Source organism: Hamadaea sp. NPDC050747 (assembly GCF_040654195.1).
GTDB lineage: Bacteria > Actinomycetota > Actinomycetes > Mycobacteriales > Micromonosporaceae > Hamadaea.
The window spans coordinates 114362-170955 of record NZ_JBFAHM010000003.1 but is presented as its reverse complement, the minus strand read 5'-3'; the positions used below and the strand labels follow the sequence as shown (position 1 = coordinate 170955).

Sequence of the window (56594 nt, the reverse complement as noted above, 5' to 3'; positions counted from 1 at the left end):
CCAGGCGACCGGCTCGACGGCTTCCCCATTGACGTGGATCTCCAGGTGCAGGTGCGGTCCGGTCGACTGGCCGGTGTTGCCGACGAGCGCGATGACCTGACCGGCCTTCACGTGGTCGCCCGCCTTGACCAGCAGCTGCGAGGAGTGGCCATAGACGGTGGCCAGGCCGTTTCCGTGGTCGATCATGACCATGTTCCCGTAGCCGCCCCGCCATTCGGCGATGACCACGGTGCCGTCGTGCACCGCCGTGAACGGCGTGCCCTCCGGCGCGGCGAGGTCGACGCCCTTGTGCGGGCGGCCCCAGCGCATGCCGAAGTTGGAGGTGAACTCGTAATCGTGCAGGGGCAGCAGCCAGGCGTCGGACGCGGCGACGGTGGTGGAGGCCAGCCCGGCGCCGCCGGTGCGGTCGTTACGGCTGGTCTGATCGGCAGCGGCATTGCGTTCCTGCGCGAGGGTGGCGCTGTCGGTGCTGTCGAGGGCGGCTGCGTTGGCCTTCTGGTCGGGCATCGCGGCGCCGGCGCCCAGAGCGACGATTCCGGCTCCGACCAGTGCGGTGGTGACTACGCCGACGTAGCGGCTGCGAGGGGGCGTCGGGACGCGGCGGCGACCTCGGTACTTATCGCGCTCTCGTAGCGGCTCTGGCCGGTACTGCAACGCAAACACCCTCCGTCGATGTGGCCCGGTGGCGTTCTCCGGACCCGACCACCTCGGTGACTTTCAGGTGATCCTGACCTTGTGCATCGGTAGCGCAGTCAAAGGCACTGCGGGACAACGTAGCGAACCCCTAGGGGTTCACACAAGTTCCGATGCGTGATCAACATACGGACAGTGCGAGTGTGCGACACGAAGTGTCCGAGTCCGACACTATTAGGCAGGAAAATCGTTGATTACTCTCCGTCGCATTTGGAGAACTCTGCGGTAGCCGCGGACCGGCTTACCAGTCAAGGCTTTCGCAGGTTACCGTTCGTTAAGGCCCGCGACGGACGGCGGGCAGGCCGAGAGGGTGGAAGCAAATGTCGGATCCCATCAGGGTGGTCGTCGCCAAGCCGGGCCTCGACGGGCACGACCGGGGAGCCAAGGTAGTCGCCCGCGCGCTGCGCGACGCCGGCATGGAGGTCGTCTACACCGGGCTGCACCAGACGCCGGAGCAGATCGTGCAGACCGCGATTCAGGAGGACGCGGGCGCGATCGGCCTGTCCGTACTCTCCGGCGCGCACCTCACGCTGTTCCGCCGGGTCGTCGAACTGCTGAAGGAGCGGGAGGCGACCGACATCGTCGTCTTCGGCGGCGGCATCATCCCCGACGCCGACATTCCCGAGCTGGAGTCGCTGGGCGTCGCCAAGATCTTCACGCCGGGCGCGACCACGCAGTCCATCGTCGATTGGGTCCGGGCACACGTGCCGACCCACTCGGCCGCGTAACCACCGGCATCAGACAGCACGCGGCCGCCGTTCGCTGAACGGCGGCCGCGGCGCGTATAGCAGAAAAGGGAGGAGCCGGACGCACCCCTCACACGTCCGGCTCCTCATATGCACGACGCCCCGCCGCCACCCCTCGACCGACAGGGCATCGGCCGTTTTACCTTGTCAGAGCCACCCCTCAGTGCTCTGACATCCACTTCAACGAGGCCTGACCGAGGGGGTTACGCGGCCCACGAAAAAAGATCCGGGCGACTTTTCCGCCGCACCGCGACCCACGCTCCGCCGCCGGGCCGCCGGGCGTACGCCGTTGACGGGCAGCGATGCCCGCGGCTGTGGGATCGTGCACAAATCGGTACCCGAACGGCCGTTCGGGAGGGGGGCAGTAGTTAGGCTGCCGCTTAAGATGGCCCGTCTCATCAGGCGACGGGCTCCCCAGACTGGACGGAACGGGACGCTTACGTGGACCTGTACGAGTACCAGGGGCGCGACGTCTTCGAGAAGCACGGCTTGCCCGTGCTCGGCGGCGGCGTGGCGGCGACCCCCGAAGAGGCCCGGACGATCGCCGAGCGCCTTGGCAAGAGCGTTGTTGTCAAGGCTCAGGTGAAGGTCGGTGGCCGAGGCAAGGCCGGTGGCGTGAAGCTGGCGGCGACGCCGGACGAGGCGTTCGACCGTGCGAGCGACATCCTCGGCATGGACATCAAGGGCCACACGGTCCACAAGGTGATGCTCGCCGAGACCGCGGACATCGCCGAGGAGTACTACTTCTCCTACCTGCTCGACCGGGCCAACCGGACCTTCCTCTGCATCGCCAGCGTCGCCGGCGGCATGGAGATCGAGCAGGTCGCACACGAGACGCCCGACAAGGTCGTCAAGCGCCCGATCGACGCGACCGTCGGCGTGACGCCGGAGATCGCCCGCGAGATCGTGACCGCCGGTCAGTTCCCGGCGGAGGTGGCCGACCAGGTCGCCGACATCGCCGTCAAGCTGTGGCAGACCTTCGTCGCCGAGGACGCCACGCTGGTCGAGGTCAACCCGCTCGCCAAGACGGCCGAGGGCAAGGTGCTCTGCCTCGACGCCAAGGTGACGCTGGACGAGAACGCCGGGTTCCGCCACCCCGACCACGAGGCGCTGGAGGACAAGTCGGCGGTCGACCCGCTGGAGCAGGCCGCCAAGGCGAAGGACCTCAACTACGTCAAGCTCGACGGCGAGGTCGGCATCATCGGCAACGGCGCGGGCCTGGTCATGTCGACCCTCGACGTCGTCGCGTACGCCGGGGAGGAGTTCGGTGGGGTCAAGCCCGCGAACTTCCTCGACATCGGCGGCGGCGCGAGCGCCGAGGTGATGGCGAACGGTCTGGAGATCGTGCTGTCCGACCCGGCCGTCAAGAGCGTCTTCGTGAACGTGTTCGGCGGCATCACCGCCTGCGACGCGGTCGCCAACGGCATCCTGCAGGCGCTGGCTCTGCTCGGCGACCGTGGCGAAGCCGTGACCAAGCCGCTGGTCGTCCGGCTGGACGGCAACAACGCCGAGGCCGGCCGGGCGATTCTGGACGGCGCGAACAACCCGCTGGTCGAGCGGGTCGACACCATGGACGGCGCCGCCAAGCGCGCCGCTGAGCTCGCCGCAGTGGGGGCATGACATGGCCATCTGGCTCACCAAGGACTCCAAGGTCATCGTCCAGGGCATGACCGGCTCGGAGGGGTCGAAGCACACCCGCCGCATGCTGAAGGCCGGGACGAACATCGTCGGCGGCGTGAACCCGCGCAAGGCGGGCACGACTGCCGACTTCGACGGGACTGAGGTTCCGGTCTTCGCGACCGTGGCCGACGCCATGGCCGCGACCGGTGCCGACGTCTCCGTCATCTTCGTGCCGCCGGCGTTCACCAAGTCCGCGGTCATCGACGCGATCGACGCCGGCATCGAGCTGGCCGTCGTCATCACCGAGGGCGTACCGGTCCACGACAGCGCCTCGTTCTGGGCGTACAACGTGGCCAAGGGCGGCAAGACCCGGATCATCGGCCCGAACTGCCCCGGCATCGCCTCGCCCGGCGCGAGCAACGCGGGCATCATCCCGGCCGACATCACCGGCTCCGGCCGGATCGGCCTGGTCAGCAAGTCCGGCACGCTGACCTACCAGATGATGTTCGAGCTGTCCGACATCGGCTTCTCCACCTGCGTCGGCATCGGCGGCGACCCGGTCATCGGGACCACGCACATCGACGCGCTCGCGGCCTTCCAGGAGGACCCGGAGACCGACGCGATCGTCATGATCGGTGAGATCGGCGGCGACGCCGAGGAGCGCGCGGCCGAGTTCATCAAGGCCAACGTGACCAAGCCGGTCGTCGGCTACATCGCCGGCTTCACCGCGCCGCCCGGCAAGACCATGGGTCACGCCGGCGCGATCATCTCCGGCTCGTCGGGCACCGCCGAGGCGAAGAAGGAGGCCCTCGAGGCCGCGGGGGTCAAGGTCGGCAAGACCCCCTCGGAGACGGCCCGCCTGATGCGCGAGATCATGGGCCGCTAGTTCTTCTGGTACGCGTAAAGGAGCCCCCGGCGCCGTCATCCGGTGCCGGGGGCTCCTGCCGTTCGGTCAGTAATTCGTGTTGTTGCTGCTGAAGACGCCCGCGCAGAGGGCGACGATGCCGCCGATCACGTAGACCGCGGTGATGGCGATACCCAGCCAGAAGGCGACCTTGCCCAGTGTGGCGTCGCTGTTGGTCTTCTTGGCCTCGTTCATCGAGAGCCAGCCGAACAGGATGCCCAGCGGGGCACAGCAGACCAGGCCGAGAACGATGCCCAGGATGCCGAAGAGCATCGTGTTGTTCTTCGCTCCCGGGGTCACCGGAGTGACGGGCGCCTGGTAGGGCGGCGGATACTGGCCGCCCGGCGGCGGCCCGTACGGGGACCCGCCGGGCGGTGGTGCGCCGGGTGGCTGGTAGGTCGAACTCTCGTAGACCGATCCACCACCGGTGGTCGGAGCCTGGTAGCCCGCGCCGGCGTTGGGGTCGTATCCGCTGCCGGTGCTGGGCGGTTCGTAGCCGCCGGCCGCCCCGGAGGACGGAGTGGCGCCCGTGTCGCCGCCGGTGCCGGAGGAGCCGCTCGGGGGCTCGTAGGGCGAGGGCGTCGGGTTCTGGTCCGTCATGCCTGCCTACCTCCTCGCCAGATAGACGATCCAGTAGATGATCGCGGCCACGGTGACCAGGACGCCGATGACCATGGCGGCGGTGCCGAGGCCGGTGGACTTGCCGAACTTGCGGGCCTGATCGCGGGAGAGCTTGCCGAGGATGATGCCGATGATCCCGCCCGCCACGCCGCCGCAGCAGATGCTGACGATGATGCCCAGGACCCCGAAGAGGGTCGAGTTGTCCCGTCCGGCCGGTTGCACCGGCATCGGCGGAGGGACGGGCTGCGGCGCGTTGTACGGTCCGGTCACAGGGCCCTCCTCGTTGCGATCAGTAATCGACCTTGAGCAGAGCGTAAAGCCGACACAGCGGACGCGTGAGTACTTTGTGGTTATCGAGTTGCTCTTGTGGTTAGGTTGGCGCTGATGGCAGGCACCCCGGACGAAGAGACGCTGGCGGCGGCGGAGGCGAAACACCTGTCGCTCCGCGAGACCGTCGCGTTCGATTTGCACGAGCCGGCCGGGCCGTCCGACACCGACGAGACACGGGTTCCGCGGCAGAGCGCGCGCGGCCGCGCGCCCGCGATGGCGACCACGCGACGCGTACGCCCGTTGCCGTGGCCCCGGGCGATCGCGGCGACCGTGGTGAATGCCCTGCTCGCGGCGTTGACGGCGGTGCTGCCCGTGACGCTGCTGACCGCAGGCGCGCTGCTGGCCGCGGATCAGCCCGTGAGCACGTCGGCGAGCGTACGGGTGGGGCTGGCGGGCTGGCTGCTCAGTCTCGGGGTTCCGCTCCGGACCGACCTCGGGACGCTGACCCTCGCCCCGTTGGCGTTGGGCGCGCTGGCGTGCTGGCGGCTGTTCCGGGCAGGGGTGCACACGACTCGGGCGCTCGGCGCGCGCGGCAGCCGGGATCTGCGCCGGGTCGGCCAGATCGGGCTGCTCCTCGGCACGGCGTACGCCCTCCTCACCGGACTGTCGGGCTGGTTCGTCGACGCCGGGGCGATCGGGGTCGCTCCCCCACGCGCGGCGCTGCACGGCCTGGTCAGTGGGGTGATCTTCGCCGGACTCGGCGCGCTGCGGGCCACCGGAGCCATCGCGGTCGTGGCGCGACGCGTACCCAAGGTGATTCGAGACGCGACGCGGACCGGCGGCGTGGCCGCCCTGCTGGTGATCGGCGCGGGCGCGGGAGTGACCGGCGTGGCGGTGGCGCTCCACGGCGGCGACGCGAACGCGATCCTCGCGGGCTATCGGACGGACGTGGCCGGACAGGCCGGCGTGACGCTGGTGAGTCTGGCGCTGGCCCCGAACATGGCGGTGTGGGCCGCCGCCTACCTGCTCGGCCCCGGCTTCGCCTTCGGGCCGGCCGGCGTGGTGCGGGCCTCCTTCGTCGGCCTGGACGACGTACGCCTCCCGGCGCTGCCGGCCTTCGCGGCGATGCCGGAGAGCGCCCTCGGCGGCCTGGCGAACGTGGTGCTCGGCCTGCCTTTGCTGGCCGGCATCGCGGCGGGCTGGCTGCTGACGCGACGGCGGCTGCGCCCACGAGACGGAGTCATCCCAGAAGTACGCTGGGGGCACCTGCTCACCGGCTCGATCCTCGCCGGTCCGGTGGCCGGGCTGGCGCTGGGGCTGGCCGCGGCCATCGCGAGCGGGCGGCTGACCACCGCGGTCGGCCAGGTCGGGCCGGCGCCGCTCAGCGTGGCCTTGATGGGCTCCGGAGTGACTGCCCTGGGCTGCCTCATCGGCGCGCTCGGGACGCGGCCGCTCTACGAAGCCCGGCGGCGCACTACGGCGGAATAGAAGCAGCGGGCGACCAGAGGGCCGCCCGCTGTTCTGGATCCGCGATCAGCGGTTCACGGCGTAGATGATGTTCCAGATGATCCCGAGCGCGACGCAGACGTAGCCGATGATGGCCAGGGTCGGCTTGTTGCCGTGCTTGTTCGCCTGGATGTGCGACAGGATCGCGAACACGAGGCCGATGGGTCCGCAGCAGATCAGACCGATCACGATGCCGAGCACACCGAAGAGGGTGGTGTTGTCCTTACCGGCCGGAGCAGCCGGCTGAGGGACGACGGGCTGGGTCATAAGGGGTTCTCCTTAGCTTGTCAGCCCCATCAATGGGGCACGCGGGATTGTAATCATGTCCTGCAACGGTTGGGACCCCTGTTTCACAAGTGAATCTGTGGGACTGCTGGGAAAACGCGGCACGGCGGCCGGAGATTGGACGAATCTCCGGACCGCCGCGGGCCACTCGCTCAGTAGTTGTCGACGACCTGGTCGTGCAGATCGTCATTCCAATGGGTGGTGAAATTGCACAGCGCGCCGAGGAGCGCGATGACGCCGAGCACGATGCCGACCCAGCCGAGCCACTTCATGCTGGCGCGATGCTGCTTCACCCGCTGGAGATGCAGGATGCCCAGGATCACCGCGGGAATGCCGCCGAAGAACGGGGCGCCGTCGAGGAACCAGCAGCAACAGCAGCCGGTGCCGATGATGCCGAAGACGAGGGCGAGCCAGCCGAGGATGTTGTTCGGGCCGCCCATCCGGTTCATCATCGAGTTCGGGTCGCCGGGCGGCGGGGTAGCCGGCGGCGGGTAGGTCGGCTGGCCCGGGGCTGCATAACCGCCTTGCGGCGCGCCGTACCCGCCTTGGGGCACGTTCGGCGGAGTCGTGGCGGTCGGCGGCAACGGCGGAGGCGGCGGGATGTCGGGCGTGGTCGACTGCCCCACCGGATCCGGTGCGGCGACCGGTTCGGGCGCAGCGGGCGGCACGGCCCAGGCACCCTGGTGGCCGGTTCCGGCCGTCGGCGTGTCGGGCGTGTCGGGCGTACCGGCCACGTGCTCCGGCTCCGGTGTGTCCGGTGAGGTCACGGCAACCTCCTCCTGGCGGTCTTAGCTAACTTTGTGACGTTTTGCCCAACATAGGGCAATTCATCGGGCTGGGTCCGCGAAATCGCTGATACCGGGCCGGATAGGGTTTGCCGGTGACCACTCGCAGCCCCCGCAAACTCGTGGTGCTGATCTCCGGCTCGGGCTCCAACCTCCAGGCGCTCCTCGACGCGTGCGCCGATCCGGCGTACGGGGCACAGGTCGTGGCCGTCGGAGCGGACCGGGACGGCATCGCCGGGCTCGACCGGGCCGTCGCGGCCGGCGTACCGGTCTTCGTGCACAAGGTCGCCGACTATCCCGACCGGGTCGCGTGGGACGTGGCGCTCACTCAATCGGTCCGGGCGTACGAGCCGGACCTGGTGATCAGCGCCGGTTTCCTGAAGCTCGTCGGCAAGGCGTTCCTCGCGGACTTCGGCGGCCGTTACATCAACACGCACAACGCGCTGCTGCCGTCGTTCCCGGGCATCCACGGCCCGCGCGACGCGCTGGCCTACGGCGTGAAGGTCTCCGGAGCCACGTTGTTCATGGTGGACGACGGGGTCGACACCGGGCAGATCATCGCGCAGGTGGCGGTGCCCGTCCTCGACGACGACACCGAGGAGACGCTCACCGAGCGGATCAAGGAAGCCGAGCGGGCACAGCTCGTGGAGTACGTCGGGCGCATGGCCCGCAACGGTTGGACCATCTCTGGACGAAAGGTGACAGTCGGGTGACCATCGAGGCCGCCGCCGAGCGTAAGCCGATCAAGCGGGCGCTGATCAGCGTCACAGACAAGTCGGGGCTGGAGGGCCTCGTGAAGGCGCTGCGCCAGGCGGGCGTGGAGATCTTCGCGACCAGCTCCACCGCAGCCTTCCTGGAGACGGTCGGTCCGCCGGTCCACCGGGTCGAGGACCTCACCGGGTTCGGCGAGGCGCTGGGCGGCCGGGTCAAGACCCTGCACCCGAACGTCCACGCCGGACTGCTGGCCGACACGACCAACCCCGAGCACGTCGCCGAGCTGGAGAAGCTGGGCATCGAGCCGTTCGACCTGCTGGTCTCGAACCTCTACCCGTTCCAGAAGACGGTGGCCTCCGGCGCGTCGCTGGAGGAGTGCGTCGAGAACATCGACATCGGCGGGCCGGCGATGGTCCGCGCGGCCGCGAAGAACCACAACAGCGTCGCGGTCGTCGTCGCACCGCAGGACTACACGGTCATCCACGCCGCGCTGAAGCTGGGCGGGTTCTCGCTCACCGAGCGGCGGGCCATGGCCGCCCGCGCCTTCGCCGAGATCGCCGACTACGACCTGGCGATCGCCCAGTGGACCGGAGCCAACCTGGTCGAGCTGGAGCCGACCGCCCCGGGCGCCAACAGCTGGCCCGAGTTCGGCGGCATCGCCGGCTGGCGGGTGGCCAACCTGCGGTATGGCGAGAACCCCCACCAGGCCGCGGCGCTCTACATCGACCCGTGGGGCGCGGCCGGGCTGGCTCGGGCGCAGCAGCTCGGCGGCAAGGAGATGTCCTACAACAACTATGTGGACGCCGACGCCGCCTGGTCCGCCTGCAACACCTATGAGGGCGTGGCCTGCGTCGCCATCGTCAAGCACAACAACCCGTGCGGCATCGCCATCTCGCTGGAGTCGGTCGCCGACGCGCACCGCAAGGCCCACGCGTGCGACCCGGTGTCGGCGTACGGCGGGGTCATCGCGGCCAACACCGTCGTGACCGAGGAGATGGCCCGCCAGCTGGAGGGCGTGTTCACCGAGGTCATCGTGGCCCCCGGCTACACCGACGACGCGCTCGCCGTGCTCACCGCCAAGAAGAATCTGCGTACGCTCGTCGCCCCGGCCTGGCAGCCGCAGGGGGTGGAGCTGAAGCAGATCTCCGGCGGTTTCCTGGCCCAGTCGCGCGACCTGCTTCAGGCCGACGGGGACTACGTGGACAACTGGCGGCTGGTCGCCGGTGAGCCGGCGACCGCGGAGCAGCTCGACGATCTCGAGTTCGCCTGGGGCGCCTGCAAGTTCGCCAAGAGCAACGCCATCCTCATCGCCAAGAACGGTGCCGCCGTCGGCATCGGCATGGGCCAGGTCAACCGGGTGGACTCCGCCCGGCTGGCCGTCTCCCGGGCCAACACGCTGGGCGAGGAGGGCGTCGAGCGTACGCGGGGCGCGGTCGCCGCGTCGGACGCGTACTTCCCGTTCCCCGACGGGCTGGAGATCCTGATCGAGGCCGGGGTGACCGCCGTCGTCCAGCCCGGTGGATCGATCCGGGACGAGCAGGTCATCGAGGCCGCGCAGAAGGCCGGCATCACGATGTACTTCACCGGCAGTCGGCACTTCTGGCACTGAGACGCAGTCGGCAGTAGCGCCCGAACGCCCGCTCCCAGATCGGGGGCGGGCGTTCGGCGTACACCTTGGTGTTAAGCGACCACGTGCCGCTGCTCGGCGAAGTGGCAGGCGGACGGGTGCGGGTCCGCGGCCGGGCGGAGCACGAGCAGCGGCTCCTCCCGGGCGCACTTCTCCTGAGCCTTCCAGCAGCGCGTGCGGAACCGGCAGCCGGACGGCGGGTTGGCCGGTGACGGCACGTCACCCTCCAGGCGGATGATCTCGCGGTGGGCGCGGGCCTCGGGGTCGGGCACCGGCACCGCGGAGAGCAGGGCCTGGGTGTACGGGTGGGTGGGCCGCGCGTAGATCTCGTCCTCGGTCCCCAGCTCGACGATCTTGCCGAGGTACATCACGCCGACCCGGTCGGAGATGTGGCGGACCACGGACAGGTCGTGGGCGATGAAGATGTAGGAGAGGCCGAACTCGTCCTGCAGCTTCTCCAGCAGGTTGATGACCTGGGCCTGGATTGACACGTCGAGGGCCGAGACCGGCTCGTCGCAGACGATGACCTCGGGCCGCAGGGCGAGCGCCCGGGCGATGCCGATGCGCTGGCGCTGACCGCCGGAGAACTGGTGCGGGTAGCGGTTGATGTGCTCGGGGTTCAGCCCGACCAGGTCCAGCAGCTCCTGTACGCGCCGCTGACGGTCGCCCTTGGGCGCCGCCTCCGGGTGGATCTCGTACGGCTCACCGATGATGTCGCCGACGGTCATCCGCGGGTTCAGCGAGGTGTACGGGTCCTGCATGACCATCTGCACGTTGCGGCGCAGCCGGCGCAGCTCCGAGCCGCCCATCTTGTAGATGTCGCGGCCGTTGAGCTTGGCCCGGCCGGCGGTCGGCGCCTCCAGCCGCATGAGCAGCTTGGCCAGCGTCGACTTGCCACAGCCGGACTCGCCGACGATGCCCAGCGTCTCCCCGCGCTTCAGCTCGAAGGAGACGCCGTCGACCGCCTTGACCTCGCCGACCTTCTTCTTGAACAGGATGCCCTGCCGGATCGGGAAGTGCTTGACCAGGTTCTCGACCTGGAGGATGGTCTCAGATTCGGCCATCGAGCAGCTCCTTCGCGAAGTGGCAGGCGCTGGTCCGACCCCCACCGAGGTCGAGCAGCGGCGGCTTGGTCGTCACGCAGATGTCCTGCGCGTACTGGCAGCGCGGGTGGAAGGCGCAGCCGGTCGGCGGGCGCATGAGGTTCGGCGGCAGGCCCTTGATGGTGGCCAGCTCCGTGCCCTTGGCGTCCAGCCGGGGGATCGAGTCCAGCAGACCCTTGGTGTAGGGGTGCGCCGGGTTCTTGTAGAGCGCGTGGACGTCCGCGTGCTCGACGATGCGGCCGGCGTACATGACCGCGATCCGGTCCGCCACGTCGGCGACGACCCCCAGGTCGTGGGTGATCAGGATCATCGCCATGTTGAGGTCGCGCCGGAGCTCGGCCAGCAGGTCCATGATCTGGGCCTGCACGGTCACGTCCAGCGCGGTCGTCGGCTCGTCGGCGATGAGGACCTTCGGGTCCATGGCCAGCGACATCGCGATCATCACGCGCTGACGCATACCGCCGGAGAACTGGTGGGGGTAGTCCTTCACCCGAGCCTTGGCCGCCGGGATCTTCACCTGGTCCATCAGCTCGACGGCGCGGGTCATCGCGTCCGCCTTGGACATCCCCTTGCGCTTGCGCAGGGTCTCCGAGATCTGGTTGCCCACCGTGAAGACGGGGTTGAGCGACGACAGGGCGTCCTGGAAGACCATCGAGATCTCCTCGCCCCGGACCTTACGGCGCTCCTCCTTCGACATCGTCAACAGGTCACGGCCGCGGTAGAGGATGCGCCCCTTGGTGATCTTGCCGGGCGGCATGTCGAGGATGCCCATGATGGCCTGGGCGGTCACCGACTTGCCCGAGCCGGACTCGCCGAGCACGGCCAGCGTCTCACCCGGGTTCAGGTGATACGAGACGCCGTTGATGACCTTGGAGACCCCGTCGCGAGTGTGGAACTCGATGAACAGGTTGTCCACTTCCAGCAGGTGCTCACTCATTCCCGTCACCGCATCTTCGGGTCGAAGGCTTCGCGGATGGCGTCGCCCAGCATGATGAAGGCCAGCACGGTCAGGGCCAGGAACACCGACGGCACGATCAGCGGCGTGGCGTCCTCGCGCATGTGCACGCGAGCGTCCGAGATGTCCAGGCCCCACGAGATGCTCGGCGGCTGCAGCCCGACGCCCAGGAAGGACAAGGTCGCTTCCGCGGCGATGAAGGATCCCAGCGCGATGGTGATGATCACGAGGAACGGCGCGAGCACGTTGGGCATGATGTGCCGCCACATGATCCGGCCGTTGTTCGCGCCCAGCATGCGCGCGGCCGCGACGTAGTCCTGTTGCTTGGCGCTGATCACCGAGGAGCGGACGACTCGCGCTGCGGTGGTCCAGCCGAACACTCCGAGGATGCCGATCAAGGCGAGGAGCCGCAGCGGCTGATTGTCGCTCGGAACGTTCTTCAGGAGCACGACGGCACCGAGGATCAGCGGAATCGCCAGCGCGATGTCGACGATCCGGGACACGATCGCGTCGACCCAGCCGCCGAAGAACCCGGCGACCATGCCGATGACCATCGCCAGCAAACCGGCCAGCAGCGCTGCGCCCGCCCCGATGAGCAGCGAGTTGCGGGCGCCGTAGACGGCGTGCGCCCAGACGTCGCAGCCCTGGAAGTTGTAGCCGAAGATCGCACCACCGGACGGGCCGGCCATCTGCCTGGACAGTGTGCAGTCGTTCGGGTTGGCACTGGTGAAAAGCGACGGCCAGCAAGCCATGACGATCGCGACGAGGGCGATCAGCGACGCGATCCAGAAGAGCGGATTACGGCGCAGTTCACGCCAGGCGTCGGCGGCGGCGCTGCGTACCTTGGTGATCTCCGGGGTCTCCGGGGAACCGACGGGGAAGAGCGAGCCTCGGGTGGAGGTGCTCAGCTCGCTGCCGGTCTCGGTCTCAAAGTCACTCATAGCGAATCCTCGGGTCCAGCACCGCGTACAGCACGTCGACGATCAAGTTGGCCAGGATGTAGATGACCACCAGCATGCTGACGAAGGTGATGACGGTCGGCCCGTCGTCCAGCTGGATGGCCCGGTAGAGCTTGCCGCCGATACCCGGGATGTTGAAGACGCCCTCGGTCACGATCGCGCCGCCCATCAGGTTGCCGAGCTCGACGCCGAGGAAGGTGATGATCGGGATCAGCGAGTTCCGCAGCACGTGTACGCCCACCACGCGGAAGCGGGTGAGGCCCTTGGACGTGGCGGTACGCACATAGTCGGCGCGGAGGTTGTCGAAGAAGGACGCGCGGGTCAGCCGCATGGCCGTCGCGAGCGACAACGCGCCGAGGACGAGGCCCGGCAAGATCAGGGAGGTGAACGGCTTGTCCGGCGTATAGATAACGGGGAATATCTTCCATTGGATGCCGAAGAGGAACTGAGCGAGCGGCGCCAGCACGATGCTGGGAATACCGATGACCACCAGCGTCAGGATCAGGGTCGAAGTGTCGAAGACGCCACCCCGGCGAAGGGCGGCGACGATGCCGGCGCTGACGCCGACGACGACCGTGAAGACGATCGCGATCAGGGCGATCTTGCCCGTCAACTGCAGCGCCCGCCCGACCTGGTCGAAGATGTCCTGCCGGTTCGACGTCTGCAGATTTCCGGTGAAGAAGTCCCGCAGGAAGTAGAGGTACCGCGTGAAGAACCCCTCGTTGAGGTGGAACTGCTCCGTCAGCGCGGCGCGCTGTTGCGCGGACACCGGCTTTTCACCGGCCAACGCCTGGATGGGATCACCACCGCCGGCGAACATCAGGCTGTACACGATGAACGTGGCGCCGAAGAAAGTGAGCACGCCTTGGAGCAGACGGCGCACGATGTAGCGGAACATGAGTCAAGTCTCTCCGGGTGTGGGAGGTTTCGGGGCGAATCCCCCAAATAGGGATCGCCCCCGCACGGGCCCGGAAAGATCTTGAGGCCCGGCTCACTGGGAGGTGGCGCCGCCCCCCTCCTTAACGGAGAGTGACGACGCCACCTCGATCAAGACTGGGCTGGGATCAGCCGGTGTGCTCGATCTTCAGCAGGTCGACCCGGTTGAACAGGTCGATCTCGACGTTCTGCACCTTGGTCGAGATGCCGTAGTTGTTCTGGCCGAACCGCAGCGGCAGCACCGGCATGTCCTTGGCGAGGAGATCCTCGGCCTGCTGCCACTTCTGGATGGCGGCGTCCGAGGTGCTGGCCTCCCGGCCCTCCTGGACCAGCTTGTCGAACTCGGCGTTGCTGTAGCCGTAGTAGTTCGACGAGCCGTTGGTGCTGTACAGCGGGCCGAGGTAGTTCTCCATGGACGGGTAGTCCATGATCCAGCCCATGCGGAACATGCCGACTTCCTGCTTCTTCTCCACCTTGTTGAGCAGGTCGGCGAACTTGGCGGTCGGAACGCCGACGCACTCCACGCCGAGGTTGTTCTTCAGCTGGTTGCAGGTCGCGTCCACCCAGTCCTTGTGGCCACCGTCGGCGTTGTAGCTGATCTCCAGCTTCGACGGGCCGTTGTTCTCGGTGTAGAGCTGCTTGGCCGCAGTCGCGTTGAACTCGCAGTTCGCGCCACAGGTGTTGTCGCGGTAGCCGCCGACGACCGGCGACACGAAGGAGTACGCCGCCTTCTGCGAACCCTTGAAGACCTGGTCCACGATCTCCTGACGGTTGATCGCCATCGAGATCGCCTTGCGCACGTTGACGTTCGAGAAGTTCTTGTCGTAGGTCGGGAACGCCAGGAACTGGAAGCTCGACGCGGGGCTGTGCAGGTAGCGGTCGCCCAGGTCACCCTCGGCCGTGCCCAGGTTCGCCGTGGGGATCGTCAGCATGACGTCGTTGTTGTCGGCCAGCAGGTCGGCGTACTCCGACTCCGGCGTCTGGTAGATCTTGAACTGAACGCCGGTGATCTTCGGCTGCTCACCCTTGTACTCGTCGAACTTGGCGACCGTGATCGACTGGTCGTGCTGCCAGGTGCCGTCCATCTTGAACGGCCCGTCGCCGATCGGAGCGTCCTTGAAGTCCGACTTCACGGTCCCGTCGGAGGTGAAGGCCGCCTTCGGCAGCGGGTAGAAGGCCGTGTAGCCCAGCATGGTCTTGAAGTCGCTGAACGGCGCCGAGAGCGTCACGGTGAAGGTCGTGTCGTCGACCTTCTTCAGGCCGGACAGCTTCTGCGCGGTCGGCTGCGGCGACGGGGACGCCTCCGTGGCCGTCGGGGCGACGTCGTTGTAGCCCGCGATCTGCGAGAAGAAGTACGAGTTCTGGGACGCGCCCTTGTAGGCGGCGGCGTTCCAGGCGTCGATGTAGCTGTCGGACGTCACGGCCTCGCCGTTGTGGAACGTCCAGCCGCTCTTGATCTTGATCGTCCAGACCTTGTTGTCCGACGAAGTGATCGAATCGGCCTGGACCTCGACCGGCTTGTTATCGGCGTCGTAGTTCACGAGCGGCGCGTAGAGCGCGGCAAGGACCTGCGAACCACTGGTCTCGTTGGTGTCCGCCGGGGTCAGGTACTGCGGCTCGGCAATACCGATCCTGACGGTGCCACTGGAGCTGCTACCGCTGTCGCCGCCACCACCGCAGGCCGAGAGGGCCAGTGCGGCGCTGAGCGGGATCGCAGTCCAGGCAGCAAACCTGCGAACCTGCATTGAGCCTCCTCATCTCCTACGTCGTCACAGGGTGTGACCCGCGACAACGTCCGGCAAAGGTATGGCGAAGCTCGACGCACGCACAAACTTGATCAATCACATCTCTGTGACGATCGAGCATTGTGAACTTGCGCAGCATCTCCTCGCTCTGATATTGAGCACCGCCCTGCCGGACGGGCGGATATTTCCGGATTATGCCTTATCGGGAGGTCCGCCGGACCGAAGACGCCCGTCACAATCCGCAAACCAAGGCTGCCCGTTTTGGTCCGATATGGTGGTCCAGATAGTGGAATGATGCAGGTCAGGCGGCCGGGAAGTGAGACTTTTAACAAACATGACCGCGCAGTTGCTGTCGCTATAGCAACATCAGCGGGACTTTGATCATGGTGACTTATCCACAGGCCTGTGCCCGTGACGCTGAGTCGTCACAGCTGCTACCCCCGCCGGGCGGTGGGAAACGTTTGTGCTGGCACGATGGACGGCGTGACGGCGAGCATCCTGGACGGCAAGGCCACCGCGGCGGCGATCAAAGACGAGCTGAAGGCGCGCGTCGCCGTGCTCCACGACAAGGGCGTCGTCCCGGGACTGGGCACCGTCCTGGTCGGCGACGACCCCGGCTCGCACGCGTACGTGGCGGGCAAGCACCGCGACTGCGCCGAGGTCGGCATCGCCTCCCTGCGCAAGGACCTGCCCGCCGATGCCACTCAGGACCAGGTCGAGCAGGCGATCGCCGAGCTCAACGCCGACCCGGCGTGCCACGGCTACATCGTCCAGCTGCCCTTGCCCAAGGGCCTGTCCGAACAGCGAGCCCTGGAACTGATCGACCCCGACAAGGACGCCGACGGGCTGCACCCGGTCAACCTCGGCCGGCTCGTGCTCGGCTACCCGGCGCCGCTGCCCTGCACCCCGCGCGGCATCGTCGAGCTGCTACGCCGCTACGAGGTCCCGCTCAACGGCGCCGAAGTGGTGGTCGTCGGCCGGGGCACCACCGTCGGGCGCCCCCTCGGACTGCTGCTCACCCGGCGTACCGAGAACGCGACGGTGACGCTGTGCCACACCGGGACGAAGGACCTCGCCGCGCATACTCGGCGCGCCGACGTCGTCATCGTCGCCGCCGGCAACCCCGGCCTGCTCACCGCGGACATGGTGCGCCCGGGGGCCGCCGTCGTCGACGTCGGCATCACGCGGGTCGTCGGCGAGGACGGCAAGGGCCGCTACACCGGCGACGTCGCGCCCGAGGTCGCCGAGGTGGCCGGGTGGCTCGCCCCGATGCCCGGCGCGGTCGGCCCGATGACCCGGGCGATGCTCCTCGCCAACGTCGTCGAACGCGCCGAGCGCGGCTAGCCGCCGCCTCCGCTTGATCATCGCGCTATCCCGGATAACGCGGGTTATTCGAGCGCGGATAACCGCCTTATCCCGGGGTGCTGCGATGATCTTGCCGAGCGGGCCAGCACCGTCGATGGATCGCGGACCTGGCAGGGAGGGCCGCCTGGCGGCCCGACCGGTGCCCGACGGGAGCAGCGGTCTGGACCGACGCGGACCCGGGAGCTGGAGCTAGATCTTCTCTAGCGAGGCATGGCGAAGGACCAGCCACATCACCTGGTCGCCGAAGTCGACCTGGACCTGGGCGCGCGGGCCGTGTCCTTCGACCGCGAGCACCCGGCCCATGCCGTAGCGCTGGTGGTTGACCCGGTCGCCGGGCTCCAGCGACGGCACCTTGGCCAGGTCGCTCGCGGTCGCCAGGCGGGACGGGTCGATGCCCATCTTCGAGGCGATCTGGGCCGCCCGCGCGGTGCCGCCGACGAACGTCGAGGGCCGGTCGCGATCGCGTTCGCGGGAGCCTGAGCCGATGCCGCCACCCCACGAGGTGGCCGCGCTCTCGGTCCGCTCCCAGTGGGTGACCTCGGGCGGCAACTCCTCCAGGAACCGTGACGGCGGGTTGTACTGCGGCTGGCCCCAGGCTGACCGGGTCGCCGCCCGGCTCAGGAACAGGCGCTGCCGGGCGCGGGTGATCCCCACGTACGCCAGCCGCCGCTCCTCCTCGAGTTCGGCCACCTCGTTGAGGCTGCGCATGTGGGGGAAGACGCCGTCCTCCAGGCCCGTCAGGAAGACCACCGGGAATTCGAGCCCCTTCGCGGTGTGGAGCGTCATCAGCGTGACGACGCCCTGGTGATCGGGGTCGTCGCTGGGGACCTGATCGGCGTCGGCGACCAGGGCGACCTGCTCCAGGAAGCCGTCGAGCGTGGCCGGCTCCTCGGCGTCGGCGGCGCGTTCGGTGTACTCCCGGGCGACGCTGACGAGTTCCTGCAGGTTCTCGACCCGGCCTTCGTCCTGCGGGTCGAGGCTGCCCTCCAGCTCGGTGAGGTAACCGGAACCGGTCAGCACCAGCTCAAGGACTTCTTCCGGCGGAGCCGATCGGGCCTTGTCCCGGGCGTCGTCCATGAGCTGGACGAACTCGCGGATCGCGTTCGCCGCCCGGGTCGAGATGCCGGGCGCCTCGGAGGCCCGCCGCAACGCGGAGCCGAACGAGACGCGATCGCGGTTGGCGAGGGCCTCCACGCAAGCCTCGGCTCGATCGCCGATCCCCCGCCGCGGCGTGTTGAGGATCCGGCGTACTGAGACGGTGTCGTCCTCATTGGTCACGGCGCGCAGGTATGCCAGCGCGTCCTTGACCTCTTTGCGCTCATAGAACCGGACCCCGCCGACGACCTTGTAGGGCAGGCCGAACCGGATGAAGACTTCCTCGAACACCCGGGACTGGGCGTTGGTCCGGTAGAACACCGCGACGTCACCGGGCCGCGCCTCGCCCTTGTCGGTCAGCGCGTCGATCTGCCGGGCCACCCAGTCGGCCTCGGCGTGTTCGGAGTCGGCGACGTAGCCGACGATCTTCTCGCCTTCGCCCTGGTCGGACCACAGCCGCTTGGGTTTGCGGCCCGAGTTGCGATCGATCACGGCGTTGGCCGCGGTCAGGATGGTCTGCGTCGACCGGTAGTTCTGCTCCAGCAGGATCGTGCGCGCCTGGGGATAGTCGCGCTCGAACTCGAGGATATTGCGGATGGTCGCGCCACGGAAGGCGTAGATGGACTGGTCGGCGTCGCCCACGACGCACAGCTCGCCGGTCTCCCCCACCAGCTCCTTGACCAGCTGGTACTGCGCGTGGTTGGTGTCCTGGTACTCGTCGACCAGGACGTGCCGGAACCGACGCCGGTATTTGTCGGTCACCTCCGGCTTGCTCTGGAGCAAGTGGACGGTCCGCATGATGAGGTCGTCGAAGTCCATCGCCTGCGCCTCGGCCAGCCGCCGCTGATACAGCGTGTACGCCTCGGCGAGCACGCGCTCGTGCGGACCGGCCGGCTGGAAGGACTCCGGGTCGATCAGCTCGTTCTTCAGGTTGCTCACCTGGGTGACCAGCGATCGCGGCGGATAGCGCTTCGGGTCGAGGTCCAGCTCCCGGGCCACCATCGTCATGAGCCGGCGCGAGTCGTCGGTGTCGTAGATGGTGAAGCTGCTCTTGAGCCCGGCCGCCTCGTGCTCGGCCCGCAGGATGCGGACGCACGCCGAGTGGAAGGTGCTCACCCACATGAGCCGGGCGCGGCTGCCGACGACGGCGGCCACGCGCTCCTTCAGCTCACCGGCGGCCTTGTTGGTGAAGGTGATCGCCAGGATCTCGCCCGGATGCACGTCGCGCGCGGCCAGCAGGTAGGCGATCCGCTGAGTCAGCACCCGGGTCTTGCCCGACCCGGCCCCGGCCACGATGAGCAGCGGCGACCCCGAATGGGTGACCGCCTCCCGCTGCGGCGGGTTGAGCCCGGCCAGCAGCTCCTCGGCGGACGGCCGCGGTCGCCGGGACTTCTCCTCGGGCCGGCTCGACCTGCCCTCCGGCTGGGCCGGCCGGTTATCCGGCTGAGCGGCGGGCCCCCGAGCGGCCGAGGCGCCGTCGGAGTTGCCACCGTTGGCGGGCGGCTGGGCAGGGAGGTCGAATAGCGCGTGCATCGGGGATGAAGTCTATGTCCGACCACTGACATCGGCGAAAGGCCGCACGCCGGAGCCGTTCCCAGCCCGCTGTCAGAAATTCACACCAAGCGCTCTGGTGCCGTCGTGGCACAACCGCGAAGATGAGGCGACAAACCCCCGACTCCGGAGGCTTCCCATGTCTTCAACCCGCCGACCCAGCCGATTCGCGCTGGTCCGGCTCTCCGCCGTGCCGGCACTGGCGCTCGCGGTGGTGCTCGCACTACCGCTGGCCGACGCCGGGCGTACCGACCAGGCGGGCGCGAGCGGCTGGACCCCGCTCAGCCCGGTCTCGGTCACCTACGACAAGGTGCCGCCGGGCCAGACCGCGCACGGCAACCTGCTGGCGTTCAACGACTTCCACGGGGCGATCGACCCGCCCACCGGGAGCGGCGGCCTGATCAACGGCACCCCGGCGGGCGGTGTCGAATTCCTCACGACCTGGGTGAAGAACCTGCGTGCCGAGGCCGAGGCCTCCGGCGAGCGCTCGCTCACCGTCGCGGCCGGCGACCTCATCGGCGCCAGCCCGCTGGTCAGCGCCGGCTTCCACGACGAGCCCACCGTGGAGCTGATGGACAACCTCGGGCTGAACGTCGCCTCGGTCGGCAACCACGAGTTCGACGAGGGCACCGACGAGCTGCTGCGTATGCAGAACGGCGGCTGCCACCCGGTGGACGGCTGCCTCGACGGCGACGGCTTCGCCGGGGCCGAGTACGAGTACCTCGCGGCCAACGCGATCGTCAAGGACACCGGCAAGTCGCTGCTGCCCTCGGTCACGGTCAAGACCTTCCAGGGCGTACGCGTCGGCTTCGTCGGCATGACGCTGCAGAACACCGCCGGCATCGTCGACCCGGCCGGCATCTCCACGATCGAGTTCAAGAACGAGGTGGAGACGGCCAACAAGCAGGCGGCGCTGCTGCAGCGGGCCGGCGTACAGGCGATCGTCCTGCTCATCCACGAGGGCGGTCAGCAGAACGCGCCCGCGCCGCTGGACGTCTCCGGCTGCGCCGCGTTCGCGGGTGCCATCACCCCCATCGTCGCCGGGCTCGACCCCGCCTTCGGGCTGGTCGTCTCGGGGCACACGCACCGCTACTACTCCTGCGCGCTGCCGAACTCGGCCGGTACGCCGATCGCGGTGACCAGCGCCGGCAGCAACGGTCAGCTCGTCACCGACATCTCGTTCACGCTGGACAAGAAGACCGACCAGTTCACCTCGGTCGAGGCGCACAACGTGATCGTGGAGAACGGCGTACGCAACGCCGACGGCTCGTGGCAGTTCGACTCCAGCGGCGTACCGGTGCGTAACGAGGCGATGAAGGACGCGACCGCGAAGGCGATCGCCGACAAGTACCGGGAGAAGATCAAGCCGATCGCCAACAAGGTCGTCGGCAAGATCACGGCCGACATCACGCGTACCGCCGTGGCCAGCGGGGAGAGCCCGATGGGCGACGTCATCGCGGACGCGCAGCTCGCGTACACGCAGTCGGCCGGGGCGCAGATCGCCCTGATGAACCCCGGTGGCGTCCGCGAGGGCCTGGTGTACGCGGCCTCCGTCGGCGGCGAGGCGCCGGGTGACATCACCTACGGCGAGTGCTTCACCGTTCAGCCGTTCAACAACACGCTGGTCACCAAGACGATGACCGGCGACGAACTCCGCTGGGCGCTGGAGCAGCAGTTCACCGGGTTCGAGGGCCAGAGCTCGACCAAGATCCTGCAGGTGAGCAGCGGCTTCACCTACACGTACTCGGCGAGCGCGGCCCTCGGGAGCAAGATCTCGAACCTCGCCCTCAACGGGACGCCGATCGACCCGGCCGCCACGTACCGGGTCACGATGAACGGCTTCCTCGACGGCGGCGGCGACTTCACGGCGTACAACCCGGACGGGACGGTCAAGAACCCGAGCCGGCTCAACGTGGGCACCGACAAGATCGTGCACCCGGGCTTCGACATCGACGCCCTGGTCGCGTACTTCGCCGCGAGCAGCCCGGTGGCTCCGGGGCCGGTCAACCGGATCACCCGAGTCGCCTGACTCTCACATCGTGGTCGGGCCTGGTGACGGGCCCGGCCACCGTGGCATAGTGGTCGAGTGCTTCAGCAGGTGCGATTTTATTTTTACGGCTCCGGGAGTCCCGCTGCCGTAGGTCGCGCCTGAGCGCATACCGACCGACGAAAGCCCCGGGCTCCACGAGCCCGGGGCTTTTCGCTGCCCAGGGCCGAAACCGGACACCGACCCAAGGAGAGACGATGACCACGACGGCCCTGACCGGCACGAACGACGGACTCAACGGCACCGGTGCGCGCGAGGAAGGCGCAGCCGAACAGATCATCGATCTGCGCGCGCGGATCGACGAGATCGATGCCGCGCTGATCTCGCTCTGGAAGGAGCGGGCCGCGATCTCCCAGCGGGTCGGGGCGACCCGGGTCGCCTCCGGCGGCACGCGCTTGGTGCTCTCCCGCGAGCGGGAGATCCTCGACCGGTTCCGCAACGAGCTCGGTGCGGACGGTACGCAGCTGGCCCTGCTGATCCTGCGGGCCGGCCGAGGTGCGCTGGGGACCAGCGCGGCCGCCGAGTAGGGATCAGACCAGTCTGCGGTCGGCCGCCCAACGGGACAGCTCGTACCGGTTGGACATCTGAAGCTTTCGGAGGACGTTGCTGACGTGCGTCTCGACCGTCTTGATCGAGATGTACAGCTCCTTGGCGATCTCCTTGTAGGCGTATCCCCGGGCGAGCAGCCGCAGCACCTCCCGTTCCCGGTTGGTGAGCTGGTCCAGCTCGGGGTCGGCCAGCGAGGCGTCGGGGCGGGCGGCGAAGGCGTCCAGGACGAATCCGGCCAGCCGCGGGCTGAACACGGCGTCGCCGTCGGCGACCCGGCGAATGGCGGCGGCCAGCTCGTCCGGGGAGATCGTCTTCGTGACGTAGCCCCGGGCCCCGGCCCGGATGAGGCCGATGACGTCCTCGGCGGCGTCGGAGACGCTCAGGGCGAGGAAACGCACCTGCGGGTACGCCCGCCGGGTGGCCTCCAGCACGGCGCGCCCGCCGCCTTCGGGCATGTGGACGTCGAGCAGGACGACGTCCGGCTGGTGCGCGGCGATGGCCGAGATCGCCTCGGGGACGGTCGCGGCCTCCCCGATGACGTCCACGTGGACGCCCAGCTCGGCGCGTACGCCCGCCCGGAACATCGCGTGGTCGTCGACGAGGAAGACCCGCAGCCGCCGTGGCTCGGACTCGGTCGGTACGGGCTGGGTGGTATCGCCGCTCATCAGGCTTTCTCCTTGCTGGTGCCGATCGGCAGGTGCAGACGCACCTCGGTGCCCTCGCCCGGCTCGCTGCGGATCTCCGCCCGGCCGCCGTGGCGTTGCATCCGGCCGACGATGGAGCCTCTCACGCCGTGCCGGTTGTCGTCGATTGTGGACATCTCGAATCCGACGCCGCGGTCGCGGACGAACACGCTCATCTCGTCCGGCTCGACCTCGGCGTACAACGAGACTGTGCCGACCTTGGCGTGCCGGGCGGCGTTGACCAACGCCTCGCGTGTCGCGGCCACCAGGGCCCGGATGCGATCGTCCACCATGCAGTCGCCGACCACGACCGTCTCGACGGCGATGGCGAAGGTGTCCTCCACTTCGGCCGCCGCCTCCTCGACCGCGGCCGCGAAGTACTCCTCGGCCGACCCCATGGGCTTGTAGAGCCAGTTCCGCAGCGACCGCTCCTGCCCACGGGCGAGCCGGGTGACGGTGGCCTGGTCGGCCGCGTTGCGCTGGATGAGGGCCAGGGTGTGCAGGACCTGGTCGTGCACCATCGCGGCCAGTTCCGCCCGCTCCTGCTCGCGGATGCGGCCTTCCTTCTCCGCCCGCAACGCGGTCGCCGTCCGCCACAGGGTCGGCGCGGCGACCACCCCGACGCCGGTCAGCGCGATGAGCGCGAAGACGACGGCGAACGCCACGACCGACAGGCTCGGCCCTTCGACCGGTGAGTACAGGGTGACCAGGCCGATGATCCCGACCGCCACCAGCAGACCGCCGCCGAGCAGGCTGAGCACGAAGACGGGCCGGCGGTCGCCGCCGAGCAGCCCGCTGAGCTTCGTCAACCGGCCCGGCTCGGCCTGGTGCCAGATCAGGCCGCCGCCGAGGACGACGAGCGCCAGCAGCCAGCCGGCCGCCAAGGAGATCCCGTCGCCGCCGAACAGCAGCATCATCACGACGAGGATGCCGAAGCCGAGGATCGCGTACGGGATGGTCTTGACCAGGTCACGGCGGACCGGGACATCGCTGTCCTCGTCGCGCATGACCGCCCAGTAGACCGCGTAGAGCACCGCGCCGAGCCCGTGCGCTGCGAGCAGCACGAGGAAGGCCACCCGAATGGCGGCGACCGGCACCCGGACGTGCTCGGCGATGCCGCCGGCCACGCCGGCGACCATGCGGTCCGAGCGGCTGCGGCGCAGCGGCGGGTACGCGGTGGTGGTGGTCACCTGACGATCGTCACATGCCCGCTGCGCGCCGACGACCCTACGCGACCCTGATTCTGTTGTGAGCTGGATTATCAGGGTGGGCTCAGGGTCGGCGCCGGAGGTCTCTGGGGCCGGTCCGGCCGCAGGATGGTGACATGACCGAGTTCGACGACGCCCAGCGAGCGCCGAAGCCGCCCGCGGAGAGCGACTCGCCTCCGCCGGAGGCCCCGGACGCGAGCACACCGCCGCCCGGTGCGGAGACCCCGCCGGGCGCCGCGGACGCGACCACACCACCACCGCCGGGGCCGCAGACGCCGCCGCCCGGCTACCAGCCTCCCCCACCGGGCGCGTTCGCCGCCCGCTACGGGCTCGTCCGGCCGCGTACCGGCCGTTATCTGGCCGGCGTCAGCGGTGCGGTGGCACGGGCCACCAACACCGACCCGGTGCTCTGGCGCGTCCTGTTCGTCGTGCTCGCCTTCTTCGGCGGGTTCGGCCTGCTGGCGTACATCGTGCTCTGGCTCGGCACGCCGGCCGACGGGGACACCGCGTCGCCGGTCGAGGCGGTGTTCGGCCGGGGACGGTCCAGCACCTCCTCGGCGCTGACCGTGATCGCCGGAGCCGTGACGCTGCTGATCTTCCTGGGCACCCTGGACGACCGGCCCTGGCCCGTCCTGTGGTTCCTGCTGATCGCGGCGGCCATCGTCTTCGTCGTCTACTCCCAGCGCAATCGCGGCACGGCCCGGCCGGTCGCACCGCCGGACCCGGCCACGTCGGCGACCACGCCGCCACCGGCCGGCTCCACCGCCGCGCACTTTCCCGCGTACGCCCCGTCGAACGCGGTGACCGAGCCGATCCCGCCCGTGGCGCCGGCTCCGCCGACCGCGCCGGGGTACCAGCCCGCGTTCGCCCCGCACGGGCCGTTCGTGAACGTCCCGCCGCCTCCGCCACTGAAGCCGCTCAAGCCTCCGAAACCGCCGAAGGAGCAGTCGCGGCTCGGTTCGCTGATCTTCTCCTCCGCCTTGGTGGTGCTCGGCGTCATGGGGCTGCTCGACGTGGCGAACGTGGTGGACGTCAGCGCCGCCGCGTACGTGGCGGCCGTCCTGGCCGTCGTCGGTCTCGGCCTCGTCATCGGGGCCTGGCTCGGCCGCGCCCGGGGCTGGATCTTCATCGGGCTCGGCCTGGTGCTCGCGCTGAGCGTCACGTCGGTCGGCCGGGACGACTGGCCGACGGACGAGCGCAACGGCGGGGGCGACATCACCTGGGCGCCGCCCACGCTGGCCGCGCTCCGGGGCGACTACGACCACCGGGCGGGCAGCGCAACCCTGGATCTGCGGGATCTGGACTTCACCGGGCAGGAGCGCACCGTCCGGGTCAAGATCCAGGCGGGCAACCTCCGAGTGCTGCTGCCCGAGAACGTCGACGTCAACGCGGTGGCCGACGTACGCCTCGGCAGCGCGACGATTCTCGACCGCAACGCCAACGGCGTACGCATCAACGACTTCACCGTCACGGACCTCGGCTCCGACGGTGCGGGCGGCGGCAAGCTGAACCTGGAACTCGACGTGAGCCTGAGCGACGCGGAGGTGTCCCGATGAAGAAGCACCCGCTCGACCTGCTGTCGCTCATCTTCGGCCTGGTCTTCCTGCTGATCGCCGGGCTCTGGACGGTGCACCGCACGGTGGACGTCGACCTGCCGCCGGCCGGCTGGTTCGTCGCCGGGGGCCTGATCCTGGTCGGGCTGCTCGGCATCGGCTCGATCGTCCGCGGGGTGCTGCGCGGCGATCGGACCGCGGTGGAATCCGAGCACGGCGGCGCCGACACTCAGCCGCCTGTTCAGGGATAACCGCGAATCCCAAGGGGGGATGCGCAGGGCGCCGGTGGGGGGTCTCCGGCGCCCTGCGCGCGTCTGCGCCCCGCCTCGCTCGGCATGATCATTGCGCCGACGCGGTTGTTGGGGCGGACATTTCGCGCCATGAAACAGCATGGCTGGCGCAATGATCACGCGTCCAAGGCGCGAGAGCGAAGCCGGACCCGCCAGCGTGAGCGCGTGTCGGCCCCGGCGCATATGCTGAGCCCCGTACGCGCCGATGACGAAGGTGGAGTCAACTCATGTCGCAGGCATCGCTCGGCCCCCTCGGCCAGGTCCGCATCGGGGAGCGCGCCGCCCGCACGCTCACCGCCGAGCTGCAGCGCCACCCCGGACCGAAGACCGCCCTGATCGTGGGGGCCGGCCCGGACTCGCTGGTGCTCGGTGAGGCGCTCGACGCCCTCCAGCCCGACGACCAGCTGACCATCGTCGGCGGCGACCAGGCGGCCGCGCTGCGGGCCTACATCGCCTCGCTCGACACCGAGATCGCGGAGGCCTGCACCGTCGTCCAGACCCCGACCGAGGCGTCCCCGGCCGAGATCGTCATCGTCGCCGAGCCCGTCGTGGGCGCGGCCGAGGACGCCCGGCTGACCGTCGAGAGCCTGACCAAGCTGGTCGCCGAGGGCGGCATCCTCGTGCTGGCCGTCGTGGCCGTGCCCGGGGTCGCCGGCGGCGCGGCCGACGAGCTGGACCGCCGCTCGGCGCAGTTCGGCGTCGGCACCGACCTCGTCCTGCTCAACACGCCACCGGTCCGGGTCCACAAACTGCGCTTCTCCGAGGCCGACGCGACCGTGGCGGCCGGGCTCGCGCCCGCGTTCCGGACTTCGAGCGTGCCGCTGACCAGCACGATGCACATCGACTCCAACGGCGTCGCCGCCGCGGGCATCGCGCTCGGCCTGGCCGCCGCCCTGCGGACGATCCGCCCCAAGTCCAAGGCGTGGCTGCTTCCGGCGCTCGCCGCCGCTCCGGTGGCCGCGTTCTTCCGTGACCCGCATCGGCACATTCCGGCCGATCCGGCCGCCGTCGTCGCCGCCAGCGACGGCAAGGTGCTGTCGGTCGAGCGCCTCTACGACGAGCGGTTCGCCGACGAGGAGTTCCTGCGCATCGCGGTTTTCCTGTCCGTGCTCGACGTGCACGTCAACCGCTCGCCGGTGGCCGGCAAGGTCGTCGACTACTTCGTGGAGGACGGCGGCTACGCGGCCGCGATGAAGCCCGAGGCCGAACACAACGTCGCGGCCTACACCGTGCTCGAGGACGCGCTCGGCCACGGCAAGGTCGTGATCGCGCAGCGTACGGGGCTGATCGCCCGGCGCATCGTGCAGCGGGCTCCGGTCGGCGCGCTGCTGGCCAAGGGCGAGCGGTTCGGCCTCATCCGGTTCGGCTCGCGTACCGACGTCTATCTGCCCGCGTCGGCGGCGGAGGCCGTGGTCGTCCCGGGTGACCGGGTGGTCGGCGCCGAGACGGTCATCGCCCGCTGGCTCTAAGACAACGGCAAACGGCGCGCCTGGGCTCCAGGCGCGCCGTTTGCTGACGCTCTTCTAGGCTCGCGCGTGCTTTCGCTGATACGCCCAGAGCAGCGGCCCGCTCAGCAGGTAGGCCAGCACGACCAGGCCGAAGGTGAGCCGCGGATTGAGCAGTGCGCCGAAGATGGGCAGCAGGAGCAGCCACGGCGGCAGCCGGAAGACCTTGACGAGTTTGGCGTAGGGGAAGCTAGAGACCATCGCGATCGCGATGAGCGCGACTCCGGCGACCATCACCGAACCAGGCAGGCCCAGGCCGAGCAGGACGCTGAGGGCGAGCACGGCCGCCGCCATCGTCGTCGGCACACCGCAGAAGAAGCGGCCGTCCTTCGGCGAGACGTTGAACCGGGCGAGCCGGACCGCGGCGCACGCGGCGACCAGCGCGCACGTGCCGATCAGTACGCCGGTCGGCACCTCACCGCGCAGGGCGGCGTAGACGACCACCGGCGCGGCGATGCCGAAGCTCGTCATGTCGCCGAGCGAGTCCATCTGCACCCCGAACGGGCTCGCGACGCCGAACTTGCGCGCCAGCGCGCCGTCGAGGCCGTCGAACGTGATGCAGGCGAGCAGGCAGGCCGCGCCGAGTCGGGGGTCCGCTCCGGCCACCGCCAGCATGATCGCCGTCATGCCCAGCAGCAGACTGGCGAGCGTGCAGCCCTGAACCACGGCGAACTTGACCCGGCGGGCGACGGTGCGGTCGCCGGGCAGCAGTGGGATGGGCGCGGGCGGGTTGGCTGGGGGCGCCTCGACGGTCGCGACTGACTGCACTCCTGGCGGCTCGGCGTAAACGCCTCCCCGGCTCGCGGGGCTGACCGGGGCAAGCGCCTCGATCTGAGCCAGGCTCCTCGGGTCGAGGTCCGGCAGCCGCATGGCGCTCGGCACAGGGGCGTCGATGACCGGTGTCGCACCGCGTTGACGACCCACCCGGACCAGCAGCATCTGCCGGGCGAAACTGCCGCCCTGACGCAGGCGGCCGGCCCATTGCCGCCCTTGCGGGCGTGGGCTGTCCGTCGTACGGCGCCGACGCCAGATGGCTCTCGGCACGTGTCCCTCCATCGCCGAACGGTTCCTCTCCGCCGCCTCGACGGCCGCTCGGCTGTGCGGTACACGATCGCACATCCGGACGCGGCTTGGCGATACCCATCGAGCGCTCAAGCCGCAGGTTCGGCCGAATCGTCGAGGATATCTCGCATCCAAGGGGGCATAACTGCTGGTAGATCAACTACAGAAGGTGACCAGCTTGTATCTTTCGGACATCAACTCTACCCGAAGCCGTCCACCAGCCTCTGCTGCCGACGTCACAGCCGGCGCATCGCCCGCCGGGTGAGATCGGTGATCGTCAGCGTCGCGACCTCGGCTGGAGCGAACCAGCCCGACTGCGCAGTCGACCCGCCGGCATCCTCGGTGACCGTCGCTGATGTGGGCGAACTCACCGAACCGCGGAACACCGACCGGACCGAGAACCAATCCATCGGCACGCCCTCCGGCCCCATCGCGGCCGGATTGTGGAAGAACGAGACATCGAGCAGGTCGCCGACCTGCGCCTGCTGCCCGGTCTCCTCGAAGACCTCCCGGACCAGGGCCTGCGTCGGCTGCTCGCCGAAGTCGGTGCCGCCGCCGGGCAGGTGCCAGCGCCCTTCGCCGGGGTAGCCGCGGGCGATCTGACTCAGCAGCACCCGCCCGTCCCCGTCGGTGATCAACCCGTACGCCGCGAACCGCCGGACCCGGTTGGCCGGCTCCTCCGGATCGACGAACGGGCGGCTCCGCTGGTTGACCTCGATCCCCAGATCGCGCCCGAGCAGGACCCGGGCGGCGAACGGAACCAGCTCCACGTCCTCGGGGACGATCCAGTCGGCCAACTCCCCGTCCTCCGGGGTCAGCGTCCCGCCGACGATCTTCACGTCGAAGACCAGCCGATCATGATGCTGGAGTACGCCGAGCTGCGGAAACTCGATCAGATCGGCCGACACGTCGCGTACGCCGACGACCTCGACGTCGAATCCGGTCTCCTCCTGGAACTCCCGGATCACCGCCGCGCGCGGGTCCTCGGCGTGATCGAGGCCGCCCCCGGGAAGGTGCCATCGTGGGGTGGGTCCGGCCGACCCGGAGACGAGCAGGACTCGCCCCTGCTCGTCGCGTACGACCCCGTATGCCCCGATTCTCCGACGCTTCTCCACGGCTTCACCGTAGCGGCACCCGGCGACGCACTGGGACCGCTGTAGGTGGCCCTGGGGTAAACGCTTCCAAGCATCGGATGCTGCGAATCTGCTCAGCATGTGGAATCGGACATCTTGTCAGGATCTTCGCCTGGCGGGAGAATGATTCTCTGTGACTACCGACGTCGAGCTCTCCCTTGACGGGGCCGGCGACCGGCTTGCCCCGGTACGCCGGATCGCCGCGTACGCCGTGGTGAGCCGCGAGGACGCGGCGCAGCCCGGACGGCAGGAGATCCTCCTGGTCCGCAACTCCGACCGGTCGGGTACGCCCGGCGTCTGGTCCCTCCCCGGTGGCGCCGTCGACCACGGTGAGCACCCCAACGACACGGCGATCCGCGAGACGGCGGCCGAGACGGGCCTCTCGATCTCCCTGACCGGCCTCCGCGACGTCCTCGCCGACCTCCGGGCACTGCCCCATCGCGGCGTCACGCTGCACACGGATCGGCTCATCTATTCGGGTCGAGTTCGCGGCGGCGCCCTGCGCGAGCGCCGCGACCAGTCCACCGATCTGGTGCGCTGGGTCTCCCTGGCGGAGGCGGGCCGCCTGTTGCTGCGCCCGTTCACGGCCAACGCCCTCGGCCTGCCCGCCGGCGAGGTCGATCTGCGGCCGGACGAGGTCCCCGACTTCCCGAGTTTCCACATCGAGGAGGGGCACGACGGACTGCATCGGACGCAGCGCTTCGCGGCGTACGCCGTCGCCACCGACCAGCGCGACCGGGTGCTGCTGACCCGGGTCTCGCCCGGCTACCCCGGCGAGGGGCGCTGGCACCTGCCCGGCGGCGGCACCGACTTCGGCGAGCAGCCCGCGCACGCGTTGATCCGGGAACTCCTGGAGGAGACGGGGCAGGACGGACGGCTCGGCGGTCTCTTGGGCGTCGCGAGCCACCGCGACCCCGCCTCTCTCGGCCCGGAGGGCTTCCCGATCGACTGGCACGGCGTCCGGGCCTTCTACCGCGTCATGGTCGACGAGGCCACCACCCCGACCGTCCACGACAAAGGCGGCTCCACCTCCGGCGCCTACTGGCTGGACCGCGACAAGGTCATGTCCCTGGGACCCGAGGAGATGACCGAGGTCACCGCGGACGCGCTCAAGGCCGCGGAGCTCTAGCCGCTGGTCCACGGACGTGACGGCGGCTGACTGCACTCCTGGCGGCTCGCCGCAAGCGCCTCGCCGGCGGGAGGGACGGTCGGAACCCCCACGGGCATCCGACCAAATCCCTTAAAAGATCACTCCCATTCGATGGTGCCTGGGGGCTTGCTGGTCACGTCGAGGACTACTCGGTTCACCTCTCGGACCTCGTTCGTGATGCGGGTCGAGATCTTGGCGATCACGTCGTACGGGAGCCGTGACCAGTCCGCCGTCATGGCGTCCTCACTGGACACCGGCCGGAGCACCACCGGGTGGCCGTAGGTGCGCCCGTCTCCCTGTACGCCCACCGACCGCACGTCCGCCAGGAGCACGACCGGGAACTGCCAGACGTCCCGGTCGAGCCCGGCGGCGGTCAGTTCCTCGCGACCGATCTTGTCGGCGGCGCGCAGGATGTCGAGGCGCTCGCGGTCGACCGCGCCGATGATGCGGATGGCCAGGCCCGGCCCGGGGAACGGGTGCCGCCAGACCATCTCCTCGGGCAGGCCGAGGGTGGCGCCCAGCGCGCGGACCTCGTCCTTGAACAGCGTCCGCAGCGGTTCGACGAGCTTGAACTGGAGGTCGTCGGGGAGGCCGCCGACGTTGTGGTGCGACTTGATGTTGGCGGTGCCGGTGCCGCCGCCGGACTCCACGACGTCCGGGTAGAGCGTGCCCTGCACCAGGAACTGGACGTCGCCGGCAGAGGCGATCTCGCGGGCGGCGGCCTCGAAGACCCGGATGAACTCCCGACCGATGATCTTGCGCTTCTCCTCGGGATCGGTGACCCCGGCCAGCGCGGTCAGGAAGCGCTCCGAGGCGTCGACAACCTTCAGCTTGATGCCGGTCGCGGCGACGTAGTCCCGCTCGACCTGCTCGGCCTCACCCGCGCGGAGCAGCCCGTGGTCGACGAAGACGCAGGTGAGCTGGTCGCCGACGGCCTTGTGGACGAGCGCGGCGGCCACCGCCGAGTCGACGCCGCCGGACAGCCCGCAGATCACCTCGGCCGAGCCGACCTGTGCCTGGATAGCCGCGACCTGGTCGTCGATGATGTTGCCCATGGTCCAGGTGGGCTCGATCTTGGCGATGTCGTAGAGGAACCGCTCCAGCATCTTCTGGCCGTGCGGCGTGTGCCCGACCTCGGGGTGGAACTGCACTCCGGCAAAGCCCTGGGCGACGTGCTCGAACGCGGCCACCGGCGCGCCCGCCGAGGTGGCGGTCACGGTGAAGCCCTGGGGCGCCTCGGAAACGGAGTCGCCGTGGCTCATCCAGACGTTCTGCTCGGCCGGCAGACCGACCATCAACGCGCTCTCGCCCGCGAGGCGGAGCGGCGTACCGCCGAACTCCCGGCGGCCGGTGTGCGCCACCGTGCCGCCGAGGGCCTGTGCCATCGCCTGGAAGCCGTAGCAGATGCCGAAAACCGGCACACCCGCGTCGAAGAGCTTCGCGTCGATCTGCGGCGCGCCCGGCTCGTAGACGCTCGACGGCCCGCCGGACAGGATGATCGCGGCCGGGTCCTTGGCCAGCATCTCGGCGATCGGCATCGAATGCGGGACGATCTCGGAGTAGACCTTCGCCTCGCGGACTCGGCGGGCAATGAGCTGGGCGTACTGGGCTCCGAAGTCCACCACGAGGACCGGGCGCGGCGTCGTCATGCGACAACCCTATCGTGCGGGCCGGTCGCCCCTGCTCAGCGGCGGCTGTCGGGACGCCGACGTCACACTGCGCGCAACGCCGCCGGGGCGCCGGCTGGGACGGCCGGGTGAACGGGGACGACGGGCTCGATCCGGGCGTAGGCCGCGCCCAGCGGCGGCCGCGGATCGGCCTCGCCCTTGTTCGGCCAGAACGAGAAGGCCCGCTCGGCCTGCGCGGTGATCGTCAGCGAGGGGTTCACCCCCAGGTTCGCGGTGACTGCGGCACCGTCGACGACGTGCAGGCCGTCGTGGCCGAAGATCCGGTGGTACGCGTCCACGACGCCGTCGTCCGGGCTGGCCCCGATCGCCGCCCCGCCCAGGATGTGTGCCGTCATCGGGACGTTGAACGCCTCCGGCACCGAGCCACCCGGAATCCCGCCGATCTCCTCGGCGAGGAGGCGTACCGCCTGATTCCCGGCCGGGATCCAGGTCGGGTTCGGTTCCCCGTGGCCGTGGCGAGCACGCAGCGACCGCCGCTGCCACACCGTCGCGAGCGAGTTGTCGAGAGACTGCATGACGAGCGCGATGATCGTGCGCTCCGACCAGCGGCGTACGAGGATCATCTGCGCGGTCGTCAGCGGCTGGCGCAGCATCGTCCCCAGCCAGCGCAGCGGCCGCCGGGGACCACCGTCGACCAGGAGACTCTGGAGCAGCCCCATCGCGTTGGAACCCTTGCCGTAGCGGACCGGTTCGATGTGCGTACGCGAGTCGGGGTGGAACGAGCTGGTGATGGCCACGCCCTCGCTGTAGTCGACGCCGCCGCGTTTGAAGTCGCCCAGCGGCATCGCCGCGCCGAGCAGCGCCTCCGAGTTGGTCCGCGTCAGTTCGCCGATACGCGGGGACAATCCCGGCAGGTCGCCGGAGTGGCGGGCGGCGTGCAGGAGCCGTTGGGTGCCGAGCGCGCCGGCCGCGAAGACGACCTGATCGGCCTCGAGCACGCCACCGCCGATCGCGCGGGCGCGCTTGCGGAACCGGGCGTTCGTCCGGGCCACCTCGATCCGGTAGCCGCCGCCGGGCTTCGGGGTCACCCGAGTCGCCGTCGTGTACGCGTACACCTGCGCCCCGAGCTGCTCGGCGAGGTAGAGGTAATTCTTCATCAAGGTGTTCTTGGCACCGTGCCGGCACCCGGTCATGCACTGTCCACAGTGCAGACACCCGCTCCGGTCCGGCCCTACGCCGCCGAAGTAGGGGTCGGCCACCTTCTCCCCCGGCCGGCCCAGGTGCACGCCGACCGGCGTCAGCCGGAACGACCGGCCGACCCCCATCCGCTCCGCGACCTTCTTCATCGCCTCGTCCGGCGGGGTCATCCGGTCGTAGGTCACCACGCCCAGCATCCGTTCGGCCTGGTCGTAGTGCGGCTCCAGCTCGTCGGCCCAGTCCGTGATGCCCCGCCACTGCGGGTCGGCGTAGAAGTCGGGCAGCGGGCGGTACAGCGTGTTGGCGTACACGAGGCTGCCGCCGCCGACGCCGGCCCCGGAGAGCACCATCACCCCGGCGCTCTTTTGCCCCTTGGCCGGGCGCAGCAAAGTGATCCGCTGGATGCCGTAACAGCCGAGCGCGGGCGCCCAGAGATAGCGACGGAGTCGCCAACTGGTCTTGGCGAAGTCCGCGTCGGCGAAGCGGCGGCCCGCCTCCAGCACCGCGACCGAGTAGCCCTTCTCGGCCAGGCGCAGCGCGGCCACGCTCCCGCCGAACCCGGAGCCGATGACGACGACGTCGAACCTCATCAGCGAATTATTACCGCGCAGTAACGTGCTGCGCTAGGGGTGGGCCGGCCGGTCGGCGTCGTAGAGCCAGTCCTGGAAGAGCGCCTGCAGCGACTGCCCGCTGATCCGCTCGGCGACCGCCAGGAACTCCGACGTCGTCCCGTTGCCGTCGCGCTTCTCGGCCGCCCAGGTCTTGAGGATCGAGAAGAACTTCTCGTCGCCGACCTTCAGCCGCAGCGCGTGCAACGCCATCCCGCCCCGCTGATAGACCGAGCTGCTGAAGACCTTGGTGGCGCCCGGCTCGGCCGGCGGCGTACGCCAGATCGGGCTCAGCTCGTTGCGGTACTGACGCTCGAACTGATCGGAGATCGACGGGCCGCCACTGTGCTCCTGCCACATCCACTGGGCGTACGTCGCGAAGCCCTCGTTGAGCCAGATGTCGGCCCACTGCTTCACCGAGACGCTGTCGCCGAACCACTGGTGGGCCAGCTCGTGCGCGACGACTCCGCCCTGGTCGCCGTTGTCCACCATGGACGCCGGGTAGATCGGCCGGGTCTGCGTCTCCAGGGAGAAGCCCAGCTCCGGATCGTCGACCACGATCGCGCCGTACGCCTCGAACGGGTACGCCCCGAAGTACTGCTCGAAGTAGTCGCAGATCGCCGTCGTCTTCCCCACGGCTGCGGCGACCTGGGGATCGGTGATCGAGGTGGCGATCGCGATGCGGACCGGCTTGCCGTTGTGCGTGGTCTCCACCGTCTTGAGATCGCCGACGGCGAACGTCGTCAGGTACGACGCCATCGGCGAGCCGACCGTCCAGCGCCAGGTGGTCCAGCCGCCGGACGACTCCTTCTTGGCGAGCGTGCCGTTGCTGATGACCTCCTCACCGTCGGGCACGGTGAAGCTCAACGTGTATTTCGCCTTGTCCGACGGGTGGTCGTTGACCGGGAACCAGGTGCTCGCCGACTCGGGCTCGCCCGCCATGTACTCGACGCCGTTGATCCGGCGGAAGCCGGTCTGCCCCAACGTGAGCGACGAGATCTCGCTCGGCTTTCCGGCGTACCGGACGGTCGTCGTGAAGCCGGCTCCCGCCGCGAGCGCGACCTTGGGCTGGACGACCAGCTCGTCGCCGTCCCGGCGGAAGGTCGCGGCGTCCGGGCCGACCTGGACGCTGGACACGGTGAGCCCGCGCAGGTCGAGGTTGAACTGCTGCAGCGCGGCCGTCGCCTTGGCCGTCACCGTGGCGACGCCCTCGATGCCGCCGTCGGCGGCGAGCTTGATCGCGAGATCGTAGGTCTCGACGTCGTAGCCGCCGTTGCCGTAGGTCGGGAAGTAGGGGTCGCCGATTCCGGCCGAGCCGACACCCTGCGTCACCGACTCCGGGGCGACCGGAGTCGGCATCGACGGCAGAGTGATCGGATCCTTCCCGACCGCCTGGCAGCCGGCCAAGGCGATTGCCAGCAGGCCCGTGATCGAACCAGTGAGAAGCTTGCGCCGCATGGGAGCAAAGCTATCTCAGCGGTCGAGCATCAGGCCGACCTTCTGGAACTCCTTGACGTCGCGGTAGCCGCACTTGGCCATGGCTCGCTTGAGCCCGCCGAACAGGTTCATGCGGCCGTAGGGATCGTCGGACGGGCCGTAGAGCACCTGGTCCAAGCTGCCCATCGGCTCGGCGTAGGAGCCGACGGCGCCCCGCGGCAGCTTCGGGTGGCTCGCGGACGAGTGCCACCACAGTCCGCCGGCCGGCGCCCCTTCGGCGAGAGCCAGCGGCGCGCCGAGCATCACCGAGTCCGCCCCGCAGGCGAGCGCCCGCGCGATGTCGCCGGAGGTGTGAACGTCACCGTCGGCGATGAGGTGGACGTAGCGCCCGCCGGTCTCGTCGAGGTAGTCGCGCCGGGCCGCCGCCGCGTCGGCGATCGCCGTCGCCATCGGGACCCGGATGCCGAGAACGGTGTCGCTGGTCGAGTCGTCGTCGGCGCCGACGCCCACGATCACCCCGGCCGCCCCGGTACGCATCAGGTGCAGCGCGGTCTGGTAGTTCGTGCAGCCGCCGACGATCACGGGCAGATCGAGGTCGGCGATGAACTCCTTGAGGTTCAGCGGTTCATCCACAGTGGAGACGTGCTCGGCCGAGACGATCGTGCCCTGGATGACCAGCAGGTCGACGCCGGCGTCCAGGATGACCGGGGCCAGCGCCAGGGTGTGCTGCGGCGACACCCGGACCGCCACGGTGATCCCGGCCTCCCGCATCACGCGTACGCGTTCGGTGATCAGCTCCGGCTTGATCGGCTCGGCGTAGATCTCCTGCAGCCGCGGGGTGATCGGCTCGTCGGCCTCCACCACCGTACGCAGGTCGGCGAGCAGCTTCGAGGGGTCCTCGTAGCGGGTCCACAGCCCCTCGACGTTGAGGATGCCGAGGCCGCCGAGGCGGCCCAGCTCGATCACCCGGTCGGGCGACATCGTCGCGTCGCTGGGATGCGCCGCGCACGGGATCTCGAAGCGGTACGCGTCGAGCTGCCAGGCGGTGGAGACGTCGTCGACGTCCCGGGTCCGGCGGCTCGGCACGATGGCCACGTCGTCGAGGTGATAACCGCGCTGCGCGGCCTTGCCCAGTCCGATCTCGACGGTGTCACGCATTGGCGGCCCTTCAGCGGGATTGGTAGTTCGGGGCTTCGACGGTCATCTGGATGTCGTGCGGGTGGCTCTCCTTGAGCCCCGCCGAGGTGATCCGGACGAGCTGACCACGCTTCTGCAGCTCGGCCACGCTGTCCGCGCCACAGTAGAACATGGCCTGACGCAGACCGCCCACGAGCTGGTGGGCGACGGTCGCCAACGGGCCTCGGTAGGGCACCTGGCCCTCGATGCCCTCGGGGATGAGCTTGTCGGCCTGCGTCACGTCGGCCTGGAAGTAGCGGTCCTTGGAGTAGGACTGCGCCGCCGGTCCCCGGGCCATCATCGCGCCCAGCGACCCCATGCCCCGGTACGCCTTGAACTGCTTGCCGTTGGAGTAGACGAGGTCGCCCGGCGACTCCTCGCAGCCGGCCAGCAGACCGCCGAGCATGACGGTGCTGGCCCCGGCCACGATCGCCTTGGCGATGTCGCCCGAGTACTGGATGCCGCCGTCGCCGATCACCGGCACGCCCGCCGGCCGGGCGGCGCGGGCCGCCTCCATGATCGCCGTGATCTGCGGTACGCCCACCCCGGCGACGATCCGCGTGGTGCAGATGGCGCCCGGCCCGACGCCCACCTTCACGGCGTCGACACCCGCCTCGACCAGGGCCTTGGCTCCGGCGTACGTGGCGACGTTGCCGCCGACGATGTCGACGTCGGTCTCCTTCTTGAGCCGCACGACCAGCTCGGGAACCGCCCGGTTGTGCCCGTGCGCGGTGTCCACCATGATCACGTCGACGCCGGCCTCGATCAGCGCCTTCGCCCGCTTGTAGCCGTCGTCGCCGACGCCGACCGCCGCGCCGACCCGCAGGCGGCCCGCCGAGTCCTTGGTCGACAACGGGAACTGCTCGCTCTTGGCGAAGTCCTTGACCGTGATGAGGCCGCGCAGCCGGCCGGAGTCGTCGACCAGCGGCAGCTTCTCGACCTTGTGGCGGCGCAACAGCTGCTGCGCCTCCTCCTTGGAGACGCCGACCTGCGCGGTGACCAGCGGCATGGGGGTCATGACGTCGGCCACGCGGGCCGATTTGTCGGCGACCCAGCGCATGTCGCGGTTGGTCACGATGCCGACGAGGACGCCGGTGGCGTCGATCACCGGTACGCCGGAGATCCGGTAACGGCCGCAGAGCGCGTCGACGTCGCGGATGGTGTCCTCGGGCGAGCACGTGACGGGGTTGGTGATCATGCCGGACTCGGAGCGCTTCACCAGGTCGACCTGGGCCGCCTGCTCCTCGACCGAGAGATTGCGGTGCAGTACGCCGAGGCCGCCCTGCCGGGCGAGCGCGATCGCCATCCGGGCCTCGGTCACCGTGTCCATCGCGCTGGAGACCAGCGGGATCTGGAGGGTGATGTTTCTCGTGATCTGTGTGACCGTCGTGACCTGGCTCGGAATCAGGTCCGATTCGCCCGGCACGAGCAGCACGTCGTCGAAGGTCAATCCCAGCGGAATCTCGATTGGGCCGTCGCCGGTCAGCTCCACGTAAACCCCCTCAAGCAGCGATACTCCATCCTAGCCAGCGCCGGTTCGGGCGAGGCCGGTGGGCCGCGGTGATCCAACGCTCGAACCGGCGACAGACGGGCGAGATCGAGCGGGCGACTCGACCCCGGCCGATGCCACATCACCCGCCCGTTGGCATTACGGTGAAGGTGTGCACGATGAGCCGCTCGATCCCTTCCACGGCGATCCGGCCGACCCGGCCGCCAACCTCGGCGACCCGGACGGCGACGAGTTCGACGAGCTGTCGCCGGAGGAGCGGGAAGACCTCATGGAGGACCTCGGCGAGCTGGAGGTCTTCCAGGTTCTGCTGTCTCCGCGCGGCATTCGCGGGCTCGTCATCGACTGCCAGGACTGCCAGGAACCGCACTACTTCGACTGGGACCTGCTGCGCGGCAATCTGCGTCATCTGCTCGACTCCGGCCGGCCACGCGTCCACGAGCCGGCGTACGATCCCGACCCCGATCATTACGTGAGCTGGGAGTACGCCCGCGGCTACAGCGACGCCGTGGCGGACCTCGCCGAGAACGGCTGATTGTCGTCTGCGTCCCGAAGCGCGCCTGGCGCGCTGGATCAGGCGATTTCCTGATCCAGCGCGCTGGTGAGCGCTGAGCGCGGCGTGAGGGGTTGACGCCGCGATCGACAGTTAGTTGACCAGGCCGGCGCGGAATCCGGCCGCCACGGCATGGGCCCGGTCGCGCGCGCCCAGCTTGCGGAACAACCGCCGGGCGTGGGTCTTGACCGTGTCCTCCGAGACGAACAGTTCCCGGCCGATCTCGGCGTTGCTGCGGCCGTCAGCCATGCCGCGTAGGACCTGCAGTTCCCGCTCGGTGAGGGTGGTCGAGCGGGTCGGGCGCAGCGGTGAGGGGAGCCGCGCTTCGTCCGGCAGGTCGGTGCGCTGGGCTGGGACCATGGTCGGCAGGCCGACACTGCGCGTCGCCGCGGCGGGCGCGCCGTTGGCCGGCCACCGCAGGGTTCCCGGCACTCCCGGCCCACCGTTGGTGGGACGAGCCGCCCACGCCGGATCGGGCGGGCGGGCAGCCGGTGCGGTGGCGTACCGGACGATGACGAGCAGCAGGGCTTTGGCCGCCGCGCTGACGACGTCGCCGTCGGTTCCGCCGATGAGTCCGCGCGCGCCGGCCTCGATCGCCGCCCGGGCGATCTGGGGGTCTTCGAGGCCGAAGAGCACCAGGGTGGCGCGGGGCGAGACCTGGAGCGCGCGACGGGTGAAGCCGACCGTGTCCGGCCGGGTGAGTGCCGTGTCCACCAGGATGATCTCGGCGGGCTCGGTCGTGAGCTGCGTGAGCGCGTCGTGCGCGGTCACGGCGGTACGGACGGCGGGCATGACGCCGAGCCGTTGGGCACAGGTGGCGACGCCTTGTGCCGCCTGGGCGGAGCGGACGCATACGAGGACGGTCTGCACGGTGATCCCCCTCTCCTCTATGGAGGAGACCACGAGAAACACTGATCATTACGCGGTTTCGGGGGAAAGTGTCGAAAACTCTGCCACGCGCCGCCGGGACGGGCGACCCAGGATGACCGGGACAGATGACTCCTGACAGACGAGTGTAGGAGGAGTAACGTCTTTCGTCGGCCCCCCGTGTGGGTTGGCATGTCACGGCCCAGCCATGGGTATGGCACCACTGTGCGGAAAATCGCGACGCGGCCAGCATCGGGAGGTGACCGATGACCAACGTACGTAGGCTCCCAGGTCCGATAGCGGACATCTGGGAATGGCAACACGAGGGTGCCTGTCGGGGACGAGACAGCGCGCAGTTCTTTCACCCGGACGGCGAACGCGGCTCCTCACGGGGTCGGCGGGAGTCCGCGGCGAAACAGGTGTGCCGCAATTGTCCCGTTCGCGCGGAATGCGCAGCCCACGCGCTCGTCACTCATGAGACCTACGGCGTCTGGGGCGGTTTCACCGAGACCGAACGGCTCCGGCTACAGATGATCGGCTGGAAGGACCTCGCCGACCGGCACTGCCACCGGGTGGACGTCTCCCGGCTGGAAGCCCGGCTGGTGCGAGGCATCCCTGCCCAGCGCCACTGACCCCTGCTTCATCGAAACGCTGCGTCGACAGCCCGAGGGCCCCGAGCCCTCGGGCTCGTCACGTGATGCGTACGCCGACGGAGTGCCAGCCGGTCGCGCCGTCCGGCTCGACCGAGCTGCGCCGCTCGGTCTGGGTCTCCCCCGTCGCGTCGGTCGCCCGCACCGTCAGCGTGTACTCGCCCGGCGTGGCCGACCACGGCAGCCGCCACTGCTTCCAGGTGTCCACCGAGACGGTGTCCAGCAGCTCCGCCTCCTGCCACCGGCCGGCCTCGGCCTCGGTGCTGATCTGCACCTCGACCTTGGCGATGCCCCGGTGCTGCGCCCAGGCCACTCCGGCGACGGTCAGGTCGCCGGCGTGTTTCGAACCGGTCGGCGTGTCGATCCGTGACTGCGTCTTGATCGGCGCCTGTGCGGACCAGCCGCGGCGCACCCAATAGGCGTCGAACTCGGCGAACGTGGTCAGCTCCAGCTCCGTGATCCACTTACAGGCGCTCACGTAGCCGTACAGGCCCGGCACCACCATGCGTACCGGGAAACCGTGCTCCACCGGCAGCGGCTCGCCGTTCATCCCGACCGCCAGCATCGCGTCCCGGCCGTCGAGCAACACCTGCGTCGGGGTGCCACACGTCCAGCCGTCCACCGCCCGCTGCACCACCTGGTCCGCGCCGGCGTGCGGAGCAGCCCGTTCCAACAGGCTCTTGATGGGTACGCCGAGCCAGCGCGCGTTGCCGATCAGGTCGCCGCCGACCTCGTTGGAGACGCAGGCGAGCGTCACATAACGCTCGATCATCGGCATCGCCAGCAGCTCTGCGTACGTGATCGTCAGTTCGTGGTCGACCGCGCCGTGGATGCGCAGTCTCCAGGTCTCCGGATCGACCTGCGGCACGATCAGCGACGTGTCGATCCGGTAGAACTCCCGGTTCGTCGTGACGTAGCCGGAGGGCAATGTGGACGATGCCGGGGCCGGCGAACCCGCCGGAGCGGGCAACTCGACCCGCGAACGGGCCTCCGCCACCCCACGCCGGTCGGCGAGCGCCCGCCCAGCCAGACCGGCCACCACGGCTCCGGCCGCGGTCAGTCCGGCCAGCTTCAGAAAGGTACGCCGATCGCCGCTCTCGGACTCGGGCCGCTGCTCTGTGCGTACCAGCAGATAGAGGGTGAGCGCCGCGGCCGCGCCCCCGACCACCGAGGGCAGGACCCAGGCGAGGGTGGCACCCTCCCGAGTGCCCGCCGCCACCGCACCGACCAGCGCGAACAGCGAGATCCCGAGGACGCCGAGAGCGACCGAGCGACGAGCCAGCAGGCCGATGGCGGCCGCGATCAGCAGGAGCACGACGGCCGTGCCGGTGAGCAGCGCGAGCTTGTCCTTGGTGCCGAAGACGCTGATCGCGAACTGCTTCAGCCACTCCGGCACATGGTCGATCACCCAGCCGTCCACCGCGACCAGCGGAGCACTGCGGGGGCCGGTGAAGACCGCGACCAGTTCGGCCAGGCCGACCGCGACGAGGGCGGCCGTGATCCCGGCGAGGGCGGCGCGAGTCTTCGTCATGCCCCCATTCTCGCTCCGATCCGCGGCGGCCGTCTCTTACGGAAGCCTTACCCCGAGTACGCCGAAAGGCGCCGCGGGCGAACCGCGACGCCTTTCGGGACCGAACCGGTCAGAAACCGGGACCGTGCTGGTGGCCGTGCCCGTGCGAGTGCCCGTGGCCGTTGGCCGGAGCCTCCTCCTTGGGCTTCTCGACCACGAGCGACTCGGTGGTCAGCAGCAGCCCCGCGATGGAGGCGGCGTTGACGACCGCGTTGCGGGTCACCTTCACCGGGTCGACGATGCCGGACTTGACGAGGTCCACATAGGAACCGTTCGCCGCGTCGAGACCCTCGCCCCAGCCGCTCTCGCGGACCTTCTGCACGACGACGTAGCCGTCGTGGCCGGCGTTCTGGGCGATCCAGCGCAGCGGCTCGTCGAGCGCCTTGCGGACGATCGAAACGCCGATAGCCTCGTCGCCCGACAGCCCGATGCCCTGGTCGAGGATGGTGGCGACCTGCGCCAGCGCGGCGCCGCCGCCCGGCACGATGCCCTCCTCGACCGCCGCCCGGGTCGCCGAGATGGCGTCCTCGATCCGGTGCTTGCGCTCCTTCAGCTCGACCTCGGTGGCCGCACCGACCTTGATCACCGCGACGCCGCCGGACAGCTTCGCCAGCCGCTCCTGCAGCTTCTCGCGGTCCCAGTCGGAGTCGGACGCCGCGATCTCGGCCCGGATCTGGTCGACCCGGCCCTTGACCTCGGTCGCCGAACCGCCGCCCTCGACGATCGTGGTGGCGTCCTTGTCGACAACGATCCGCCGGGCCTGGCCGAGCTGCTCCAGCCCGACGGCGTCGAGCTTGTAGCCCAGCTCGGGCGCGATCAGCTCGCCACCGGTCAGGATCGCCAGATCCTGCAGCATCGCCTTGCGGCGGTCGCCGAACGCCGGGGCCTTGACCGCGCAGACCTTGACGGTCTTGCGGATCGAGTTCACGACGAGCGTCGACAGCGCCTGGCCCTCGACGTCCTCGGCCACGATCAGCAGCGGACGGTTGGCCTGCACGACCTTCTCCAGCACCGGCAGCAGATCCTCGATGGCCGAGATCTTCTGCGTGGTGATCAGCAGGTAGGCGTCCTCCAGGACCGCCTCGCCCGCCTCCGCGTCGGTGGTGAAGTGCGGGGAGATGAAGCCCTTGTCGAACTGGAGACCTTCGGTGACCTCGAGCTCGGTCTGCATGGTGGAGCCGTCCTCGACGGTGATGACACCGTCACGGCCGACCTTCTCCATCGCCTCGGCGATCAGGTCGCCGATCGTGGCGTCCTGCGCCGAGATCGTCGCGACCTGGGCGATCTCCTGCCGGTCGTTCACCTGCACGGCCTTGCCGAGCAGTTCCTCGCTGATCCGGGCGGCCGCGGCGTCGATGCCCCGCTTGAGGCCCGACGGGTTCGTCCCGGCGGTGACGTTCCGCAGACCCTCGTGGACCATGGCCTGGGCCAAGACGGTCGCGGTCGTCGTGCCGTCGCCGGCGACGTCGTTCGTCTTGGTCGCGACCTCCTTGACCAACGCCGCACCCAGGTTCTCGTACGGGTTGGTCAGCTCGATCTCCTTGGCGATGGTCACGCCGTCGTTGGTGATCGTCGGAGCCCCGAACTTCTTGTCCAGCACGACGTTGCGTCCGCGCGGGCCGAGGGTGACCTTGACCGCGTCGGCGAGCGCGTCGACCCCGTGCTCGAGCAGGTGCCGGGCGTCGTCCGAGAAGCTCAGAATCTTCGCCATTCTCACTCCTTCATCGCGATGGCCCGGCTCCCCTGGAGTTCACTCAGGGTCGCCGGGCCATCGGCCGGGTCACTTCTCGATGACCGCGAGGACGTCACGGGCGGAGAGCACCAGGTACTCCTCGCCGGCGTACTTGATCTCGGTGCCGCCGTACTTCGAGTAGACGACGGTGTCGCCGACCTGCACGTCGACCGGGATCCGAGCGCCCTTGTCGTCGAAGCGGCCGGGGCCGACGGCGAGGACGGTGCCCTCCTGCGGCTTCTCCTTGGCGGTGTCGGGGATAACGAGCCCCGACGCGGTGGTCGTCTCAGCCTCGTTCGCCTGGACCAGGATGCGGTCCTCGAGCGGCCTGATCGCAACCTTCGTCGCGGTAGTCACGAGCATACCCTCCTGGGGTATCGGAAATCGCTGTCTCTCACCCTCCGCAGCGGCACCGTCGTCGCGGGTGCCGGACCGCTGTGGCTGGCTGGTGCCCTGGTGGCACTTGTCATTCTTAGCACCCTCAGCAGGAGAGTGCTAAACCGAAGGTTATGACGTGGCTAGCACTCAGTCAAGGAGAGTGCCAGTACGATCCGTGTCGTGGACTCCGAACAGCTCGCCGCGCTGCGCTCCCGGGAGGGAATCGCCGCGCTGGCCGCCGCGGAGGAGCTGGTCGACACCGATCGACTCGCCGCGATCAGCACGCTGCGCTCGCACGGGTACACCGCCGAGGTGGCCGGCGCGGCGCTCACCCAGGCCGTCCTCCGGGCACGGGCGGTGGCCAAGTTCGGCCCTTCCGCTTCGCAGATGTTGTTCACGCAGGCCGGCCTGGAGCAGGCGACCCGGCCGATCGTCGCCGCTCGGCGCGCCGCCCGGCTCGCCCAGGCGGGCGTACGCCGGGTGACCGATCTCGGCTGCGGGATCGGCTCGGACGCCATCGCGATGGCCCGGGCGGGAATCGCCGTGCACGCCGTCGACGCCGACCCCGTCACGTCGGAGATCGCCGCTTACAACGCCGGCGCGCTCGGCCTGGACATCGTGGTGAGCTGCGCCGACGTGCGCGACGTGCCGTTGCACGACGTGGGAGCTGCGTTCTGCGACCCGGCCCGCCGGCAGTCCGGGACCGGCGTACGCCGAACCCGGCGGATCTTCCGGCCCGAGGACTACTCGCCGCCCTGGGATTGGGTCGCGCAACTGCCCCGGCTGGTCGACTACACCGTGGTGAAGCTGGCCCCGGGCTTCCCCAGCGAACTGCTGCCCGACGACTGCGAACTCGAACTGACCAGCGTCGACGGCGACGTCGTGGAGGCCGCCGCCTGGTTCGGGCCACTGGCTCGCGTACCACGGCGGGCCTCTGTCCTCCGGCAGCGGTCGGTCCACGAGCTGACCGGGTCGGGCGCTGCGGCAGGACCGGTCGGCCCGGTGGACGAGTTCGTCTACGACCCCGACGGGGCGGTCGTCCGCTCGCACCTCGTGGCGGAGTTCGCCCGGACCGTCGACGGACACCTCGGCGACCCCGACATCGCGTACGTGTGGACGTCCGCTTTTCTTCCGACACCCTTCGGGCGCTGCTTCGCCGTCGACGAAGTGCTGCCGTTCTCCCTGAAGCGACTACGCGCAGCTCTCCGCGAGCGGGGCGTCGGACGGCTGGAGATCCTCAAACGAGGCTCCGCCCTCGACGTCGAACAACTCCGGCGTGACCTGCGGCTGTCCGGCGACGCCGAAGCCAGCGTGCTGCTGACGAAGGTGGCCGGGCGGCCGGTCGCGGTGATCGCTCACGCCGTCGCCCCGTCGGCGGCGGCGCGCTAGGCCGGTGCTCGCGGTGCTCGCGGTGCTCGCGGTGCTCGCGGCGCTCACGGCGTTCACGGCGTTCACGGCGTTCACGGCGTTCGCGTTATCCGGGATAACGTCCCCTTGCCGGGCGGAGAAGACCGCGTTATCCCGGATAACGCGCAGCGGAGCGCCGTTCTCTAAACTCGCGGTGTGGCAAGCCAAGGGACCCCGGCCACCGCGCTGCTGGCCAAGCAGAAGATCGCGCACACGCTGCACCCGTACGACGTCTCCCCGGACGCGCCCAACTATGGCGCGCTGGTCGCCGACGCGATCGGAGCCGATCCGGCTCGGGTCTTCAAGACGCTGGTCACCGAGGTCGACGGTGGACTGACCGTCGCCGTCGTCCCGGTCACCGGCGAACTGGACCTCAAGGCGCTAGCCTCGGCTGCCGGTGGGAAGCGGGCGACCATGGCCGACCGGGCGGTCGCCGAGCGTACGACGGGGTATGTCCGAGGCGGCATCAGCCCGCTCGGCCAGCGCAAACGACTGCCGACCGTGATCGACGCGAGTGCGCTGGCCGGTTCGACCGTCTACGTCAGCGCCGGTAAGCGGGGGCTGCAGGTCCAGCTCGCGCCCGACGATCTCGTACGCCTCACCAGCGCGACGGTCGCCTCCATCGCCTCCAGCTGATCCAGCAACACCGTAGTGCGGTGCACCGAAATGATCTAGGCGAGAAACGGCGGCCTGGGCAGCCATTTCTCGCCTAGATCAACTACTTGCCTCCGGTTGACCCGGCACTCAGGCGGTGACGAGCTCCGACGACGCGGCCGGTTCGGTCGCCGGGGCGGGCCGGCGGTCCATCTCCCGCCAGAACTTCCCGATGAACGGGGCGATCGTCGCCACGAGGTAGGTCAGGCCGCACACCATCAGCGCGAGTTCGGTGCCGTACTCGCCGAGCCAGCCGGCCATGAGGGCGCCGAGGGGCATCCCGGCGAACGCGACGGCCGACCCCAGCCCCTGTACGCGAGCCTGCAAGTGCTCGGGCACCCGCTCGTACATGACGGCCGAGAGGATGGGGTTGACCGCGGCGATGGCGAGCCCGTCGACCAGTCCGAGGACGACGATCGCCCACCCCGGCGCGCCGAAAGCCAGGAAGAAGTAGCGGGGCGCGCCGGCGATGAGGAAGCCGACCGCGAACAGCGCCCAGCGGGGCAGCTTCGGCGCCAGGAAGCTGAACGCGATGTTGCCGAGGACGGCGCCCAGCCCGAACGAGCCCCCGACCAGGCCGATGCCGGCGGGCGTACCGAAGATGTCGCGCGCCCACAGCGGGACCAGCACCGCACTGAAACCCTGGTCGAGCATGTTGGTCACGAACAGCATCAGGATCAGCCCCAGGACGAGCCGGTCGCCCCGCAGGTACGCCAGTCCGCCGCGAAGAGCCACGCCATAAGGCTCGGCGGCGCGATCCGCCTTCCCCGGTACGCGTACCAGCAGTCCCACGATGACCGCGCACAGCCCGAACGAGACGGCGTCGAGCAGCAGCACCTCGGCGGCGTCGCCGAGCCAGACGATCAGCGGGCCGGCGAGGATCCCGCCGATCAGCCCGGCGGCCCGGCTGGTGCCGTCGACGAGCGTTGCCGCGCGGGTCATCTCCACTCCGGACTTCGCCACCGCCTGCGGGAACATCGCACCCCGCTTGGCGGTGTCGCCGAACCCCCGGAGCAGCCCGGCCACCGCGACCAGGAGAGTCAGCAACGGCAGTCCGAGCCGGCCGGACCCGTGCAGGAGCGGGATGGCTCCGATCACGAAAAGGCTGAGCAGGTCGGCGACGACGGAGATGCGGCGACCACCCACCTTGTCGATGACCGGCCCGCCCAATGCGCAGGCCAGCACGTAGGGGACCAGTTCAGCCGCGCCGACCAGACCTGTTTTGGCGGCGCTGCCGGTGGTGACGAGGACGAGCCAGGGCAGCGCGATCATGGTCATGCGGCTGCCGAGCAGGGACAGGGTGCTGGCGACCAGCAGGCCGGCGAGGGGGGCGCGGCGGTTCATCGTCAGTTCTCCTCACGATTCGAGCGACGACTCAGGAAGGGCATGACATTGACCTGGACTTCGACGCGCTCGGCGCCCTCGGGAACGGGCTGCTCGTAGTACGCCCGGTAGCTCTGCACGATCTCGTTCAGCTGGGCGAGGAGCCGGGTCGCCTCCTCGGGGGTCAGCATCAGCGCGTAGTCGTTGAGACCCATCGCGTTGTCCCACTCGGACGAGATGGAGGTCGCCTCGCCGAGCCAGCGGTCGACCCGCTCTGCGCTGGTCGTGGCGACCGCCCGCATGTAGATCTCGGTCTCGACCGGCGCCTCCCGGGCGGCGGGCGCGTCCAGGGTCGTGGACTTGTGGCTGGCTCGCCACCAGCGCTCCCGGCCGGTGCCGAGGTCGGTGGCCTCCTCGACGAAGCCGTACTGCGCGAGCTGCCGCAGGTGATAGCTGGTCACGCCGCTCGACTGCCCGATGCGTTCGGCCAGCTTCGTGGCGGTCGACGGCCCCTCGGTGCGAAGCAGGCCCAGTAGCCGGACGCGGATCGGGTGCGCGATGCCCTTCAGCGTGTGGGCGCTGAGGTGGATGCGGCTCTCCTCGGTCATACCGCAAAGATACTTCTGCAAAGAACTCTTTGCAAGCACTCCTTTGCGATCAGATGTCGCCGCCGCAGCGGAGTCGTGGCGGCAAGCAGATCAGGGATCTCGGTCGAATCTTGGGACAAGATTCGACCGAGATCCCTGATCCAGCGGGAAAGGGGCCGGCATCCGGGGGGAAAGGGGCCGGCGTCCAGGGGAAAGGGGGCCGGCGTCCAGGGGAAAGGGGCCGGCATCCAGGGGGAAAGGGGCCGGCGAAACGGGTTCAGGCCTGCCAGGAGCGCCAGAGCGCGGCGTACGACCCGTCGGCGGCGACGAGTTCGTCGTGCGACCCGAGTTCGGCGATCCGCCCGTCCTCCACGACGGCCACCCGGTCGGCGTCGTGCGCGGAGAACAGCCGGTGCGCGATGGCGACGACGGTCCGGCCGTCCAGCACGGCGGCCAGCGATCGTTCGAGGTGCCGGGCGGCCCGTGGGTCGATCAGCGACGTCGCCTCGTCGAGGACGAGCGTGTGCGGGTCGGCCAGCACCAGCCGGGCCAGCGCCAGCTGCTGGGCCTGCGCCGGCGGCACCGTGAAGGCACCCTGCCCGACCTCGGTCTCCAGCTCGTCCGGAAGCGACCGAACCCAGTCGTCGAGATCCACCGCGGAAAGCGCCCGCCACAAGTCCTCCGAGGTGGCGGTGGGCCGGGCCAGCAGCAGGTTGTCGCGGAGCGTACCGAGGAAGACGTGGTGTTCCTGGGTCACCAGGGCGACTTCGCCTCGGCGTACCGGCAGCGGCAGCTCGGCCAACGGAGCGCCGCCCACGGTGACCGAACCCGAGGTCGGCGGGTGGATGCCGGCCAGGAGACGGCCCAGCGTCGACTTCCCGGCGCCGGACGGGCCGACCATCGCCAGCCGCTCCCCCGGCCGCAATGTCAGATCGATGCCGTGCAGCACCGGCCGCCCCGCCACGTAGGAGTACGTGACGCCGGTAGCCACCAGGTCGGAGCCGACCGGCTGGGTCGAGGAGGCCGACGACTCGCCCGCGGCGAGGCTTACGCCGACGAGCCGGGCGAGGGCCGCCCCGCCGACCTGGATCTCGTCCAGCCATTCGAGCGCGTGCTCGATCGGCCGCACCATCTGCTGCACGTACGCCACCGCGGCAGCCAGCTCGCCGATGGAGACCCAGCCCTTGAAGTAGAACGCCCCGCCGATGACCAGCGTCGCCGTGATCGAGATGTAGAAGCCGGCGTCGATCGTCGGGAACAGGATCGTCCGCAACCGCAGCGTGAACCGCTCAGCGGCGTACGACTGGGAGATCTTGGCGTCGATGTCGGCCCGCCGCCGCCTCCCGAAGCCGAAGGCCTCGCTCGTCCGCGCGCCCTCGACCGTTTCCGCGAGCGAGTCGGTGACGTCCGCGTAGGCCGCGTTCTCGCGCAGGTAGCCGGGGGTGGCCCGGCCGAGGTACCACCGGGCGATGGCGATCAGGAGCGGCGCTCCGAGCAGGCACGGCAGCGCGAGCTTCCAGTTGTTGAGGACGAGCGCGCCGGCCGACAGGACGGCGGTCACGATCGCGACGAACAGCTCGGGCACTCCCCGGCGCACGCTGTGGTTGAGCGAGCCGACGTCGCGGGACGCCCGGGTCATCAGGTCGCCGGTGCCCGCCCGTTCCACAGTCGACAGCGGTACGCCCAGCACCCCGTCGACGAACTCCTCCCGGATGCCGGCGAGCATGCGTTCGCCGAATCGGGCCGAGGCGTAGACGGCGAACCGGATGAACACCGCGTTCGCCAGCACCGACACGACGATCGCCAGGGCCAGCACATCGACCCGGCCGGTGGTGCCGTGATCGGCCACGGTGTCGATCAACTGGCCGAGCAGGGCGGGTGCGAACAGCCCGGCGATCGCCGCCAGCGCGTGCAGCAGCACGACCAGCCCGAGCGCCGTCTTGTGTTCGCGCAGCAGCCGCACGGCGTAGGCCCGGACGACCGGCCCGGTGGCGATGGGCAGGATCTCCCGGCTCATCAGGCGTCCTCTCCCCGGGTCACGACGGCCCGGTACCGCGGTTCGGTCCGCAGCAGCTCACGGTGGGTGCCCTCGGCCACGACCTTGCCGTCCTCGAGGTAGATCACCTTGTCGGCCCGGTCGAGCACGAGCGGGCTGGTGCTCGCGATCACCGTCGACCGCGAGCCGCGCTCGGCCCGGTACGGTCCGACCCGGGCGGCGACGCGGGCCTCGGTGTGCGCGTCGACGGCGCTCGTCGGCTCGACCAGCAGCAACATCGGCGTGTCGGCGAGCAGCGCGCGGGCCAGCCGCAGCCGCTGCTGCTGACCGCCGGAGAACTCGCGGCCGCGCTCGGCTACGAAGCTGTCCAGGCCGTCGGGCAGCGCGTCCACGATGTCGGTCGCGCTCGCCGCCGTCAGCGCCGCGCGAATCTCCTCGTCGGTCGCGGCCCGCGGCGTCCCCGCCCGCGGGTCGAGCTCCGCGCGCAGTTCACCGCTGAACAGCCGCGCGTCGTTGTCACCCACGAGGATGACCTCACGGATCGCGCGCCTCGCCATCTTCTCCAGGGGTACGCCGTCGGCAGTGACCGAGCTGTCGGCATAGCGGCCGAGGCGGTCCACGACTTCCGCCGCGTCCTCCGGTTTGGCACTGGCGATCGCGATGAACCGGCCGGCCTCGATCGTGACCCCCGACGTCGGATCGTGCAGGTCGACGGCGCTGGTCGGCGGCATGCTCCGGTCGAGCGCCCCGGGCTCGTCGATCTCCGGCTCCAACTGCAGGAGGTAGACCATGCGCCGGGCGGCCACCAGCCCCCGGGTCACCTTGTCGACGAGTTCGACGATCGTCCGCAGCGGCACCAGCAGGAAGGCGGCGTACCCGTAGAAGCTGAACAGCTGCCCGACCTGGATCTCACCGGCGAGCGCGAAGCGGGCGCCAAGCCAGGTGACGAGCGCGACGAACAGGCCGGGCAGCAGCACCTGCGCCGCCTCGAGCAGCGCGTCGACCTTGCCCACCCGGACGCCCTCGGTCCGCAGCTTCTGCGACTGGGTCCGATAGCTCGCCGCGAACACCGACTCGCCGCCGACACCCCGCAGCACCCGCAGGCCCGCGACGATGTCCCCGGCCCGGCTGATCAGCCTGCCCTGCTGCTCCCGGTACGCCGCCTGCCGGGTGTGCAGCGGCCGGATGAGCAGCGCCACCGCCGACATCATGAGCGGTACGCCGATCAGCACGACCAGGCCGAGCTGGAACGACGTCGTCAGCAGGATGATCGAGACGACCACGATCGCGACCACCGCGCCCGAGCCGCGCAGGAGGATGTCGAGCGCACCGCCGATGTGGCTGACGTCGGAGTTGCCGATGCTGACGACCTCACCGGTCGCGATGCGTTTGGGCAGCGTGGCGCCGAGGCGGTTGGCCTGGTCGACGGTCAGCTGAATCGTCCGGTACGCCGCTCGCAGCCAGTTGTAGACCGCGAACCGGTGCCGCATGATGTTCGCCCAGGCCGTGACGGCGCAGAGGAACACGAAAACGCCGGCCCACCGCAGCAGGCCGGCGAAGTCGGGGGCGTCGAGAGCACGGCCGATGGCGGCCGGGCCGAGTGCCATCGCGACCATCCAGATGACGCCGAGTGACATGCCCACCAACATGGTCGGCCACTGCTGACGCCAGAGCCAGAACAGGTAATGCGCCGGTGACCGGCTGTCCGGACGGCCGGGATCAGGTTCAGGAAGGGGTTTGCGTAAGGGGCGGCGCACAGCGCGGACATTACGAGATCAGGCCGCCGCGCGGCAACCGGTTTTCGCCTCCGACCGGCTGCCCGGATAGGCTGTTCGTCGTGCTTGTCCTCGTTGTCGACACCGCCACCCCCGCCATCACCGCCGCGGTGGCCGAAGTCACCGCCACCGGCGTGCGAATTCGAGCCGAACGGGTGACGGTCGACGGAAAGAAGCACGGCGAACTGCTGGCCCCGCAGATCGACGCCGCCCTCGCCGAGGCCGGGGTGAAACCCCGGGAGCTGACCGCGATCGTGGCCGGCGTCGGCCCCGGCCCGTTCACCGGTCTCCGGGTGGGCTTGATGACGGCGACCTCGATCGCCGACGCGCTCGAGATCCCCACGTACGCCGTGTGCAGCCTCGACGGGCTGGGCGCCACGACCTCCGGCACCGCCCTGGTCGCGACGGACGCCCGGCGGCGCGAGGTCTACTGGGCGGCGTACTCGGACGGGGAGCGGGTCGACGGTCCCCACGTCGCCAAGCCGGCCGACGTCGGGCAGACGGTCGCCGACCACGCCGTCGGCGAAGGTGCCCGCAAGTACGCCGATCAGCTCGGCCTCGCCGTCGCCCCCGAAGCCCCGGACTACCCGTCGGCCGAGTGGCTGGCCCGGCTGGCGGCTTCTCGCGTACGCGAGAACGCGCCGTCCGAGCGGCTGACTCCGCTCTACCTGCGCCGTCCGGACGCGGTCGAGCCGGGAGCACCCAAGCGAGTGTCATGACGGTGGCCGCATGACCTTCCAGCTGGGGCGGCTGCGCTGGTGGCAGATCGCCGACCTGTTGCCGATCGAGGCGGACCTGTTCGGGGCCGAGGCGTGGACCGCGGGCATGTTCTGGAACGAGCTCGCCAACGGGCACCTCTACCTGGCCGCGACCGAGGACGGCGCGGTCCTCGGCTATGGCGGGCTGGCGTTGAGCCCGCCCGACGAGGCCTGGATCAACAACGTCGCCGTCCGCCGTGACGCCCAACGCCGCGGGATCGGCCGCGCCCTGGTCGCCGCCCTGCTCGACGTGGCGAGCCGGGCCGGGATCGACCAGACGCTGCTGGAGGTCGCCGCCGACAACAAGCCCGCGCAGGCGCTCTACGCCGACTTCGGGTTCGAGACGGTGGGCGTTCGCAAGCGGTACTACCAGCCGAGCAACACCGACGCGTGGGTCATGCGCCGGATCGAACCGTGAAAGTCCTTGAGGAGTCCCCGTGAAGTCAGAGCCGTTGGTCCTGGGCATCGAGACGAGCTGCGACGAGACCGGCGTCGGCATCGTCCGGGGGCATACGCTGCTCGGCGAGGCGCTGGCGTCCAGTGTGGACGAGCATGCCCGGTTCGGCGGCGTGGTGCCCGAGGTGGCCAGCCGCGCCCACCTGGAGGCCATGATCCCTACCATGGAACGGGCGCTGGACCAGGCCGGGGTGACCCTGGCCGACGTGGACGCGATCGCGGTGACCGCCGGACCGGGTCTGGCCGGGGCGCTCCTCGTCGGGGTGGCCGCCGCGAAGGGGTACGCGCTCGCCGCCGAGAAGCCGATCTACGGCGTGAACCACCTCGCCGCCCATGTCGCCGTGGACACGTTGGAGCACGGTCCCCTGCCCGAGCCGGCCATCGCGCTGCTCGTCTCCGGCGGCCACTCGTCGCTGCTGATGGTCAAAGACCTCGCGCGTGGCGTCACCCCGTTGGGCGCCACCATCGACGACGCCGCCGGTGAGGCCTTCGACAAGGTGGCCCGCCTCCTCGGACTGCCCTTCCCGGGCGGACCCTGGATCGACAAGGCGGCTCGCGACGGCGACGGCGCGTCGATCACCTTCCCGCGCGGCCTGACGGCGGCGAAAGACCTCGCGACACACCGCTTCGACTTCTCGTTCTCCGGACTCAAGACGGCGGTCGCCCGCTGGGTGGAGGCCCGGGAGAAGTCCGGCGAACCCGTGCCGGTCGCCGACGTCGCGGCCGCGTTCCAGGAAGCCGTCTGCGATGTGCTCACCACCAAGGCCATCGACGCCTGTCGGGCCAACGGCATCGAGACCCTGGTCATCGGCGGTGGCGTCGCGGCCAACTCCCGGCTCCGCGCGCTCGCCGAAGAACGCGCAGCCAAGCACGGGATCGCGGTACGCGTACCGCGGCCGAAGCTGTGCACCGACAACGGCGCGATGGTCGCCGCGCTGGGCTCGCACCTGGTGGCCTCGGGCATCGCGCCCAGCCGGCTCGACCTCCCAGCCGATTCCGCAATGCCGCTCACGTTGGTCGTCGCATGACTGCTACCTTGCCAGGCGTGATCGTGCGCATGTGGGAGATTCGGGCGTACCCCCACCACTTCCCCGAACTGCTCAGCTGGGTGTGCGACATCGCCGTCCCCGGCTTGGAGATCCAGCCGTTGCACGTCTCGACCGAGATCTTCTCCTCGGCGGACGGCCGGATCGTCGTCATGTCCCGCTGGCGTGGCGAACCAACGCCGCTGCCGGACCCGCCGCGCGACCTCGTGGCGCGGTCCGCGCACAGCTGGGACTTCACGCCTGTCGATCGCTAATTCATGATCATTGCGTCAGCCATGCTGTTTGATGGGGCAATTCGCCTTCCGAAGCAGCATGGCTGACGCAATGATCATGCGGATGGCGTGAGGCGGGCGGCCCAGTCGCCGTCGTGGCCGACCAGCTCGACCTCGCGGGTGTCGTCGTCGTGCCGGGTGATGCGCACCTCGAGGTACGCCTCCGCGAGCTGCTCCACCATGCCCTCGCCCCATTCGACGAGGGTCACCGAGTCGTCGATGTCGGCGTCGAGGTCCAGGTCGTCCACTTCGGCGCGCGGATCGCGGACCATCCCGAGCCGGTACGCGTCGACGTGCACCATCGGGACCGTGCCACCGGCGTGCACGTCAGGGCGATGCACCCGGGCGATGACGAACGTCGGCGAGGTCACGTCACCGAGTACGCGCAGCCCCGCGCCGATGCCCTGGGCCAGGGCGGTCTTCCCGGCGCCGAGGGGGCCGGTGAGGATCACGAGATCGCCGGCGCGCAGCAGGCGGGCCAGCTCCGCGCCGTACGCGTGAGTGTCCTCGACCTTCGACAACTTGATGGGGCTCTGCCTAGAACTCACCCGACAACCTTATCGAGGAAGCTCTGCAACGCCGCGTTCACCTCGTCGGCGTGCTCCAGCAGAACCACGTGACCGGAGTCGGGGACGACGACGAGTTCGGCGTCGGGCAGGTGCCGGACGATCTCCTCGGAGTGCTTCACCGGCAGGATCGGATCCTTCTCGCCGCAGATCACCATCACCGGCTTGTCACGGATCGCGGCCAGCGCCGGGTAGCGGGCGTGGCTGTAGAGCGTACGCAGGTAGCGGGTGACCGTGTCCATCGGCGTACTGGAGTTCATGCGCTCCACATAGGAGACCAACGCCGGGCTCGGTCGTTTGGCGCCGAAGCCGTACCGCCGGGTGAGCAGCCACGCGAGGTCGCTGGAGGCGTGCCGGGCGCGGTCGATCATGTGCCCGCTGTACTTGGTCGCGCCGGACACCATGCCGAGCAGTGGACCGGCTCCGGCGATCATCTCCGGTATGCCGCCGAGTTTGCCGGTCTCCGACTTGCCGCCGCTGGTGGAGATGAGCACGACCCCGGCGACCCGGTCGGCGAACAGCTCTGGGAACAGCTCCGCACACGCCATGATCGTCATGCCGCCCATCGAGTGTCCGATGAGGACGACCGGACCGGCCGGCGTGGTCTGCTGGATGACGTCGCGCAGCGCCTCGCCCAGCGCGGGCAGCTCGTACTCCCCGTCCTCCAGGCGGCCGGACCGGCCGTGGCCCGGCTGGTCGTAGAAGACCATCCGATAGTCACCGGGGTCGAGGTAGCGCCGCTGCATGTGGAAGGTACCCATGTCCAGGCAGAAGCCGTGGACGAAGATCAGCGTCGCCTCCGGCTCGCTGAAGCCGCCGAGATCCACCGCCACGCCGTCGGCCGGCTCGACGATCTCGACATACAGCTGCACTCCGTCCGCCGTCGTCACGGTCAACGCCTCGTCATACGCCAACGGGCCGAACGGCTCGTCGGCGTACCGGTCGTCGGAGTTCTTTCGTGTTCGGCCCACCAAGGCACGCTCCGCCGCCACTCCGGCGGCCACCCCGGCCGCCGCCACTCCTGCCAATGCCCCGACGATGCCCCATCTAGCCATGGTCAGTCCCGATACCTGCGCGGTACGCCCGACCGCCCGAACCGGGTCACGATCTCGTAGTTGATCGTGCCGACGGCGGCCGCCCAGTCGTCGGCGGTCGGCTCACCCCGGTCGCCGGGTCCGAACAGGATCGCCTCGTCCCCGGCGGTCACCACCGCGTCGTCGCAGTCGAGGACGAACTGGTCCATGCACACGCGCCCGGCGACCTCGAAGCGCCGACCGTTCACCTGGACGGGGCCACTGCCGCTCGCGTGCCGGGGCACGCCGTCGGCGTACCCGAGGGGAATGAGGCAGAGCGTGGTCTCGCGGGCCGTGACGTAGGTGTGGCCGTAGGAGACGCCCTCGCCGGCCGGGACCCGCTTGACCAGCGCGACCGGCGCACGGACCGTCATCGCGGGCCGCAGGCCGAAGGTCTCGCCCGCGATGGGCGAGAGCCCGTAGACCGCGACCCCCGGGCGGACCAGGTCGAAGTGCGCGTCGGGCCGGGTCAGCGTGGCGGCCGAGTTGGCGATGTGCCGGAGCCGCGGCGTGACCCCCGTACGCTCGGCGGTCGCCAGCGCGTCGTGGAAGACCTGCAGCTGACGGTCGATCGACGGGTGGCCGACCTCGTCGGCGCAGGCCAGATGGCTCCACACCCCGACGATCTCCAGTACGCCCTCCGCCTGCGCCTTCGCGGCCGCCTCGACGAGCTTGGGCCAGACGTCGGGGGGCGCCCCGTTCCGGTTGAGCCCGGTGT

52 protein-coding genes (2 of these 52 running past the window's edge) are annotated in these 56594 nt (G+C 69.8%); 21 read left to right on the top strand and 31 right to left on the bottom strand.

What is annotated here, in order from left to right:
• Nucleotides 1–654 carry the 5' portion of a M23 family metallopeptidase gene (locus AB0H43_RS07180; protein WP_359997840.1) on the bottom strand. 54 nt of this gene lie to the left of the window's left edge, so the window shows 654 of its 708 coding nt (coding positions 1–654); its start codon is at nt 652–654; its stop codon lies off the left edge, out of view.
• Nucleotides 655–1013: 359 nt separating this feature from the next.
• On the opposite strand from AB0H43_RS07180, the gene AB0H43_RS07175 reads away from it, so the two are divergent.
• The 3 genes from AB0H43_RS07175 to sucD all read left to right on the top strand — a co-directional run bounded on the left by AB0H43_RS07175 (nt 1014) and on the right by sucD (nt 3945).
• Nucleotides 1014–1421: a cobalamin B12-binding domain-containing protein gene (locus AB0H43_RS07175; RefSeq protein ID WP_359997839.1), complete on the top strand. Its 408-nt coding sequence runs from the start codon at nt 1014–1016 to the stop codon at nt 1419–1421.
• A gap of 459 nt (nt 1422–1880) precedes the next feature.
• Entirely contained in the window at nt 1881–3059 is a 1179-nt protein-coding gene (gene sucC, locus AB0H43_RS07170) for an ADP-forming succinate--CoA ligase subunit beta (protein ID WP_359997836.1), read from the top strand.
• A gap of 1 nt (nt 3060) precedes the next feature.
• Entirely contained in the window at nt 3061–3945 is an 885-nt protein-coding gene (sucD, locus tag AB0H43_RS07165; protein WP_359997833.1) for a succinate--CoA ligase subunit alpha, read from the top strand.
• A 66-nt stretch (nt 3946–4011) separates the two neighbouring features.
• Here the strand turns inward: sucD and AB0H43_RS07160 are convergent, their stop codons facing one another.
• Nucleotides 4012–4563 carry a hypothetical protein gene (locus AB0H43_RS07160; protein WP_359997830.1) on the bottom strand — a complete coding sequence of 184 codons (552 nt, stop codon included), beginning with the start codon at nt 4561–4563 and terminating at the stop codon, nt 4012–4014.
• Nucleotides 4564–4569: 6 nt separating this feature from the next.
• On the bottom strand, nt 4570–4854 hold the full coding sequence (locus AB0H43_RS07155) for a DUF4190 domain-containing protein (protein ID WP_359997827.1): 285 nt from the start codon (nt 4852–4854) through the stop codon (nt 4570–4572).
• A gap of 114 nt (nt 4855–4968) precedes the next feature.
• On the opposite strand from AB0H43_RS07155, the gene AB0H43_RS07150 reads away from it, so the two are divergent.
• Nucleotides 4969–6342 carry a DUF6350 family protein gene (locus AB0H43_RS07150; RefSeq protein ID WP_359997824.1) on the top strand — a complete coding sequence of 458 codons (1374 nt, stop codon included), beginning with the start codon at nt 4969–4971 and terminating at the stop codon, nt 6340–6342.
• Nucleotides 6343–6387: 45 nt separating this feature from the next.
• On the opposite strand, the gene AB0H43_RS07145 is transcribed toward AB0H43_RS07150, so the two are convergent.
• A complete protein-coding gene (locus AB0H43_RS07145) occupies nt 6388–6627 on the bottom strand; it encodes a hypothetical protein (protein WP_359997821.1) in 240 nt (79 codons plus the stop codon).
• A gap of 170 nt (nt 6628–6797) precedes the next feature.
• A complete protein-coding gene (locus AB0H43_RS07140) occupies nt 6798–7412 on the bottom strand; it encodes a DUF4190 domain-containing protein (RefSeq protein WP_359997818.1) in 615 nt (204 codons plus the stop codon).
• A gap of 113 nt (nt 7413–7525) precedes the next feature.
• Here AB0H43_RS07140 and purN point away from each other — a divergent pair, with 113 nt between their 5' ends.
• Nucleotides 7526–8143, top strand: coding sequence for a phosphoribosylglycinamide formyltransferase (purN, locus tag AB0H43_RS07135; RefSeq protein WP_359997815.1), 618 nt, complete (start codon nt 7526–7528; stop codon nt 8141–8143).
• On the top strand, nt 8140–9753 hold the full coding sequence (gene purH, locus AB0H43_RS07130; RefSeq protein ID WP_359997813.1) for a bifunctional phosphoribosylaminoimidazolecarboxamide formyltransferase/IMP cyclohydrolase: 1614 nt from the start codon (nt 8140–8142) through the stop codon (nt 9751–9753). The genes purN and purH overlap by 4 nt, the downstream gene beginning before the upstream one ends.
• 71 nt (nt 9754–9824) lie before the next feature.
• Here the strand turns inward: purH and AB0H43_RS07125 are convergent, their stop codons facing one another.
• The 5 genes from AB0H43_RS07125 to AB0H43_RS07105 all read right to left on the bottom strand — a co-directional run bounded on the left by AB0H43_RS07125 (nt 9825) and on the right by AB0H43_RS07105 (nt 15469).
• Complete coding sequence (locus AB0H43_RS07125; RefSeq protein WP_359997810.1) at nt 9825–10835, bottom strand: dipeptide ABC transporter ATP-binding protein; 1011 nt, start codon at nt 10833–10835, stop codon at nt 9825–9827.
• Nucleotides 10822–11811, bottom strand: coding sequence for an ABC transporter ATP-binding protein (locus AB0H43_RS07120; RefSeq protein ID WP_359997807.1), 990 nt, complete (start codon nt 11809–11811; stop codon nt 10822–10824). The genes AB0H43_RS07125 and AB0H43_RS07120 overlap by 14 nt, the downstream gene beginning before the upstream one ends.
• 5 nt (nt 11812–11816) lie before the next feature.
• The gene (locus AB0H43_RS07115; protein WP_359997805.1) at nt 11817–12770 is read right to left on the bottom strand and encodes an ABC transporter permease; all 954 of its coding nucleotides are present in this window, start codon (nt 12768–12770) and stop codon (nt 11817–11819) included.
• Nucleotides 12763–13686: an ABC transporter permease gene (locus AB0H43_RS07110; protein ID WP_359997803.1), complete on the bottom strand. Its 924-nt coding sequence runs from the start codon at nt 13684–13686 to the stop codon at nt 12763–12765. The genes AB0H43_RS07115 and AB0H43_RS07110 overlap by 8 nt, the downstream gene beginning before the upstream one ends.
• A 166-nt stretch (nt 13687–13852) precedes the next feature.
• Nucleotides 13853–15469, bottom strand: coding sequence for an ABC transporter substrate-binding protein (locus AB0H43_RS07105; protein ID WP_359997800.1), 1617 nt, complete (start codon nt 15467–15469; stop codon nt 13853–13855).
• 483 nt (nt 15470–15952) lie between these two features.
• Here AB0H43_RS07105 and AB0H43_RS07100 point away from each other — a divergent pair, with 483 nt between their 5' ends.
• Nucleotides 15953–16813: a bifunctional methylenetetrahydrofolate dehydrogenase/methenyltetrahydrofolate cyclohydrolase gene (locus AB0H43_RS07100; RefSeq protein ID WP_359997797.1), complete on the top strand. Its 861-nt coding sequence runs from the start codon at nt 15953–15955 to the stop codon at nt 16811–16813.
• A 210-nt stretch (nt 16814–17023) separates the two neighbouring features.
• Here AB0H43_RS07100 and pcrA read toward each other — a convergent pair whose 3' ends face one another.
• Nucleotides 17024–19462 carry a DNA helicase PcrA gene (pcrA, locus tag AB0H43_RS07095; RefSeq protein WP_359997794.1) on the bottom strand — a complete coding sequence of 813 codons (2439 nt, stop codon included), beginning with the start codon at nt 19460–19462 and terminating at the stop codon, nt 17024–17026.
• A 157-nt stretch (nt 19463–19619) separates the two neighbouring features.
• Here pcrA and AB0H43_RS07090 point away from each other — a divergent pair, with 157 nt between their 5' ends.
• Together AB0H43_RS07090 and AB0H43_RS07085 are read left to right on the top strand one after the other, a co-directional pair.
• The gene (locus AB0H43_RS07090) at nt 19620–21509 is read left to right on the top strand and encodes a bifunctional metallophosphatase/5'-nucleotidase (protein WP_359997792.1); all 1890 of its coding nucleotides are present in this window, start codon (nt 19620–19622) and stop codon (nt 21507–21509) included.
• 215 nt (nt 21510–21724) lie between these two features.
• Complete coding sequence (locus AB0H43_RS07085) at nt 21725–22054, top strand: chorismate mutase (protein WP_359997789.1); 330 nt, start codon at nt 21725–21727, stop codon at nt 22052–22054.
• Nucleotides 22055–22057: 3 nt separating this feature from the next.
• On the opposite strand, the gene AB0H43_RS07080 is transcribed toward AB0H43_RS07085, so the two are convergent.
• Together AB0H43_RS07080 and AB0H43_RS07075 are read right to left on the bottom strand one after the other, a co-directional pair.
• Nucleotides 22058–22741 carry a response regulator transcription factor gene (locus AB0H43_RS07080; RefSeq protein WP_359997787.1) on the bottom strand — a complete coding sequence of 228 codons (684 nt, stop codon included), beginning with the start codon at nt 22739–22741 and terminating at the stop codon, nt 22058–22060.
• The gene (locus AB0H43_RS07075; RefSeq protein WP_359997784.1) at nt 22741–23949 is read right to left on the bottom strand and encodes a PspC domain-containing protein; all 1209 of its coding nucleotides are present in this window, start codon (nt 23947–23949) and stop codon (nt 22741–22743) included. Before AB0H43_RS07075 ends, AB0H43_RS07080 begins: the two co-directional genes overlap by 1 nt.
• 134 nt (nt 23950–24083) lie before the next feature.
• Between AB0H43_RS07075 and AB0H43_RS07070 the strand changes: the two genes are divergently transcribed.
• The 3 genes from AB0H43_RS07070 (at nt 24084) to AB0H43_RS07060 (ending at nt 27279) form a co-directional block, all read left to right on the top strand.
• A complete protein-coding gene (locus AB0H43_RS07070; protein WP_359997782.1) occupies nt 24084–25523 on the top strand; it encodes a PspC domain-containing protein in 1440 nt (479 codons plus the stop codon).
• Entirely contained in the window at nt 25520–25771 is a 252-nt protein-coding gene (locus tag AB0H43_RS07065) for a hypothetical protein (RefSeq protein WP_359997779.1), read from the top strand. The genes AB0H43_RS07070 and AB0H43_RS07065 overlap by 4 nt, the downstream gene beginning before the upstream one ends.
• Before the next feature lie 266 nt (nt 25772–26037).
• Nucleotides 26038–27279, top strand: a complete 1242-nt coding sequence (locus AB0H43_RS07060) for a phosphatidylserine decarboxylase (RefSeq protein ID WP_359997776.1) — start codon at nt 26038–26040, stop codon at nt 27277–27279.
• Nucleotides 27280–27333: 54 nt separating this feature from the next.
• Here AB0H43_RS07060 and AB0H43_RS07055 read toward each other — a convergent pair whose 3' ends face one another.
• Both AB0H43_RS07055 and AB0H43_RS07050 read right to left on the bottom strand, forming a co-directional pair.
• Nucleotides 27334–28284, bottom strand: a complete 951-nt coding sequence (locus tag AB0H43_RS07055; RefSeq protein ID WP_359998590.1) for a CDP-alcohol phosphatidyltransferase family protein — start codon at nt 28282–28284, stop codon at nt 27334–27336.
• Nucleotides 28285–28613: 329 nt separating this feature from the next.
• On the bottom strand, nt 28614–29492 hold the full coding sequence (locus AB0H43_RS07050; RefSeq protein ID WP_359997773.1) for an NUDIX domain-containing protein: 879 nt from the start codon (nt 29490–29492) through the stop codon (nt 28614–28616).
• Nucleotides 29493–29643: 151 nt separating this feature from the next.
• Between AB0H43_RS07050 and AB0H43_RS07045 the strand changes: the two genes are divergently transcribed.
• Nucleotides 29644–30639, top strand: a complete 996-nt coding sequence (locus AB0H43_RS07045; protein WP_359997770.1) for an NUDIX hydrolase — start codon at nt 29644–29646, stop codon at nt 30637–30639.
• A 119-nt stretch (nt 30640–30758) separates the two neighbouring features.
• On the opposite strand, the gene guaA is transcribed toward AB0H43_RS07045, so the two are convergent.
• The 5 genes from guaA to guaB form a co-directional block, all read right to left on the bottom strand.
• The gene (gene guaA, locus AB0H43_RS07040; protein WP_359997768.1) at nt 30759–32309 is read right to left on the bottom strand and encodes a glutamine-hydrolyzing GMP synthase; all 1551 of its coding nucleotides are present in this window, start codon (nt 32307–32309) and stop codon (nt 30759–30761) included.
• A 62-nt stretch (nt 32310–32371) separates the two neighbouring features.
• On the bottom strand, nt 32372–34075 hold the full coding sequence (locus AB0H43_RS07035; protein WP_359997765.1) for a GMC family oxidoreductase: 1704 nt from the start codon (nt 34073–34075) through the stop codon (nt 32372–32374).
• Nucleotides 34076–34108: 33 nt separating this feature from the next.
• Nucleotides 34109–35551, bottom strand: a complete 1443-nt coding sequence (locus AB0H43_RS07030) for a M1 family metallopeptidase (RefSeq protein WP_359997762.1) — start codon at nt 35549–35551, stop codon at nt 34109–34111.
• Between the two features lie 15 nt (nt 35552–35566).
• Entirely contained in the window at nt 35567–36688 is a 1122-nt protein-coding gene (locus tag AB0H43_RS07025; RefSeq protein ID WP_359997759.1) for a GuaB3 family IMP dehydrogenase-related protein, read from the bottom strand.
• 10 nt (nt 36689–36698) lie between these two features.
• Nucleotides 36699–38198, bottom strand: coding sequence for an IMP dehydrogenase (guaB, locus tag AB0H43_RS07020; RefSeq protein WP_359997757.1), 1500 nt, complete (start codon nt 38196–38198; stop codon nt 36699–36701).
• A 169-nt stretch (nt 38199–38367) separates the two neighbouring features.
• Between guaB and AB0H43_RS07015 the strand changes: the two genes are divergently transcribed.
• Nucleotides 38368–38748: a DUF5319 domain-containing protein gene (locus AB0H43_RS07015; RefSeq protein WP_253760041.1), complete on the top strand. Its 381-nt coding sequence runs from the start codon at nt 38368–38370 to the stop codon at nt 38746–38748.
• 111 nt (nt 38749–38859) lie between these two features.
• Here the strand turns inward: AB0H43_RS07015 and AB0H43_RS07010 are convergent, their stop codons facing one another.
• Nucleotides 38860–39636, bottom strand: a complete 777-nt coding sequence (locus tag AB0H43_RS07010) for a response regulator transcription factor (protein ID WP_359997754.1) — start codon at nt 39634–39636, stop codon at nt 38860–38862.
• Nucleotides 39637–39899: 263 nt separating this feature from the next.
• On the opposite strand from AB0H43_RS07010, the gene AB0H43_RS07005 reads away from it, so the two are divergent.
• Nucleotides 39900–40265, top strand: coding sequence for a WhiB family transcriptional regulator (locus AB0H43_RS07005; protein WP_359997751.1), 366 nt, complete (start codon nt 39900–39902; stop codon nt 40263–40265).
• A 58-nt stretch (nt 40266–40323) separates the two neighbouring features.
• Here AB0H43_RS07005 and AB0H43_RS07000 read toward each other — a convergent pair whose 3' ends face one another.
• From AB0H43_RS07000 to groES, 3 genes are all read right to left on the bottom strand, one after another.
• Nucleotides 40324–41814, bottom strand: a complete 1491-nt coding sequence (locus AB0H43_RS07000) for a molybdopterin-dependent oxidoreductase (RefSeq protein WP_359997748.1) — start codon at nt 41812–41814, stop codon at nt 40324–40326.
• Between the two features lie 109 nt (nt 41815–41923).
• Nucleotides 41924–43564, bottom strand: coding sequence for a chaperonin GroEL (groL, locus tag AB0H43_RS06995; RefSeq protein ID WP_359997745.1), 1641 nt, complete (start codon nt 43562–43564; stop codon nt 41924–41926).
• Nucleotides 43565–43633: 69 nt separating this feature from the next.
• Entirely contained in the window at nt 43634–43948 is a 315-nt protein-coding gene (groES, locus tag AB0H43_RS06990) for a co-chaperone GroES (RefSeq protein ID WP_253760036.1), read from the bottom strand.
• 195 nt (nt 43949–44143) lie between these two features.
• Between groES and AB0H43_RS06985 the strand changes: the two genes are divergently transcribed.
• Nucleotides 44144–45352, top strand: coding sequence for a methyltransferase domain-containing protein (locus AB0H43_RS06985; RefSeq protein WP_359997739.1), 1209 nt, complete (start codon nt 44144–44146; stop codon nt 45350–45352).
• A 174-nt stretch (nt 45353–45526) separates the two neighbouring features.
• Entirely contained in the window at nt 45527–46006 is a 480-nt protein-coding gene (gene ybaK / locus AB0H43_RS06980) for a Cys-tRNA(Pro) deacylase (protein ID WP_359997736.1), read from the top strand.
• Nucleotides 46007–46114: 108 nt separating this feature from the next.
• Here the strand turns inward: ybaK and AB0H43_RS06975 are convergent, their stop codons facing one another.
• The 4 genes from AB0H43_RS06975 to AB0H43_RS06960 form a co-directional block, all read right to left on the bottom strand.
• Nucleotides 46115–47368: an MFS transporter gene (locus AB0H43_RS06975; RefSeq protein ID WP_359997733.1), complete on the bottom strand. Its 1254-nt coding sequence runs from the start codon at nt 47366–47368 to the stop codon at nt 46115–46117.
• A 2-nt stretch (nt 47369–47370) separates the two neighbouring features.
• Nucleotides 47371–47955 carry a winged helix-turn-helix domain-containing protein gene (locus AB0H43_RS06970; RefSeq protein ID WP_359997730.1) on the bottom strand — a complete coding sequence of 195 codons (585 nt, stop codon included), beginning with the start codon at nt 47953–47955 and terminating at the stop codon, nt 47371–47373.
• A 256-nt stretch (nt 47956–48211) separates the two neighbouring features.
• Nucleotides 48212–49951 carry an ABC transporter ATP-binding protein gene (locus tag AB0H43_RS06965; protein WP_359997727.1) on the bottom strand — a complete coding sequence of 580 codons (1740 nt, stop codon included), beginning with the start codon at nt 49949–49951 and terminating at the stop codon, nt 48212–48214.
• Nucleotides 49951–51567 (bottom strand): ABC transporter ATP-binding protein, encoded by a 1617-nt coding sequence (locus AB0H43_RS06960; protein WP_359997725.1) that lies wholly within the window; start codon nt 51565–51567, stop codon nt 49951–49953. The genes AB0H43_RS06965 and AB0H43_RS06960 overlap by 1 nt, the downstream gene beginning before the upstream one ends.
• A 200-nt stretch (nt 51568–51767) precedes the next feature.
• On the opposite strand from AB0H43_RS06960, the gene tsaB reads away from it, so the two are divergent.
• From tsaB to AB0H43_RS06940, 4 genes are read left to right on the top strand one after another with little or no spacing between them, the layout of a single operon-like run.
• Nucleotides 51768–52424 carry a tRNA (adenosine(37)-N6)-threonylcarbamoyltransferase complex dimerization subunit type 1 TsaB gene (tsaB, locus tag AB0H43_RS06955; protein WP_359997722.1) on the top strand — a complete coding sequence of 219 codons (657 nt, stop codon included), beginning with the start codon at nt 51768–51770 and terminating at the stop codon, nt 52422–52424.
• 10 nt (nt 52425–52434) lie between these two features.
• Nucleotides 52435–52881: a ribosomal protein S18-alanine N-acetyltransferase gene (gene rimI, locus AB0H43_RS06950; RefSeq protein ID WP_359997720.1), complete on the top strand. Its 447-nt coding sequence runs from the start codon at nt 52435–52437 to the stop codon at nt 52879–52881.
• Nucleotides 52882–52900: 19 nt separating this feature from the next.
• Entirely contained in the window at nt 52901–53947 is a 1047-nt protein-coding gene (tsaD, locus tag AB0H43_RS06945; protein WP_359997717.1) for a tRNA (adenosine(37)-N6)-threonylcarbamoyltransferase complex transferase subunit TsaD, read from the top strand.
• Nucleotides 53948–53964: 17 nt separating this feature from the next.
• Complete coding sequence (locus AB0H43_RS06940; protein ID WP_253760027.1) at nt 53965–54219, top strand: hypothetical protein; 255 nt, start codon at nt 53965–53967, stop codon at nt 54217–54219.
• Between the two features lie 74 nt (nt 54220–54293).
• Here AB0H43_RS06940 and tsaE read toward each other — a convergent pair whose 3' ends face one another.
• The 3 genes in view from tsaE to alr are tightly spaced (at most 2 nt apart) and all read right to left on the bottom strand, a layout consistent with a single transcriptional unit that may run on beyond the window.
• Nucleotides 54294–54785 (bottom strand): tRNA (adenosine(37)-N6)-threonylcarbamoyltransferase complex ATPase subunit type 1 TsaE, encoded by a 492-nt coding sequence (gene tsaE / locus AB0H43_RS06935; protein WP_359997714.1) that lies wholly within the window; start codon nt 54783–54785, stop codon nt 54294–54296.
• Nucleotides 54782–55858, bottom strand: a complete 1077-nt coding sequence (locus AB0H43_RS06930) for an alpha/beta hydrolase (RefSeq protein WP_359997711.1) — start codon at nt 55856–55858, stop codon at nt 54782–54784. Before AB0H43_RS06930 ends, tsaE begins: the two co-directional genes overlap by 4 nt.
• Nucleotides 55859–55860: 2 nt before the next feature.
• A protein-coding gene (gene alr / locus AB0H43_RS06925; RefSeq protein ID WP_359997708.1) for an alanine racemase crosses the window boundary here: on the bottom strand, nt 55861–56594 show its 3' portion. Its footprint extends 376 nt past the window's final position; 734 of the gene's 1110 nt are visible here — the last part of the coding sequence; its start codon lies off the right edge, out of view; it ends in the stop codon at nt 55861–55863.

What these genes read in the sequence shown, in the direction of transcription:
- AB0H43_RS07175 (WP_359997839.1), top strand. Translation starts at nt 1,014, where the DNA reads ATGTCGGATCCCATCAGGGTGGTCGTCGCCAAGCCGGGCCTCGACGGG.
- sucD (WP_359997833.1), top strand. Translation starts at nt 3,061, where the DNA reads ATGGCCATCTGGCTCACCAAGGACTCCAAGGTCATCGTCCAGGGCATG.
- AB0H43_RS07160 (WP_359997830.1), bottom strand. Translation starts at nt 4,563, where the DNA reads ATGACGGACCAGAACCCGACGCCCTCGCCCTACGAGCCCCCGAGCGGC.
- AB0H43_RS07150 (WP_359997824.1), top strand. Translation starts at nt 4,969, where the DNA reads ATGGCAGGCACCCCGGACGAAGAGACGCTGGCGGCGGCGGAGGCGAAA.
- AB0H43_RS07145 (WP_359997821.1), bottom strand. Translation starts at nt 6,627, where the DNA reads ATGACCCAGCCCGTCGTCCCTCAGCCGGCTGCTCCGGCCGGTAAGGAC.
- AB0H43_RS07125 (WP_359997810.1), bottom strand. Translation starts at nt 10,835, where the DNA reads ATGGCCGAATCTGAGACCATCCTCCAGGTCGAGAACCTGGTCAAGCAC.
- AB0H43_RS07120 (WP_359997807.1), bottom strand. Translation starts at nt 11,811, where the DNA reads ATGAGTGAGCACCTGCTGGAAGTGGACAACCTGTTCATCGAGTTCCAC.
- AB0H43_RS07115 (WP_359997805.1), bottom strand. Translation starts at nt 12,770, where the DNA reads ATGAGTGACTTTGAGACCGAGACCGGCAGCGAGCTGAGCACCTCCACC.
- AB0H43_RS07110 (WP_359997803.1), bottom strand. Translation starts at nt 13,686, where the DNA reads ATGTTCCGCTACATCGTGCGCCGTCTGCTCCAAGGCGTGCTCACTTTC.
- AB0H43_RS07105 (WP_359997800.1), bottom strand. Translation starts at nt 15,469, where the DNA reads ATGCAGGTTCGCAGGTTTGCTGCCTGGACTGCGATCCCGCTCAGCGCC.
- pcrA (WP_359997794.1), bottom strand. Translation starts at nt 19,462, where the DNA reads ATGCACGCGCTATTCGACCTCCCTGCCCAGCCGCCCGCCAACGGTGGC.
- AB0H43_RS07090 (WP_359997792.1), top strand. Translation starts at nt 19,620, where the DNA reads ATGTCTTCAACCCGCCGACCCAGCCGATTCGCGCTGGTCCGGCTCTCC.
- AB0H43_RS07085 (WP_359997789.1), top strand. Translation starts at nt 21,725, where the DNA reads ATGACCACGACGGCCCTGACCGGCACGAACGACGGACTCAACGGCACC.
- AB0H43_RS07080 (WP_359997787.1), bottom strand. Translation starts at nt 22,741, where the DNA reads ATGAGCGGCGATACCACCCAGCCCGTACCGACCGAGTCCGAGCCACGG.
- AB0H43_RS07070 (WP_359997782.1), top strand. Translation starts at nt 24,084, where the DNA reads ATGACCGAGTTCGACGACGCCCAGCGAGCGCCGAAGCCGCCCGCGGAG.
- AB0H43_RS07065 (WP_359997779.1), top strand. Translation starts at nt 25,520, where the DNA reads ATGAAGAAGCACCCGCTCGACCTGCTGTCGCTCATCTTCGGCCTGGTC.
- AB0H43_RS07060 (WP_359997776.1), top strand. Translation starts at nt 26,038, where the DNA reads ATGTCGCAGGCATCGCTCGGCCCCCTCGGCCAGGTCCGCATCGGGGAG.
- guaA (WP_359997768.1), bottom strand. Translation starts at nt 32,309, where the DNA reads ATGACGACGCCGCGCCCGGTCCTCGTGGTGGACTTCGGAGCCCAGTAC.
- AB0H43_RS07035 (WP_359997765.1), bottom strand. Translation starts at nt 34,075, where the DNA reads ATGAGGTTCGACGTCGTCGTCATCGGCTCCGGGTTCGGCGGGAGCGTG.
- AB0H43_RS07030 (WP_359997762.1), bottom strand. Translation starts at nt 35,551, where the DNA reads ATGCGGCGCAAGCTTCTCACTGGTTCGATCACGGGCCTGCTGGCAATC.
- AB0H43_RS07025 (WP_359997759.1), bottom strand. Translation starts at nt 36,688, where the DNA reads ATGCGTGACACCGTCGAGATCGGACTGGGCAAGGCCGCGCAGCGCGGT.
- AB0H43_RS07005 (WP_359997751.1), top strand. Translation starts at nt 39,900, where the DNA reads ATGACCAACGTACGTAGGCTCCCAGGTCCGATAGCGGACATCTGGGAA.
- AB0H43_RS07000 (WP_359997748.1), bottom strand. Translation starts at nt 41,814, where the DNA reads ATGACGAAGACTCGCGCCGCCCTCGCCGGGATCACGGCCGCCCTCGTC.
- groL (WP_359997745.1), bottom strand. Translation starts at nt 43,564, where the DNA reads ATGGCGAAGATTCTGAGCTTCTCGGACGACGCCCGGCACCTGCTCGAG.
- groES (WP_253760036.1), bottom strand. Translation starts at nt 43,948, where the DNA reads ATGCTCGTGACTACCGCGACGAAGGTTGCGATCAGGCCGCTCGAGGAC.
- AB0H43_RS06975 (WP_359997733.1), bottom strand. Translation starts at nt 47,368, where the DNA reads ATGAACCGCCGCGCCCCCCTCGCCGGCCTGCTGGTCGCCAGCACCCTG.
- AB0H43_RS06970 (WP_359997730.1), bottom strand. Translation starts at nt 47,955, where the DNA reads ATGACCGAGGAGAGCCGCATCCACCTCAGCGCCCACACGCTGAAGGGC.
- AB0H43_RS06965 (WP_359997727.1), bottom strand. Translation starts at nt 49,951, where the DNA reads ATGAGCCGGGAGATCCTGCCCATCGCCACCGGGCCGGTCGTCCGGGCC.
- AB0H43_RS06960 (WP_359997725.1), bottom strand. Translation starts at nt 51,567, where the DNA reads ATGTCACTCGGCGTCATCTGGATGGTCGCGATGGCACTCGGCCCGGCC.
- rimI (WP_359997720.1), top strand. Translation starts at nt 52,435, where the DNA reads ATGACCTTCCAGCTGGGGCGGCTGCGCTGGTGGCAGATCGCCGACCTG.
- AB0H43_RS06930 (WP_359997711.1), bottom strand. Translation starts at nt 55,858, where the DNA reads ATGGCTAGATGGGGCATCGTCGGGGCATTGGCAGGAGTGGCGGCGGCC.